This is a genomic window from Nonomuraea sp. NPDC023979 (assembly GCF_040639085.1).
Lineage (GTDB): Bacteria > Actinomycetota > Actinomycetes > Streptosporangiales > Streptosporangiaceae > Nonomuraea > Nonomuraea ceibae.
On record NZ_JBEZZG010000006.1, the window covers coordinates 225,106 to 281,080 of the forward strand.

The 55,975-nt window shown below is 72.4% G+C and carries 54 protein-coding genes and 1 tRNA gene (1 of these 55 cut by a window edge); 31 read left to right on the top strand and 24 right to left on the bottom strand.

All coding sequences use genetic code 11. The annotated features are described in order from the left end of the window. The first annotated feature begins 69 nt into the window (after nt 1-69). From AB0G11_RS14600 to AB0G11_RS14610, 3 genes are all read left to right on the top strand, one after another. Nucleotides 70-969: a sulfotransferase gene (locus AB0G11_RS14600; RefSeq protein WP_357586224.1), complete on the top strand. Its 900-nt coding sequence runs from the start codon at nt 70-72 to the stop codon at nt 967-969. After that, nucleotides 966-1,844 (top strand): glycosyltransferase, encoded by an 879-nt coding sequence (locus tag AB0G11_RS14605; RefSeq protein ID WP_357586226.1) that lies wholly within the window; start codon nt 966-968, stop codon nt 1,842-1,844. The genes AB0G11_RS14600 and AB0G11_RS14605 overlap by 4 nt, the downstream gene beginning before the upstream one ends. Nucleotides 1,845-2,098: 254 nt before the next feature. Next, nucleotides 2,099-2,959 carry a WecB/TagA/CpsF family glycosyltransferase gene (locus AB0G11_RS14610; protein ID WP_357586228.1) on the top strand — a complete coding sequence of 287 codons (861 nt, stop codon included), beginning with the start codon at nt 2,099-2,101 and terminating at the stop codon, nt 2,957-2,959. Here AB0G11_RS14610 and AB0G11_RS14615 read toward each other — a convergent pair. The 6 genes from AB0G11_RS14615 to AB0G11_RS14640 are packed head-to-tail and all read right to left on the bottom strand — an operon-like array spanning nt 2,946 to nt 9,395. Next, nucleotides 2,946-3,839, bottom strand: coding sequence for a sulfotransferase (locus tag AB0G11_RS14615; RefSeq protein WP_357586229.1), 894 nt, complete (start codon nt 3,837-3,839; stop codon nt 2,946-2,948). The two genes, AB0G11_RS14610 and AB0G11_RS14615, sit on opposite strands and share 14 nt — an antisense overlap. Further along, entirely contained in the window at nt 3,836-5,083 is a 1,248-nt protein-coding gene (locus AB0G11_RS14620; protein ID WP_357586230.1) for a lipopolysaccharide biosynthesis protein, read from the bottom strand. The genes AB0G11_RS14615 and AB0G11_RS14620 overlap by 4 nt, the downstream gene beginning before the upstream one ends. After that, nucleotides 5,074-5,916, bottom strand: a complete 843-nt coding sequence (locus tag AB0G11_RS14625; protein ID WP_219505118.1) for a sulfotransferase — start codon at nt 5,914-5,916, stop codon at nt 5,074-5,076. The genes AB0G11_RS14620 and AB0G11_RS14625 overlap by 10 nt, the downstream gene beginning before the upstream one ends. A 5-nt stretch (nt 5,917-5,921) precedes the next feature. Then, complete coding sequence (locus tag AB0G11_RS14630) at nt 5,922-6,812, bottom strand: hypothetical protein (protein WP_357586232.1); 891 nt, start codon at nt 6,810-6,812, stop codon at nt 5,922-5,924. After that, nucleotides 6,799-8,076, bottom strand: coding sequence for a hypothetical protein (locus tag AB0G11_RS14635; protein WP_357586234.1), 1,278 nt, complete (start codon nt 8,074-8,076; stop codon nt 6,799-6,801). The genes AB0G11_RS14630 and AB0G11_RS14635 overlap by 14 nt, the downstream gene beginning before the upstream one ends. Next, nucleotides 8,073-9,395: a Wzz/FepE/Etk N-terminal domain-containing protein gene (locus AB0G11_RS14640; protein ID WP_357586236.1), complete on the bottom strand. Its 1,323-nt coding sequence runs from the start codon at nt 9,393-9,395 to the stop codon at nt 8,073-8,075. The genes AB0G11_RS14635 and AB0G11_RS14640 overlap by 4 nt, the downstream gene beginning before the upstream one ends. A gap of 323 nt (nt 9,396-9,718) precedes the next feature. Between AB0G11_RS14640 and AB0G11_RS14645 the strand changes: the two genes are divergently transcribed. Continuing rightward, nucleotides 9,719-10,750 carry a hypothetical protein gene (locus AB0G11_RS14645; RefSeq protein WP_357586238.1) on the top strand — a complete coding sequence of 344 codons (1,032 nt, stop codon included), beginning with the start codon at nt 9,719-9,721 and terminating at the stop codon, nt 10,748-10,750. On the opposite strand, the gene AB0G11_RS14650 is transcribed toward AB0G11_RS14645, so the two are convergent. The 3 genes from AB0G11_RS14650 to AB0G11_RS14660 form a co-directional block, all read right to left on the bottom strand. Further along, the gene (locus AB0G11_RS14650; RefSeq protein WP_219505090.1) at nt 10,695-11,576 is read right to left on the bottom strand and encodes a sulfite exporter TauE/SafE family protein; all 882 of its coding nucleotides are present in this window, start codon (nt 11,574-11,576) and stop codon (nt 10,695-10,697) included. The genes AB0G11_RS14645 and AB0G11_RS14650 overlap by 56 nt on opposite strands. Then, nucleotides 11,573-12,787: an adenylyl-sulfate kinase gene (gene cysC / locus AB0G11_RS14655; RefSeq protein WP_219505087.1), complete on the bottom strand. Its 1,215-nt coding sequence runs from the start codon at nt 12,785-12,787 to the stop codon at nt 11,573-11,575. Before cysC ends, AB0G11_RS14650 begins: the two co-directional genes overlap by 4 nt. Nucleotides 12,788-12,853: 66 nt before the next feature. After that, nucleotides 12,854-13,570, bottom strand: coding sequence for a class I SAM-dependent methyltransferase (locus AB0G11_RS14660; RefSeq protein WP_219505085.1), 717 nt, complete (start codon nt 13,568-13,570; stop codon nt 12,854-12,856). Between the two features lie 171 nt (nt 13,571-13,741). Here AB0G11_RS14660 and mfd point away from each other — a divergent pair, with 171 nt between their 5' ends. From mfd to AB0G11_RS14750, 18 genes are all read left to right on the top strand, one after another. Continuing rightward, nucleotides 13,742-17,230 carry a transcription-repair coupling factor gene (gene mfd / locus AB0G11_RS14665; RefSeq protein ID WP_357586240.1) on the top strand — a complete coding sequence of 1,163 codons (3,489 nt, stop codon included), beginning with the start codon at nt 13,742-13,744 and terminating at the stop codon, nt 17,228-17,230. A gap of 26 nt (nt 17,231-17,256) precedes the next feature. After that, nucleotides 17,257-17,862: a SurA N-terminal domain-containing protein gene (locus AB0G11_RS14670; RefSeq protein ID WP_357586242.1), complete on the top strand. Its 606-nt coding sequence runs from the start codon at nt 17,257-17,259 to the stop codon at nt 17,860-17,862. Between the two features lie 3 nt (nt 17,863-17,865). After that, nucleotides 17,866-18,804, top strand: coding sequence for a MazG family protein (locus tag AB0G11_RS14675; protein WP_219505079.1), 939 nt, complete (start codon nt 17,866-17,868; stop codon nt 18,802-18,804). A gap of 41 nt (nt 18,805-18,845) precedes the next feature. After that, a complete protein-coding gene (eno, locus tag AB0G11_RS14680; RefSeq protein WP_219505077.1) occupies nt 18,846-20,123 on the top strand; it encodes a phosphopyruvate hydratase in 1,278 nt (425 codons plus the stop codon). Between the two features lie 67 nt (nt 20,124-20,190). Continuing rightward, entirely contained in the window at nt 20,191-20,727 is a 537-nt protein-coding gene (locus AB0G11_RS14685) for a septum formation initiator family protein (protein ID WP_357586244.1), read from the top strand. A 7-nt stretch (nt 20,728-20,734) separates the two neighbouring features. Further along, nucleotides 20,735-21,223 (top strand): DUF501 domain-containing protein, encoded by a 489-nt coding sequence (locus AB0G11_RS14690; RefSeq protein ID WP_357586246.1) that lies wholly within the window; start codon nt 20,735-20,737, stop codon nt 21,221-21,223. Next, nucleotides 21,214-22,158 carry a Ppx/GppA phosphatase family protein gene (locus AB0G11_RS14695; protein ID WP_219505065.1) on the top strand — a complete coding sequence of 315 codons (945 nt, stop codon included), beginning with the start codon at nt 21,214-21,216 and terminating at the stop codon, nt 22,156-22,158. The genes AB0G11_RS14690 and AB0G11_RS14695 overlap by 10 nt, the downstream gene beginning before the upstream one ends. Nucleotides 22,159-22,333: 175 nt before the next feature. Then, nucleotides 22,334-23,734, top strand: a complete 1,401-nt coding sequence (locus AB0G11_RS14700) for a hypothetical protein (RefSeq protein WP_357586248.1) — start codon at nt 22,334-22,336, stop codon at nt 23,732-23,734. A gap of 80 nt (nt 23,735-23,814) precedes the next feature. Further along, on the top strand, nt 23,815-24,144 hold the full coding sequence (locus AB0G11_RS14705) for a PadR family transcriptional regulator (RefSeq protein ID WP_219505061.1): 330 nt from the start codon (nt 23,815-23,817) through the stop codon (nt 24,142-24,144). Next, on the top strand, nt 24,137-25,045 hold the full coding sequence (locus tag AB0G11_RS14710) for a hypothetical protein (protein ID WP_357586250.1): 909 nt from the start codon (nt 24,137-24,139) through the stop codon (nt 25,043-25,045). The genes AB0G11_RS14705 and AB0G11_RS14710 overlap by 8 nt, the downstream gene beginning before the upstream one ends. A gap of 18 nt (nt 25,046-25,063) precedes the next feature. Further along, nucleotides 25,064-25,858: a uracil-DNA glycosylase gene (locus AB0G11_RS14715; RefSeq protein ID WP_357586252.1), complete on the top strand. Its 795-nt coding sequence runs from the start codon at nt 25,064-25,066 to the stop codon at nt 25,856-25,858. A gap of 91 nt (nt 25,859-25,949) precedes the next feature. Next, a complete protein-coding gene (locus tag AB0G11_RS14720; RefSeq protein ID WP_219505055.1) occupies nt 25,950-27,266 on the top strand; it encodes an NAD(P)/FAD-dependent oxidoreductase in 1,317 nt (438 codons plus the stop codon). 78 nt (nt 27,267-27,344) lie between these two features. Further along, nucleotides 27,345-27,857: an ACT domain-containing protein gene (locus AB0G11_RS14725; RefSeq protein ID WP_219505053.1), complete on the top strand. Its 513-nt coding sequence runs from the start codon at nt 27,345-27,347 to the stop codon at nt 27,855-27,857. Next, entirely contained in the window at nt 27,854-28,378 is a 525-nt protein-coding gene (locus tag AB0G11_RS14730) for a peptide deformylase (RefSeq protein ID WP_357586254.1), read from the top strand. The genes AB0G11_RS14725 and AB0G11_RS14730 overlap by 4 nt, the downstream gene beginning before the upstream one ends. A gap of 49 nt (nt 28,379-28,427) precedes the next feature. Next, nucleotides 28,428-28,500, top strand: a tRNA-Leu gene (locus AB0G11_RS14735). 168 nt (nt 28,501-28,668) lie between these two features. Next, the gene (locus AB0G11_RS14740; protein ID WP_357586256.1) at nt 28,669-29,457 is read left to right on the top strand and encodes a Bax inhibitor-1/YccA family protein; all 789 of its coding nucleotides are present in this window, start codon (nt 28,669-28,671) and stop codon (nt 29,455-29,457) included. A 164-nt stretch (nt 29,458-29,621) separates the two neighbouring features. Further along, on the top strand, nt 29,622-29,855 hold the full coding sequence (locus tag AB0G11_RS14745) for a DUF4287 domain-containing protein (RefSeq protein ID WP_357586258.1): 234 nt from the start codon (nt 29,622-29,624) through the stop codon (nt 29,853-29,855). Between the two features lie 101 nt (nt 29,856-29,956). Continuing rightward, nucleotides 29,957-30,367 carry a PPOX class F420-dependent oxidoreductase gene (locus tag AB0G11_RS14750; protein WP_357586260.1) on the top strand — a complete coding sequence of 137 codons (411 nt, stop codon included), beginning with the start codon at nt 29,957-29,959 and terminating at the stop codon, nt 30,365-30,367. Nucleotides 30,368-30,419: 52 nt separating this feature from the next. Here AB0G11_RS14750 and AB0G11_RS14755 read toward each other — a convergent pair whose 3' ends face one another. The 3 genes from AB0G11_RS14755 to AB0G11_RS14765 form a co-directional block, all read right to left on the bottom strand. After that, nucleotides 30,420-31,637 (bottom strand): acetyl-CoA C-acetyltransferase, encoded by a 1,218-nt coding sequence (locus AB0G11_RS14755; RefSeq protein ID WP_219505047.1) that lies wholly within the window; start codon nt 31,635-31,637, stop codon nt 30,420-30,422. 135 nt (nt 31,638-31,772) lie between these two features. Then, on the bottom strand, nt 31,773-33,113 hold the full coding sequence (locus AB0G11_RS14760; protein WP_357586262.1) for a PQQ-binding-like beta-propeller repeat protein: 1,341 nt from the start codon (nt 33,111-33,113) through the stop codon (nt 31,773-31,775). A 60-nt stretch (nt 33,114-33,173) separates the two neighbouring features. Further along, nucleotides 33,174-34,157 (bottom strand): SGNH/GDSL hydrolase family protein, encoded by a 984-nt coding sequence (locus AB0G11_RS14765; protein ID WP_308125752.1) that lies wholly within the window; start codon nt 34,155-34,157, stop codon nt 33,174-33,176. Between the two features lie 124 nt (nt 34,158-34,281). Here AB0G11_RS14765 and AB0G11_RS14770 point away from each other — a divergent pair, with 124 nt between their 5' ends. After that, the gene (locus tag AB0G11_RS14770) at nt 34,282-35,652 is read left to right on the top strand and encodes a cystathionine beta-synthase (protein WP_219505045.1); all 1,371 of its coding nucleotides are present in this window, start codon (nt 34,282-34,284) and stop codon (nt 35,650-35,652) included. Here the strand turns inward: AB0G11_RS14770 and AB0G11_RS14775 are convergent. Next, the gene (locus AB0G11_RS14775) at nt 35,649-36,506 is read right to left on the bottom strand and encodes an NAD(P)-binding domain-containing protein (RefSeq protein WP_219505044.1); all 858 of its coding nucleotides are present in this window, start codon (nt 36,504-36,506) and stop codon (nt 35,649-35,651) included. The two genes, AB0G11_RS14770 and AB0G11_RS14775, sit on opposite strands and share 4 nt — an antisense overlap. A gap of 62 nt (nt 36,507-36,568) precedes the next feature. On the opposite strand from AB0G11_RS14775, the gene AB0G11_RS14780 reads away from it, so the two are divergent. Then, nucleotides 36,569-39,634: a BTAD domain-containing putative transcriptional regulator gene (locus tag AB0G11_RS14780; RefSeq protein ID WP_357586264.1), complete on the top strand. Its 3,066-nt coding sequence runs from the start codon at nt 36,569-36,571 to the stop codon at nt 39,632-39,634. 11 nt (nt 39,635-39,645) lie between these two features. On the opposite strand, the gene AB0G11_RS14785 is transcribed toward AB0G11_RS14780, so the two are convergent. Next, on the bottom strand, nt 39,646-40,782 hold the full coding sequence (locus AB0G11_RS14785) for a histidine kinase (protein WP_357586266.1): 1,137 nt from the start codon (nt 40,780-40,782) through the stop codon (nt 39,646-39,648). A gap of 119 nt (nt 40,783-40,901) precedes the next feature. On the opposite strand from AB0G11_RS14785, the gene AB0G11_RS14790 reads away from it, so the two are divergent. Together AB0G11_RS14790 and AB0G11_RS14795 are read left to right on the top strand one after the other, a co-directional pair. Next, nucleotides 40,902-41,096 carry a hypothetical protein gene (locus AB0G11_RS14790; RefSeq protein ID WP_219505040.1) on the top strand — a complete coding sequence of 65 codons (195 nt, stop codon included), beginning with the start codon at nt 40,902-40,904 and terminating at the stop codon, nt 41,094-41,096. Beyond that, nucleotides 41,093-42,232, top strand: coding sequence for a cystathionine gamma-synthase (locus AB0G11_RS14795; protein ID WP_219505038.1), 1,140 nt, complete (start codon nt 41,093-41,095; stop codon nt 42,230-42,232). The genes AB0G11_RS14790 and AB0G11_RS14795 overlap by 4 nt, the downstream gene beginning before the upstream one ends. On the opposite strand, the gene AB0G11_RS14800 is transcribed toward AB0G11_RS14795, so the two are convergent. Both AB0G11_RS14800 and AB0G11_RS14805 read right to left on the bottom strand, forming a co-directional pair. Beyond that, nucleotides 42,229-42,663 carry a DUF2269 family protein gene (locus tag AB0G11_RS14800; protein ID WP_219505036.1) on the bottom strand — a complete coding sequence of 145 codons (435 nt, stop codon included), beginning with the start codon at nt 42,661-42,663 and terminating at the stop codon, nt 42,229-42,231. The genes AB0G11_RS14795 and AB0G11_RS14800 overlap by 4 nt on opposite strands. 10 nt (nt 42,664-42,673) lie before the next feature. Then, nucleotides 42,674-42,799 carry a hypothetical protein gene (locus AB0G11_RS14805; RefSeq protein ID WP_281426989.1) on the bottom strand — a complete coding sequence of 42 codons (126 nt, stop codon included), beginning with the start codon at nt 42,797-42,799 and terminating at the stop codon, nt 42,674-42,676. 157 nt (nt 42,800-42,956) lie between these two features. Between AB0G11_RS14805 and AB0G11_RS14810 the strand changes: the two genes are divergently transcribed. Next, complete coding sequence (locus AB0G11_RS14810; protein WP_308125750.1) at nt 42,957-43,379, top strand: DUF6292 family protein; 423 nt, start codon at nt 42,957-42,959, stop codon at nt 43,377-43,379. Here AB0G11_RS14810 and AB0G11_RS14815 read toward each other — a convergent pair. From AB0G11_RS14815 to AB0G11_RS14825, 3 genes are all read right to left on the bottom strand, one after another. Further along, nucleotides 43,376-45,349 (bottom strand): hypothetical protein, encoded by a 1,974-nt coding sequence (locus AB0G11_RS14815; protein WP_219505033.1) that lies wholly within the window; start codon nt 45,347-45,349, stop codon nt 43,376-43,378. The genes AB0G11_RS14810 and AB0G11_RS14815 overlap by 4 nt on opposite strands. A gap of 27 nt (nt 45,350-45,376) precedes the next feature. Next, on the bottom strand, nt 45,377-46,117 hold the full coding sequence (locus AB0G11_RS14820; protein ID WP_357586268.1) for a hypothetical protein: 741 nt from the start codon (nt 46,115-46,117) through the stop codon (nt 45,377-45,379). 63 nt (nt 46,118-46,180) lie between these two features. Then, on the bottom strand, nt 46,181-47,572 hold the full coding sequence (locus AB0G11_RS14825; RefSeq protein ID WP_308125749.1) for a sigma 54-interacting transcriptional regulator: 1,392 nt from the start codon (nt 47,570-47,572) through the stop codon (nt 46,181-46,183). Between the two features lie 170 nt (nt 47,573-47,742). Between AB0G11_RS14825 and AB0G11_RS14830 the strand changes: the two genes are divergently transcribed. Both AB0G11_RS14830 and AB0G11_RS14835 read left to right on the top strand, forming a co-directional pair. After that, entirely contained in the window at nt 47,743-48,915 is a 1,173-nt protein-coding gene (locus AB0G11_RS14830; protein ID WP_357586321.1) for an FIST N-terminal domain-containing protein, read from the top strand. Then, complete coding sequence (locus tag AB0G11_RS14835; protein WP_357586270.1) at nt 48,912-49,850, top strand: ROK family protein; 939 nt, start codon at nt 48,912-48,914, stop codon at nt 49,848-49,850. Before AB0G11_RS14830 ends, AB0G11_RS14835 begins: the two co-directional genes overlap by 4 nt. On the opposite strand, the gene AB0G11_RS14840 is transcribed toward AB0G11_RS14835, so the two are convergent. The 5 genes from AB0G11_RS14840 to hppD form a co-directional block, all read right to left on the bottom strand. Continuing rightward, nucleotides 49,847-50,674: a hypothetical protein gene (locus AB0G11_RS14840; RefSeq protein WP_219505025.1), complete on the bottom strand. Its 828-nt coding sequence runs from the start codon at nt 50,672-50,674 to the stop codon at nt 49,847-49,849. The genes AB0G11_RS14835 and AB0G11_RS14840 overlap by 4 nt on opposite strands. After that, nucleotides 50,671-51,561 (bottom strand): hypothetical protein, encoded by an 891-nt coding sequence (locus tag AB0G11_RS14845; RefSeq protein ID WP_357586272.1) that lies wholly within the window; start codon nt 51,559-51,561, stop codon nt 50,671-50,673. The genes AB0G11_RS14840 and AB0G11_RS14845 overlap by 4 nt, the downstream gene beginning before the upstream one ends. Continuing rightward, entirely contained in the window at nt 51,558-51,893 is a 336-nt protein-coding gene (locus AB0G11_RS14850; protein WP_219505021.1) for a PadR family transcriptional regulator, read from the bottom strand. Before AB0G11_RS14850 ends, AB0G11_RS14845 begins: the two co-directional genes overlap by 4 nt. A gap of 40 nt (nt 51,894-51,933) precedes the next feature. Next, nucleotides 51,934-53,337: a M1 family metallopeptidase gene (locus AB0G11_RS14855; RefSeq protein WP_219505020.1), complete on the bottom strand. Its 1,404-nt coding sequence runs from the start codon at nt 53,335-53,337 to the stop codon at nt 51,934-51,936. Nucleotides 53,338-53,411: 74 nt separating this feature from the next. Next, a complete protein-coding gene (gene hppD, locus AB0G11_RS14860; protein WP_219505019.1) occupies nt 53,412-54,521 on the bottom strand; it encodes a 4-hydroxyphenylpyruvate dioxygenase in 1,110 nt (369 codons plus the stop codon). A 96-nt stretch (nt 54,522-54,617) separates the two neighbouring features. Here hppD and AB0G11_RS14865 point away from each other — a divergent pair, with 96 nt between their 5' ends. Together AB0G11_RS14865 and AB0G11_RS14870 are read left to right on the top strand one after the other, a co-directional pair. Beyond that, on the top strand, nt 54,618-55,103 hold the full coding sequence (locus AB0G11_RS14865; RefSeq protein WP_219505018.1) for an Lrp/AsnC family transcriptional regulator: 486 nt from the start codon (nt 54,618-54,620) through the stop codon (nt 55,101-55,103). Nucleotides 55,104-55,180: 77 nt separating this feature from the next. After that, a protein-coding gene (locus tag AB0G11_RS14870; protein WP_357586274.1) for a transglycosylase domain-containing protein crosses the window boundary here: on the top strand, nt 55,181-55,975 show its start. It continues 1,317 nt past the right edge of the window; the window shows 795 of its 2,112 coding nt (coding positions 1-795); the start codon lies at nt 55,181-55,183; its stop codon lies off the right edge, out of view.

Consider the following 55,975-nt stretch of genomic DNA (forward strand, 5'->3'; position numbering starts at 1 on the left):
TTGGCCGAATGATTACTCTCCGCGCTAGTGTCTCCACGTTCCGTGTTGGCGATGCGAGAGTCCATGCCCGTGAGCGAACCGCGCGTGATCTTCCTTGGCGGCCTCGGCCGCAGCGGCACGACACTGCTCGAACGGCTCCTCGGCGAGCTGCCCGGCGTCGTGCCCCTGGGCGAGGTCGTCCACCTGTGGGAGCGCGGCGTGCTGGCCGACGAGGCATGCGGGTGCGGCCGGGCGTTCAGCGTCTGCCCGTTCTGGGTGCGCGTCGGCGACCGCGCGTTCAACGGCTGGACGGCCATGCTCGCCGAACGGGTCGTCGCCCTGCGCCACCGCGTCGACCGCACCCGGCGGGTGGCCCGCATCGCCCACGCCGACCTGGCCGAATACGTACGGGCCTACCGTCGCGTCTACCGCGCGGCCGCCGAGGCCGCCGGCGCCCGCGTGGTGATCGACTCCAGCAAGCACGCCTCCCTCGCCTACTGCCTGGTCGAGGCCGGGGTCGACGCCCAGGTGGTGCAGGTGGTGCGCGAGCCCCGCGCCGTCGCCCACTCCTGGAGCCGCAGCGTGGCCAGGCCCGAGGACGGGCAGCCGATGACCCGCTGGACCCCGCTGCGCACCGCCGTCCACTGGAACGCCCAGAACTTCGCCCTCGAAGTCCTCGCCCGGCGCGGCGCCCCCGTCACCCGCATCCGCTACGAGGACCTGCTGGCCGCGCCGGAGGCCACGCTGACCGGGCTCGCCGGGGTGCTCGGGCTCACCGAGTTCCGGCTGCCGTTCCTCGACGGCACCACCGCCTACCTGACCACCAGCCACACCTCCTCGGGCAACCCGATGCGCTTCAAAGTGGGCCGCGTCGAGCTGGCCCGCGACGACGCCTGGCGGCAAGGGCTGCCGCGCCACCACCGAGGGCTGGTCGCCGCGCTCACCTGGCCGCTCCGGGCCCGCTACGGCTACGGCAGGGCGACCGCATGACCGGTCCCGTCGGCGTGGTCGTCCCCACGCGCGGCGACCGGCCCGGCCTTCTGCGCGAGGCCGTGCTCGCCGCGCTCGCCCAGGACCACCCGGTCGACGTGGTCGTCGTCGCCGACGGCGTGCCGCCCGAGACCGTGCGGCGGCAGGTGCCCGCCCAGGCGAGAGTGATCGGCAACCGGCTCAGCCCGGGACTGCCCGGGGCGCGCAACACCGGCATCGCCGCCTGCGACACCGAGCTCGTCGCCTTCTGCGACGACGACGACCTCTGGCTGCCCGGCAAACTCGCCGCCCAGGTGCGGCTCGCCGTCACCGGCGCCGAGTTCGTGAGCTGCGGCATCGAGATCGAGTACGGCGACCGCCGCGTCACCCGGCTGGCCGGGGCCGACCGGGTCACGGCCGCCGACCTGACCCGGTCGCGCATGGTCATGGTGCACTCCTCGACGTTCCTGTTCCGGCGCGGCGCGCTCTGGGTCGACGAAAGCGCCCCCGCCGGGCAGAACGAGGACTGGGACCTCGCGCTCCGCGCCGCCCGGCGCCACCCGATCGCCTGCGCCGACCGGCCCCTCGTCCGGGTCCGGTGGGGGGCCTCCCACTACGTCGCCCGCTGGGCCGACCGCATCGCCGGGCTGGAGTGGATGCTCGCCCGGCATCCCGAACTGGCCGTGGATCCACGCGGCGCGGCACGGATCTACGGCCAGCTCGCCTTCGGCCACGCGGCGCTCGGCCGCCGCCTCGACGCGGCCCGCTGGGCTTCCCGCGCCCTGTCGGCCCGCCTCGGCGAACCCCGCGCCCCCATCGCGCTGGCCGTCGCCGCCGGCCTCATCCCCGCCCCCCGCGTCCTCGCCCTCCTCCACCGCCGAGGCCACGGCATCTGACCCCGCCCCACCGGACAACGGACCCCACCATGCCCTCACCCACCCACCCGTTCCCACCCCCTTCGGCCCCGCCAACTCCCAGCACCCACGACACCCCGAGCGCCCCACCACCCCCCGGAGCCCCCCACCGCCCCCCGGACACGCTCACCCGACCACGCGACACCACCCCGGCGGCCGACTCCCCAACGGAGACGCTGCCGCGTGCCGCTGTCCCGGAGGGGGCGGGCGCTGGGGCGCTGCGGCGTGGCGCGGCTGTGGGCGCGCGTCGCTCGCAGGCGACCCAGGAGGCGCTGCCCGGCAGGCTGCGTGCCGCCGTCCTGGAGGGGGCGGGCTCAGCTCCTGGGGTGCTGTCGGCTGGACGGCGGGTGGTGGTGGGTGGGGTGGGGGTGGATGCCGCCACCGAGGCCGAGGTGGTGGATTGGGTGAGCGGGGAGGTGGAGGCGGGCCGCGGGGGCCAGATCGTGACGCCCAACGTGGACATCTGCCGGGCCGTGGCGCGGGATGCCGGGTTGCGGGAGCTGGTGCGGCGGGCCGAGGTGGTGGTGGCCGATGGGATGCCGCTGGTGTGGGCGTCGCGGATCTCGGGGACGCCGCTGCCGGAGCGGGTCACGGGCGCGGACCTGATCTGGTCGCTGAGCGCGCGGGCGGCGCGGCGCGGCTGGCCGGTCTACCTGCTCGGCGGGCCGCCCGGGGCCGCCGAGGGCGCGGCGGGGGAGCTGGCGCGCCGCTGTCCGGGGCTCGACGTCCGGGGCGCGGTGTCGCCGCCGTACGGGTTCGACGCACGCCCGGCGGAGCGCGAGCGGGTGATGGGCGACGTGGTGCGGGCGCGGCCCCGGCTGGTGTTCGTGGGGCTGGGCTTCCCCCGGCAGGAGCTGCTGATCGGCGACCTGCGCCAGGAGCTGCCCGGCGCCTGGTTCCTGGGCTGCGGGGCGGCGATCGCGTTCGCGGCCGGGACGGTGCCGCGCGCTCCGGGGTGGATGCGGCGCGCCGGGCTGGAGTGGGCGTTCCGGCTGGGGTCGGAGCCGGGCCGGTTGGCCAGGCGCTACCTGGTGGACGATCTGCCGTTCGCGGTGCGGCTGCTGCTGGAGGCCAGGCGCGGGGTCATGCGGCGGTGAGGGCGCGGACGCGGGCGATCTCCGCCGGGGTGAGGCCGCGGGCGGCGGTGCGCAGGGCCTGGCGGGAGTCCATCGGCCGGTAGGCGGTGCGGGACAGCCCTGTCCAGGCGAAGCTCCGGCCTGGTCCGGTGGGGGCGGTGCAGGCGTGGGTGATGCGGCGTTCGGCGGCGGGGGTCCAGGTGAGCCCGGCGTGGTCGTACAGGGTGCGGAAGCCGGGCAGGGGGTCGGCGGCGAGGTCGTCGTACGAGGTCACCTGGATGCCGGGAAGGCAGGAGAGGATCGTGCGCGTCACCCGCCACAGCGCGGCGGCCTTGGCGAGCCGGTCCTGGGAGCCGATCAGCGGGCGCAGCAGCTCGACCTCGGGGTGGTCGCGGACGAGGAGGGGCTGTTCGAGCAGCTCGTGGAAGTAGACGGTCCAGCCGAGCCGCTGCCAGCTTGCCACGAAGGCGACGGGGTCGCGGACGAGCGCGATGACGCGGCAGCCGAGCCGGGTGGCGAACCAGCCGGCCGACAGCACCGCGAACGGGTCGTCGAGCAGGGCCCGCCGCCCGGTCAGCCGCCCGAGCCCGAACGCGGCGCCGTAGCGGATCATGCGGGCCAGGTCGTACGGGGTGCGGTTGGCCCGCAGTTGGGCCGCCCAGCGGTAGCGCAGGGCGACGGTGTCGCGGAAGGCGGGCAGCCAGGCGTCGGCGTTGTCGTCGCAGATGTACTGGAACCGGTGGGTCACGTGGGCGCGCAGCACGCCGGGGGAGCGGCCGGGCGGGTGTTGCGGGTTGAGCGGTTCGTTGACGTAGACGAGTTCGCCGCCGGCGGCCAGCATCTTGCCGGTCCAGCTCGTACCGCTTCTGGGCAGCCCGGTGACGAGCACGGGCGGGTTCACGCGGCGGCCCAGGCGCGGAGGCGGAGGGCGCCGAGGCTGTGGCGGCCGAAGGGGCGCAGCCCGTAGCGGCGGTGGAGCTGCCAGAGCGGCAGGGCGTTCTTGACGAGCAGCCCGCCGGCCCAGCCGAGCGCGGCGCCGAGCGCGCCGTGGGCGGGGATGAGCGCGAGGTCGAGCAGCACGGTGACGCCGAGCGCGGCGAGCAGGTTGAGCAGGCTGCCGGTGGTGTGCCCGGCGGCGGTGAGGACGACGTCGACCATGCCGCACGCGGTGGCCGCCATCATGGCGGCGGCGAGCACCAGGGCGACGGGCGCGGCGGCGTCGTAGCCGGCGCCGAACAGGTCGAGCAGCCAGGGCGCGAGCGCGGCGTAGCCGAGCCAGACGGGCCAGGTGAGCAGCACCAGCCACATGGTGGTGACCTGGTAGAGCTCGCGGGCGCGGGCGAGGTCGCCGTCGGCGAGCGCGCTCACCAGGCGGGGTTGCGCGGCGCGGGAGAGCCCCTGGTTGGCGAGCTGCCCGACGACCTTGAACCGGGTGGCGGCGGTGTAGACGGCGGCCTGGACGGGCCCGCCGAGCGCGGCGACGAGCACGATGTCGAGCCGCTGGAACACGGCCTGGACGGCGCCCGCCGCCGACCGGGGCGCGGTGTGACGCCACAGGTCGCGCCCGGTGCCGGGCAGGTAGGGCGTGCGGGGCGCCCGTCCGCGCAGCGCCAGCCCGGCCAGCATGGCCACGATCAGGTACGGGGCGGCCCAGGCGAGGGGCAGCGCGGAGCTGTGGGCGAGGGCGGCGGCGACGAGGGCGAGCTGGCCGACGGGCAGCACGATCCCGTCGAGCAGCACGGTGGGCCGCATCGCCCCGAACCCGCGGGTGGCCGCGAGCAGCACGTCGGCCACGGCGATCGCGGGCAGCGCCCAGGCCAGCGGCCCGAGCTGCGGGTGGAGGACGATCCCGGCCGCGGTGGCGACCACGGCGACGGGCACCACCGCTGCCCTGACATATCCGGAAACGCCGAGATAGCCGTACGTCCCGGCCCGCGCGATGAAGTACACCAGCCCGTTCCCCGCGTCCAGCTTGGCCACCCCGGCGGCCAGCAACGCCAGCGCGGTCACCGCGAAGAACTCGCCCGCCTGGGCGGCAGGCAGCCCTCTGGTCACCACCACCACGAGCGCGAACTGGGCCAGCGCCCCCACCGCGGCCCCGGCCAGCCCCGCCGCGCCGCTGCGCGCCAGACCCGTCACCGCCACGACGGCGCACCCCCCAGCCAGCGCACCAGCCGCGCGTCGTCCGCCTCGAACCGCTCGCGCAGCGCCCGCCGCAGCGACGCGGGCAGCGGCCTCGGCAGCGCCCGCCCGTTGTGGCGCTCGAACGCCGGGTAGCCGAGCCGGGGCACGCCCAGGAAGTCCAGCACCCGGTCGTAGACCGGCTCGGGCTCGGCGAAGAACCGGTGGCTGTCGAGCACCAGGATGCGCTCCCGCCCGAACAGCGGCTCCAGCCGGTCGAGCTGCGCGGCGTAGCGGCCCCGCGCCACGTAGGCGTGGTGCCGGTGTGAATGGTGCACCGAGTACGGCCGTGCCCGCAGGCTCTCCTCGGCCCCGGCCAGCCGCCGCTCCTCCAGTTCGAGTGCGTACTCGAAGCTGGACTCGGTCTCGTACCCGCGGGCGAGCTCGTGGGCGTGTGCCGAGCACGCCCGCTCGACGGGGTCGCGCACGAGCACGATCAGCTTGACCCCCGGCAGGTCGGCGGCGATGCGCTCGCCGGCCAGCGGGTGGAACAGGTAGTAGGGCGACGACTCGAACGCCTGCGCCGGGGCCCCGTGGCGGCGAGCCAACAGTGCCGCCCCCACGCGCAGCGGGAAGTGCCCCCGGTACCACGGCAGCCCACGCCGGTAGCCGGTGTCGAAGTAGTGGACGCCCTTGTGCAGCACCGGTTTGAGCAGCAGCGGGTGCTGTGCCAGCGCCCGGTAGAGCGAGGTGGTGCCGCACCGCTGCGCCCCGATGATGAGGAACGACGGCAGTACGCGCGCCCCCGAGGTGAACCGCCCGGCCCCGCGCGACACCGACAGCACGGGCCGCTTCATCGGCTTCACAGGATCGGCTCCTCGTGGTCGACGAGCGGGGACAGCCAGCGTTGCGGCGGCCCCAGCGGCTCGTGCCCGTCGGTGGCGTGCCGGTCGGCCAGCGCGACGAGGTAGAGCAGCGCCGTCCGCCTGGCCTGGGCCGCCGAGAGCCCGTAGGGCGCCAGCACCCGCAACGCCTGGGCGAGGCAGGCACGCGCGGCGGTGGGCGGGTCCATGCGCCGCAGCGCCCGCTGGAAGAAGTGGTGCATCGCGTCGAACCCGTGCGGCACCCCGGTCGCGTAGCGCTCCCAGTCCCACACGAGCAGCCGCCCGTCGGCGGCGGGTGCGATGTTCCACGGCGCCAGGTCGCCGTGCCACGCGCCGTCGCCGGTGGCGGCGATCTCCTTGACGGCGCGGACGAGCAGCGGCTCGGGCACCCGGCCGCGCCGCGCGGGCAGCGGCGACAGCGCGAGCACGCCGAGCCCGCGCCAGGTGCCGTGGTAGAGCACGCTGGGCGCGACGACGCTCTTGAGCGGCCGGTCGGCAAGCCGGGACAGCACGGCGGCCTCGTTGGCGACCAGCGCGCGCGCCCGCTCGCTGTCGCCGATCTTCACGTACGCCAGCCGCGCCCCCGCCGAGTATGCCTCCAGGACCGGTTTGCGGTTGGCCCGGCGGGCGGGCCGCACGTGCACGACGAGCTCGATCGGCGTGCCGAACACCTCGCCGAGGTGGTCGCCGATCGATCCCTCGGCGGGCAGCATCACCCTCGGCCCCGGATGCCACCAGCGGCGCGGAGCCAGTCGCCGGGGCAGGTAGGGGTGGGGCAGCACCGTGTAGGGGCGCGGTGACCCGGTGCCGGGAAAGAGCAGGTCGAGCGTGTCGCCGAGATAGCGCAGCCGGATCCTATGGTCGTGCATGCGTGTTCCTCCACAGGAGGGCGAAGGAGATGAAGTAGAGGCTCAGCGGTGTGACCAGCCCGTCGTAGACGAACATGTAGAGCAGCACCAGGCACATCACGAGCACCCCGGCCAGCCCGATCGGCGTCCGGTCGGGCCAGTGGCGGCGGATCGCCCCGGCGAAGAACGCCACGTAGAGCACGGCCCCGGTGAACCCCTGGGTGATCATCAGCAGCCAGAGCTGCCCGTCGGCGCCCAGCGGCGGATGGCCGCAGCCCGCGCACCAGCCGGTCTTGCCGGTGGTGATCGTGCGATGGCTGCCGAGCGCGTTGCGCGTGTTGCCGTAGCCGGCGACGGGGGAGTGGGTGGCGGCCTCGATCGTGGCCGACACGGTGAACGCCCGGATGTCGTTGGAGTGCGGTTTGTCCAGGCGTTGCATGACGAGCCCGGCCAGCGGGCTGAGCGCGAACACCAGCGCCGCCGCCACCGCCCCGGCGCACAGCATGAGCCTGGTCCGGCCGCCCACCCGGACGATCAGGTACGCGACGGCCAGCCCGAGCCCGATCCACAGGCCGCGGTTGAGCGAGTAGACGATCGGCACGGCGGCCAGCGCGACCAGCGCCACGGCGACCACCCGGCGGCGGCGCGACCCGTACACCCACCAGCCGACCACGAACCAGACCAGCAGCACCGACACGTTGCTGCCCCACGCGTTGGCCCATTCGTAGGGGGCCTCCGGGCGCGGCATGGAGTAGCCGAGCACCTTCTGCGTCTGGGAGGCGGTCGGGTGGATGAGGTTCTGCACGAACGGGTTGCCCGCCAGCCAGTCGGGCAGCAGCATCTCCACCGGCGAGGTGAAGGAGAATCCGGGCGCGAGCAGCCCGAGCAGCCCGCCCGCCACGGTCGTCACGAACAGCACGCCGAGCATCCGCACCAGCCGGAGCTGCGGCAGCTCCCGCTCGGTGAGGTTGCCTAGGTAGAGCACCATGATCATGAGTGACAGGTAGAGCGCCAGCCGCATCCCGTAGCCGGCCAGTCGGCCCGCGCCGAGCTCGCCGTAGGTGCCGGGCGGCATCTCGCCCAGCATCAGCGCGCTGATCAGGTAGCCGCCGATGAGCAGCGCCCACAGCCCGAACCCGCGCGGCACCCGCACCGGCCGCCGCCGGAACAGGATGACGGCCATGGGCACGGCCAGCACGACCACCGACAGCCCGCCGAAGCCGAGCGCCCACCAGACCGGATAGCCGAGCAGCAGCGCGCCGATGGGCCAGGCGGGCCCTTTCACGTCGGCTTGCCCAGCGAGCCCACCGGGCGGTTCACGGGCTTGTGCGCGGGGGTGTGCACAGGCGTGCTCATCGGCGTCGTCAGGGCGCCGCTCTCGGCGAGCTCGCCGCTCGCGACCAGCTTGCCGAGCGTGTTGGGCCGGCGCGGCTCGGGCGCGGGCGCGGGCGTCAGGTCCGTCGTCGTCACCACGCCGATGACGGGCACGCGGTGCCGGCCGACCTGTCGTACGGCGGCCGCGACCTGCTCGGCGGTGGCCTCGCCCAGCCCGACGAGCAGCACCGCCGCGTCGGCCCGGCCGAGGTCGCCCACCTCGGCGCCGTTGAGCACCGACAGCGGGGCGCTGGCGGCCAGCGGCGCGATCACGGACGCGGTGCCGAGCTCGGCGGGCACGGCCTTGACCAGCAGCCACTTCCCGGGGCAGGCGGAGACGACGGAGGTGGCGAGCTCGGCCGGGCGTGCCAGGTCGGCCAGGACGGGCAGCCCGGTCAGCCGTTCGACGTCGGCGGCGGTGCGCAGCCGGGTGTCGAGCCGGTCGCGCAGGCTCGCCGCGCCGGCCCCGGCCAGCAGCCCGGCGACGAGCCCGGAGGCCAGGTGGAGCGGCAGGCTGGGCGAGCTGGGCGCGGACGGCGGCTCGGCCGGGCTGATGACCGAGCCGGGCGTCACCGGGACCGTCTTGAGCGCGTCGTACTTGAGCGTGAGGCTGTTGGCCTGCCGGTTGAGCACGCCCTGCCGGTGGAGCGCGAGCGTGTGCTCGGCGGTGCCGCGGCGCAGCCCGCCGAGCTGCGTGACGGCCTTGGCGAGCGCGGCGTTGACCTGCTTGAGCTTGGCCAGGATGAGCTTCTGCTGGGAGGTGATGGCGGCCTGCGCGCCGTCGGCCCGGTGGGCCAGGTAGGCGTCGGCGTAGGCGCGCGACTGGGTGGTGGCGGCGACGGGGTCGGGCGAGGTGACGGTCATGAGCAGGACCGCCGAGTTGGGCGGCACCGTGACCTCGACGGGCTCCGGCTCGGCGATGCCGGCGATCTGGGCGGCGGCAGCGGCGACGACGCCGGAGCGGGCGATCTGCGCCTCGGTGTCGAGGTTGAGCTGCTCGCGCTGCCTGGCGGTCACCTGGTTGCCCTGCTCGGGCACGCCCACCGGGGTGACGAGGACCTGGGTGGTGGCGGTGTAGGCGGGCGGGGTGAGCCGCATCAGCGCCAGCCCCATCGTGCCACCGGCCAGGAAGCAGCCCAGGAACAGCAGCCAGCGCCTGCGGAGCAGCGAGAGGTGCGCCCCCAGCTCGGTGCCGGAGCGGTGGGCCGGGCAGTCCGGCGTCGAGCTCATGGAGGCGCGTCTCCCTGAAGTGCGTAGCGGATTGTCGCGCTTCTGCGACTCTGCGTCACGTGCCGAGGTGTGCGCCCACTATAGGCGGGCCGGATATTACCCAGGTCGATTACCCAAGATTTTCTCCCGTACGGGCAGCAATTCGTCCTTCAATAACCCGCGATAAAGGGATTTGTACGGCGGCCGTACCGCCTCTGATCTGCGGTCTCGGCTGACGATCCGGCATGGGCGTGGCATGGTTCAGGGTTGACGGGCGGGGGCTTGAATGAGGGGGGCGGGTCATTTTGCCGCATAATTCGCCACATATCATCGCGTGGGCTCTGGTGCCGGCGCTGGTCGTCGTGCTGTCCGCCTGCTCGGCGGCCGACGAGACGCCGGCCGCGGCCCGGGCGAGCCTGCCGCCGGTGGTGGCGACCCCGCCCGAGTGCGCCGTCACCAGCAGGCTGATCCCGTCCTGCGGCGCCTGGTGGGGGATCGCGCCGGAGATCTTCACCGGCGCGGGCGTGACCCGGGCCCTGGAGAACGCCGAGCACCGCATGGGCGCCAAGGCCGACATCCTGCACGTCTACCACCGGGGCAGGGAGCTGTTCCCGACCGACGAGGAGATCCGGCTCGCCCGCGACCCGGCCAGGCCCCGGCTGCTGCTCGTCAACTGGAAGCCGTCGTTCGGCCACACCTGGGCGGAGATCGCCGACGGGGCCATCGACTCCCGGATCGACCGGCTGGCCCGCTACCTGCGGCGCACGTTCCCCGAGCGATTCTTCCTGACCATCCACCACGAGCCGGAGAACGACGTCGACGCCGCGGCCGGCTCCGGCATGCGGGCCGGCGACTACGCCGAGATGTTCCGCCACGTCGTGCTCCGGCTGCGCGAGCGCGGGGTGAAGAACGCGGTCACCGTGATGACCTACATGGGCGCGCCCAACTGGGCGTCCAAGCCGTGGTTCGAGGAGCTCTACCCGGGTGACGACGTGGTCGACTGGGTGGCCATGGACCCCTACGCCGACGGCCGGGTGCAGGACTTCGGCACGCTGGTCAACAAGACGCGCGAGGACTTCGACGAGTGGCCCGGCTTCTACCGGTGGATGCAGTGGCGCTTCCCCGGCAAACCGGTCATGGTCGCGGAGTGGGGCGTGTTCGAGCGGGCCGACGACCCGGCGTTCAAACGGGCCTTCTACGAGTCGGTGCGCCGGCAGATCCGCCGCTATCCGCAGATCAAGGCGCTGGTCTACTTCGACTCGCCGCACGCCCCGAGGGGCAACACCAGCTTCGACACCGAGCCGACGGCCGACCGGGCGTTCACCGAGCTCGCGAGAGATCCGCACTTCCGCGCGACTCGCGTGCCGCGGCCCTGACCCGCCACCGCCAGCCCGCCACGACGACCGCCGTCGCCGCCACCAGCGCGATCACGGTGACCGTGTTGGGCACGTCGAGCAGCTTGAGCGCCGAGGCCAGCAGCACGATCGCGAGCATCGCCCTGATCAGCCCGCCCGGCGCCCGCGAGGAGATCCGCGCGCCCAGGTAGACGCCGGGGATCGAGCCGACGAGCAGCGAGAGCGTCAGGTCGGCCTGGAAGTCGCCGAACAGCAGGTGGCCGAGCGCCGCCGACACGACCAGCGGCACCGCCTGGACCAGGTCCGTGCCGACGAGCTGGTTGGCCTTGAGCGCCGGGTAGAGCGCGATCAGCGCCACGATGATGAGCGACCCGGAGCCCACGGACGACACTCCGACGACCAGGCCGCCTACCATACCGACCAGTAGGGTCGGTATTGGGCGCACGACGATCTCCCGGGCCTCCGCCGTTCCGCCCCGGTCGCCCAGCCACGCCTTGGCGGCCAGCCCGGCGACCGCGAGCAGCAGGGCGACGCCGAGCGCGTACTTGACCCCGTCGCCCACCGCGAACGCCCGCGCCAGGAACACCCCGCAGAACGCCGTCGGCACCGAGCCCGCGCAGAGCCAGCCGACCAGCTTGAGGTTGACCGTGCCCCGGCGCAGGTGGACGACGCTGCCCACCGGCTTCATCACCGCCGAGGCCACCAGGTCGCTGGAGACCGCGGCCAGCGGCGGGACGTTGAAGAACAGCATCATCATCGGCGTCATCAGCGCGCCGCCGCCCATGCCGGTCAATCCGACGACGATCGCCACCAGGAACGACCCGGCGATGAGCGGGAGGTCGATCATCGCACCCACCCGCCGCCGCGCAGCGTGTCGAGCACCCGCCCGACGGCCGCCTCGACCGACAGGTGCGTGGTGTCGATCGTCAGGTCGGCGTCGTCCGGTTCCTCGTACGGATCGGAGACGCCGGTGAACTCGGGGATGAGGCCGGCCCGCGCCTTGGCGTACAGGCCCTTGCGGTCGCGGCGCTCGCACTCCTCCAGTGGCGTGGCGACGTGCACGAGCAGGAAGTCGGCGCCGACCGACTCGGCCATCTCGCGCACCTCGGCCCGCGTCTCCGCGTAGGGGGCGATGGGGGCGCAGATGGCCAGGCCGCCGTGGCGGGCCGCCTCGGCGGCCACGAACCCGATCCGCCGGATGTTGAGGTCGCGGTCGGCCTTGGAGAACGTCAGCCCCTTCGACAGCAGGTGGCGCACCACGTCGCCGTCGAGGTAGGTGACCGTGCGGGTGCCCAGCTCCAGCAGCGCGTCGCGCAGGCCGCGGGCGATCGTGGACTTGCCCGACCCCGACAGGCCGGTGAAGAACACCACCAGGCCGCGCCGGTGCGGCGGCCCGGGGATGCGCACCGGGTCGGGCCCGGCCAGGTGCTCGCTCGCGCCGTAGGCGAAGGCGACGTGCTCGCGCAGCTCCAGGTCGATCTCGGGCTCGTCGCGCGGCGCCAGCGGCACCGGCACCACCATCGTGCCCTCGGGGAGCTGGTCCCTGGCCCGCAGCGCGGCCCTGACGACGCCCGGCCCGGCCTCGCCGTACGCGAGGGGGAGCAGCAGGATGACGGCGCCGAGCTCCTTGGCGGTGGCGACGATCTCGCCCAGGTCGTCGAGCGGCCCGCGCATCGTGACGGCCAGCGCGTCGCGCCCGCCCAGGTCGACGCGGACCTCGTCGGGCGTGCGGCGCAGCCGCGCGAACGGGCCGTGCTCGGGCGCGCCGAGGCCCTTCACCGGGCCGGCCGCCAGCCCGTCGTGACCCCGCTCGGTCACGCTCAGCACGGCCAGCGGCACGCCCTCGGGGTCGAGCAGCGTGACCTCCTCGCCCGGGGTCACCTCGTCGGGCAGGGTGATCGTGACGGGCGCGGGCCACGGGGTGCCGTCGGCCAGCGTGCCGCGCTCGTGCACCGTGTGGAGGTCGTCGTGGCCGAGAAACCCCGTCAGCGGCTGGAACGCCCCCGAAAGCAGCAGCTCAAGATCGGCCAGCTCGCGCGCGTCGGGGGTCCACTCCACGATCGTTCATCCCAACTATCCCGATTACATTGGTAGGAAAAAATACCACTGTACTCGGTGTGGCCGCTAGATCAGACGGGCGAAGTGATACTCGGGCTTCCTGATGACCATCGTGATCTCGTCGTGGGTGGCAGGGTATCGCCCGCGGGTCAGCCGGGAGGCCAGGCCGACGAGCGCGCCGCCCACCCGGCCCATCGCGGGCCCGCTGGTCGCGGTCTCCTCGTCGGTGATCAGCAGGCCCCGGGTCAGGCAGAACGCGTGCATCCCGTCGGCCGAGGCCAGCGGCCCGTGCACGACCGGGAGCGGCCCCGGGGTGCCCGGCACGACCAGCCGCCGCCACAGCAGCCGCCGCACCCAGGCCGGCGTGAGCCGCTCCAGCAGCGCGTAGGCCGAGTTCCTGTCGCGCATCCGCAGCAGCACCAGGCCGCCCGGCCGCAGCGACTGCAGCAGCCGGTCGAAGACCAGCTCCGCGTGCTCGATGCGCTCCAGCAGGAAGGAGAGCTGGATCACGTCGTAGGCCCGGGGCGGCAGCGCCGCCGAGCGCAGGTCGCCGAGCGTCCAGGCGACCAGGTCGGCCCGCTCCTCGACCACTCTGCGTATCGCGGGCAGGTCCTCGTCGACCCCCGTGACGCGGACGTCGATGCGCCCCAGCGCCAGCGGCTCGTCGTGGGCGCACCCGGCGACCAGCACGTCGAGGCGCCGGCCGAGCTGACCGGTCCACTGCTCGCGGATCCGCTGAACAAAGAGATCGCCCCCTTGGGCGACCGACCGCACGTCAGACATGTGACCCACAGTAATCAATAACTGCCGAAGAGTAAGGGACATCGGTCCCTCGCGAGCGTTTCCGCGCGTGATGGCGGCGGACGGGTGAGGGGCACCCGGCCAGTAGTCTGGAACGACCACACCCCCGCTGCCGTTCGGCCGGGGGTAGTCGTGTTGCCATGGGGCTGACTGATGAGTCTTTCCGGACTGCTTGACCTTGTCTCCGCCGACCCGAGCCTGGCCGCCGCCCTCGAACAGGGCGGCGACGTGGCCCTCGTCGCGCCCGCCGCGCTGCGGCCCTTCGGCGTGGCCGCGCTGGCCGGGCACGACCAGCGCGCGGTCCTGGCCGTCACCGCGACGGGCCGCGAGGCCGAGGACCTGGCGGCGGCGCTGACCAGCCTCATCGAGCCCAGCACGGTCGCGGTGTTCCCGGCCTGGGAGACGCTGCCGCACGAGCGGCTCTCGCCCCGCTCCGACACGGTCGGCCAGCGGCTGGCCGTGCTGCGCAGGCTGGCGCACCCGGTCAAGGGCGACATCGCCGCCGGGCCGCTCAACGTGATCGTCGCGCCGATCCGGGCGCTGTTGCAGCCGATCATGAAGGGCCTGGGCGACCTGGAGCCGATCCGGCTGCGGGCCGGCGACGACGCCGATCTGGACGAGGTCGTGGCCAACCTGGTGGGCAACGGCTACCACCGGGTCGACATGGTGGAGAAGCGCGGCGAGGTCGCGGTGCGCGGCGGGCTGCTCGACGTGTTCCCGCCCACCGAGGAGCACCCGCTGCGGCTGGAGTTCTGGGGCGACACGGTCGAGGAGATCCGCTGGTTCAAGGTGGCCGACCAGCGCTCGCTGGAGGCGGCCGAGGACGGGCTGTTCGCGCCGCCCTGCCGCGAGCTGCTGCTGACCGGCGAGGTCCGGGCCAGGGCGCGGGAGCTGGCCGAGCGGCACCCGGCGCTCGCCGAGGTGCTCGACCAGCTCGCCGAGGGCACCCCGGTCGAGGGCATGGAGGCGTTCGCCCCGGCGCTGGCCGGGGAGATGGACCTGCTGATCGACCACCTGCCGGACCGGGCCGCGGTGTTCGTCTGCGACCCCGAGCGGATCAGGAGCCGGGCCGAGGAGCTGGTGCGCACCTCGCAGGAGTTCCTGGAGGCGTCCTGGATCAACGCGGCCGCCGGCGGCGAGGCGCCGATCGACCTCGGGGCCGCCGCGTTCCGCTCGCTGGAGGAGATCCGCGACCACGCCGGCTCCCTGGGGCAGCCGTGGTGGTCGATGGCGCCGTTCGGCACCGGCGTCGAGCTGGCCGCGCACGACTCCGAGGCCTACCGGGGCGACACCCGCAAGGCGCTGGAGGACGTCAAGGGCTGGCTGGCCGAGGACAAGGCGGTCGTGCTGCTCAGCGAGGGGCACGGCCCGGCCGAGCGCATGGTCGAGGTGCTGAAGGGCGTCGACGTCCCCGCCCGTCTCACGAAATATCTGGACAAGGCGCCGGAGCCGAAGGTCGTCCACGTCACCACCGGCCTCCTGGAGCACGGCTTCGTCACCCCCGGCCTGGCCGTCCTCACCCACCTCGACCTGGTCGGCCAGAAGGCGTCCACCAAGGACATGCGCCGCCTGCCCTCGCGCCGCCGCAACATGGTCGACCCGCTCCAGCTCAAGGTCGGCGACCACGTCGTGCACGAGCAGCACGGCGTCGGCCGCTACGTGGAGATGGTCCAGCGCACCGTCCAGGGCGCCACCCGCGAATACCTGGTCATCGAGTACGCCAAGGGCGACCGCCTCTACGTGCCCACCGACCAGCTCGACGAGGTCACCCGCTACGTCGGCGGCGAGGCGCCCACGCTCAACCGGATGGGCGGCGCCGACTGGGCCAAGGCCAAGTCGCGGGCCAAGAAAGCGGTCAAGGAGATCGCCGGCGAGCTCATCCGCCTCTACTCGGCGCGCATGGCCTCGCCCGGCCACCCCTTCGGCCCCGACACCCCGTGGCAACGCGAGATGGAGGACGCCTTCCCCTACGCCGAGACCGGTGACCAGCTCGAAGCCATCGACGAGGTCAAGCGCGACATGGAGCGCGGCGTCCCGATGGACCGGCTGATCTGCGGCGACGTGGGCTACGGCAAGACCGAGATCGCGGTGCGCGCGGCCTTCAAGGCGGTGCAGGACGGCAAGCAGGTGGCCGTGCTGGTGCCGACCACGCTGCTGGTGCAGCAGCACATGTCGACGTTCACCGAGCGCTTCTCCAGCTTCCCCGTCACGCTCAAGCCGGTCTCCCGCTTCCAGACCGACGCCGAGATCAAGGGCACGCTCGACGGCCTGCGCACCGGCGCCGTCGACGTGGTCATCGGCACCCACCGGCTGCTCAGCCCCGAGGTCAGGTTCAAGGACCTGGGCCTGATCATCATCGACGAGGAGCAGCGGTTCGGCGTCGAGCACAAGGAGGCCATGAAGCACCTGCGCACCCAGGTCGACGTGCTGGCGATGTCGGCCACGCCGATCCCGCGCACGCTGGAGATGGGCCTGACCGGCATCCGGGAGATGTCCACGATCCTCACCCCGCCGGAGGAGCGCCACCCGATCCTCACCTTCGTCGGCCCGTACGACGAGAAGCAGATCGCGGCGGCGATCCGGCGCGAGCTGATGCGCGACGGGCAGATCTTCTTCGTGCACAACCGGGTCGCCTCGATCAACCGGGTGGCCGCGCGGCTGCGCGAGCTGGTGCCCGAGGCGCGCGTCGCGGTGGCGCACGGCCAGATGAACGAGCACCAGCTCGAAAAGATCATGGTGGGCTTCTGGGAGCGCGAGTACGACCTGCTCGTCTCGACCACGATCGTGGAGTCGGGGCTGGACGTGCCCAACGCCAACACGCTCATCGTCGACCGGGCCGACAACTACGGCCTGTCGCAGCTCCACCAGCTCCGCGGCCGGGTCGGGCGAGGCCGCGAGCGCGGCTACGCGTACTTCCTCTACCCGCCGGAGAAGCCGCTGACCGAGACCGCGCACGAGCGGCTGGCCACGATCTCGCAGCACACCGAGATGGGCGCCGGCATGTACGTGGCCATGAAGGACCTGGAGATCCGCGGCGCCGGCAACGTGCTCGGCGCCGAGCAGTCGGGCTTCATCGCGGGTGTCGGCTTCGACCTGTACGTGCGGCTGATGGCCGAGGCCGTGCAGGAGCAGAAGGCCAAGCTGTCGGGCGCCGAGCCGGTCGAGGAGGTGCACGACGTCAAGGTCGAGCTGCCGATCAACGCGCACATCCCGCACGACTACGTGACCTCCGAGCGGCTGCGGCTGGAGGCGTACAAGCGGATCGCGGCGATCTCCGCGCCCATCCACATCGACGAGGTGCGCGCGGAGCTGACCGACCGCTACGGCAAGCCGCCCGTCGAGGTGGAGAACCTGCTGGAGGTCGCCAGGTTCCGGATCAAGGCGCGGCAGGCGGGGCTGACCGACGTCACGCTCCAGGGGCAGAACATCAAGTTCGGCCCGGCCGTGCTGAAGGAGTCGCAGCAGGTCCGGCTCGACCGGCTCTACAAGAAGGCCGTCTACAAGCAGGCGGCCGAGACGCTGCTGGTGCCGGTGCCCAAGACCAAGCCGCTGGGCGGGCAGCCGCTGCGGGACCTGGACCTGCTCAAATGGTGTGGCGACCTGGTGGAGGCGATGTTCCTCGAGCCGGCGCGGGTAAGCTAGCGGCGATTTTTGTCGAAGGGATGCACGTGAAGTCGATACGAGTGGTTTTGGTCGCTGCCGCGGCGGGAGCCAGCGTCCTCGCGCTGACCGCCTGCTCTACCCCTGTCGAGGCCGGCGCGGCGGCCGTGGTCGGCAACCAGCGGATCTCGGCCAGCGATCTCACCCGGAACGTCCAGGAGTTCGAGGCCGCGCTGAAGAAGGCCAACATCACGCCGGAGCAGCTCGGCGTGCCGGTCACCCAGTTCGTGCTGTTCCGGATGACCAACCAGGCCCGCTACCAGCAGCTCGCCGCCAAGCACGGCATCACGGTCACCGAGACCGAGGTCGACGCCGCGCTCCAGCAGCCCGGCCAGCAGCAGTCGCCCGAGATGAACCTGCTGTCCAAGGGCGTCGCCCCGGCCGGTGCGCGCCCCTACCTGCGCGCCGAGCTGGGCGCGGCCAAGCTGATCGAGAAGTTCGGCGGCACCCAGAGCCAGCAGGCCGCGGCCAAGTGGGCCGAGGAGTACAACTCCATCAAGACGCAGTTCAGCCCCCGCTACGGCACCTTCCAGCAGGACCAGGGCTTCGTCGACCCGGGCCGCTTCGGCAAGCCGCTGCAGCCCGCCCAGCCGCAGCAGCAGCCGCAGGGCTAAGGCATGCCACTCGTCGTCGTCACCACCTCGCCGCGCGTCGCGCCGGGGCTGCTGAGCCACCAGGCGTGGCAGGCGCTGCGCTCCGGCCCGGTGCTGACCGGCTCCGCCGATCACCCGCAGCTCCCCTACCTGGCCGAGGCCGGGGTCGAGGTCGACGTGGTGACGCCGGACCCGGCCTCGCTGGCCAGGCGGGCCGTGACCGACACCGTCGTGTGGCTCGCCTCCGGTGACGACGAGGACTTCATGCGCGCGCTCGGCCACGCCGCCGTCGCGCTGGCCGACCCGCCCCTGATCGAGGTCGTGCCCGGCTCCTACGACCTGCCGGGCGCCCGCGTCCTCGACCTGGTCGCGGTCATGGACCGGCTGCGCGTCGAGTGCCCGTGGGACCGCAAGCAGACCCACGAGTCGCTGGTCCCGTACCTGCTCGAAGAGGCGTACGAGGTGCTGGAGACCATCGAGGAGTCCGACTACCCGGCGCTCCGCGAGGAGCTCGGCGACCTGCTGCTCCAGGTGGTGTTCCACGCGCGGGTGGCCGACGGGTTCGACATGGACGACGTGGCCGCCGGCATCGTCGACAAGCTGGTGCGGCGCCACCCGCACGTGTTCGGCTCGGTCCGGGCCGAGACCGCCGACCAGGTCAACGACAACTGGGAGGCCATCAAGGCGGCCGAGCGGGCCTCCAAGGGCGGCGAGTCGCTGCTCGACGGGGTGCCCTTGGGCCAGCCCGCGCTTTCGCTGGCGGCCCAGCTCGTCCGGCGGGCCGAGCGCGGCGGGGCGCCCGGGAGCCTGGCCGCCGCCGTCGGCCAGGGGGTCGCCCGCGAGCTGTGGGACCTGGTGCGACGCGCCCAGGAGGCCGGGGTCGACGCCGAGGCCGAGCTGCGTGCCGCCGCACGCGCCTACCGCGACAGGGTGCGCGCCTGGGAGTCGCGAGAGGGCCGATAGGCTCTAGACCCATATTGCCTTTCGATTTAGGAGCGCATCCCGTGGCTACCATCGAGGTCGTATACGCGCGCGAGATCCTCGACTCCCGGGGCAACCCGACGGTCGAGGTCGAGGTGATCCTCGACGACGGCAGCACCGGCCGCGCCGCGGTGCCGAGCGGCGCGTCCACCGGCCAGTTCGAGGCTGTGGAGCTGCGCGACGGCGACGATCGCTACAACGGCAAGGGCGTGCAGAAGGCCGTCCTCGCCATCACCGACGAGATCTTCGACGAGATCCACGGCGTCGAGGCCGAGGACCAGCGCATCGTCGACCAGATCATGATCGACCTGGACCGCACGCCCAACAAGGCCAAGCTGGGCGCCAACGCCATCCTGGGCGTCTCGCTGGCAGTGGCCAAGGCCGCCGCCGACAGTGCCGAGCTGCCGCTGTTCCGCTACGTGGGCGGCCCCAACGCGCACGTGCTGCCCGTGCCGATGATGAACATCCTCAACGGCGGCGCCCACGCCGACACCAACGTGGACATCCAGGAGTTCATGATCGCGCCGATCGGCGCGCCGACGTTCCGCGACGCCGTCCGCATGGGCACCGAGGTCTACCACGCGCTCAAGTCCGTGCTGAAGGAGAAGGGCTACGCCACCGGCCTGGGCGACGAGGGCGGGTTCGCGCCCAGCCTGCCGTCCAACCGCGACGCCCTCGACCTGATCCTCGTCGCGATCGAGAAGGCCGGCTATCGGCCGGGCGAGGACATCGCGCTCGCGCTCGACGTGGCCGCCTCCGAGTTCCACAAGGACGGCGTCTACACCATCGACGGCAAGGGCCTGTCCGCCCAGGAGCTCATCGCCTTCTACCAGGACCTGGTCGACAACTACCCGCTCGTCTCCATCGAGGACCCGCTCGACGAGGAGGACTGGGAGGGCTGGCGCGCGATCACCGAGGCGCTCGGCTCCCGGGTGCAGCTCGTCGGCGACGACCTGTTCGTCACCAACCCGGAGCGGCTGGAGCGCGGCATCAAGGCCGGCACCGCCAACGCGCTCCTGGTCAAGGTCAACCAGATCGGCACCCTGTCGGAGACCCTCGACGCCGTCGACCTGGCCCACCGCAACGGCTACAAGTGCATGATGAGCCACCGCTCGGGCGAGACCGAGGACACGACGATCGCCGACCTGGCCGTGGCGGTCAACTGCGGCCAGATCAAGACCGGCGCACCGGCCCGCTCCGACCGGGTGGCCAAGTACAACCAGCTGCTGCGCATCGAGGAAATCCTCGACGACGCCGCCCGTTACGCGGGTCGTGACGCTTTCCCGCGGTTCCAGCGCTAGTTTCGGGTACGGCCCGCGGTGGGCGAGTCCTGCCGCGGGTCCCGTCGCCGTCTGAGGGGGTAGTGCGTTGGCGAAGAGACCGCAGCTGACCGGGCGAGCCGCCATCCTGGCGATCGTGGTGTGCGCGATCGCCATGAGCCTGGCCTACCCCGTGCGCGAGTACATCGCCCAGCGGCGCAACATCGCCGAGCTCCGGGAGGAGAAGGCGCGGGTGGAGGCCGAGCGCCAGCGCCTGCTCGCCGAGGCGCAGCAGGTGCGCGACCCCAACTGGATCAAGCGCACGGCCAAGGAGCGGCTGCACTACTGCGGGCCGGGCGAGAAGTGCTACGTGGTGATGGACGCCGATCCGGGCAAGGGCAGGACGGCGGTCAAGCGGCCGGCGGCGGCGCCGCCGTGGTACCAGACGCTCTGGGAGTCGGTGCAGGCCGCCGACGACGGCACCGGCCGCCGGGCGGGCGTGACCGCCCCGGCCGACACGTCCGGCGAAACCGGCACGACCGGCAAGACTGACACGTCCGGCGATACCGGCACGACCGGCAAGACTGACACGTCCGGCGAAGCTGACAAGACCGGTGAGGCCGGCACGGCCGGCGAGGGGGAGTAGGAGAGCGTTGGAGAGCAGTGACGTCGAGGCGGTCCAGCGGCAGCTGGGGCGGCCTCCCCGAGGGTTGCGCGGGGTGGCGCACCGCTGCCCGTGCGGCAACCCCGACGTGGTCGAGACCGCGCCGCGGCTGCCCGACGGCTCGCCGTTCCCCACGCTCTACTACCTGACCTGCCCGCGGGCCGCCTCCGCGATCGGCACGCTGGAGGGCTCCGGGCTGATGCGCCGGATGCAGGACCGGCTGGCCGACGACCCCGAGCTGGCCGCGGCCTACCAGGCGGCGCACGACGACTACGTCGCCCGGCGTGACAAGGCCGCCGAGGAGGAGGGCCTGGAGCCGCTCCCGCGTGACATGCAGAGCACCGGCGGCATGCCGCTGCGGGTCAAGTGCCTGCACGCGCTCGTGGCGCACGAGCTGGCGGTGCCCGGCAGCAACCCGTTCGGCAGGGAGGCGCTGGACGCGCTCCCCGACTGGTGGAGTGACGGACCATGCGCGTAGCCGCCGTCGACTGCGGCACCAACTCGGTGCGGCTGCTGATCGCCGACGTCGGCGACGACTCGCTGACCGAGGTCGAGCGGCGGATGGAGATCGTCCGGCTCGGCGAGGGCGTGGACCGGACCGGGCGGCTGTCGCCCGACGCGCTGGAGCGCACGTTCGGCGCCATGCTGCGCTACCGCGAGCTGATCGACCGGCACGGGGCCGTCGCCACGAGGGTGGTGGCGACCAGCGCCACCCGTGACGCCGACAACCGCGACCGGTTCACCGACGGCGTCCGGGAGATCTTCGGCGTCGCGCCGGAGGTGGTGACGGGCGCGGAGGAGGCGGAGCTGTCGTTCACCGGCTCGACGCGGGGCCTGCTGCGGCTGTCGCCGGAGACCGAGGTGCCGCAGGGCCCGCTGCCGCCCTACCTGGTCGTCGACATCGGCGGCGGCTCGACCGAGTTCGTGGTCGGCTCCCGCCACGCGGAGGCGGCGATCTCCGTCGACATCGGCTGCGTGCGGCTGACCGAGCGCCACCTGCGTGACGCGGGCGACCCGCCGTCGGCCGAGGCGCTGGAGGCGGTGGTGGCCGACGTCGAGAAGGCGCTCGACCGGGTCGAGGCCGAGGTCCCGGTGCGCCAGGCGCACACGCTGGTGGGGCTGGCCGGTTCGGTGACGACGGTCGCGGGCGTCGCGCTCGGGCTCCCGGAGTACGACCCGGCGCGCATTCACCATTCGCGCATCTCCGCCGAGCAGGTGCACGAGGTGACGCGGCGGCTGCTGGCGATGACGCATGGTGAGCGGGCGGCGCTGGGCGTGATGCATCCGGGCCGGGTGGACGTCATCGGCGCGGGGGCGCTCATCCTGGACCGCATCGTGAGGCGGTTCACATTTGCGCAGGTAGTAGTGAGTGAGCATGACATTCTCGATGGAATTGCGTGGTCCCTGGCCTGAAAAGTGGCTAAATCGGGACATAACTCGCTTGCGTTCGTGTTGAGCGCGCAATCAGTTCTGTGCTTTAGTGATCGTGCATAACGGGGGCTTTGCCATATTGCGCGACACAAGAGGGCTGTCGGCGTGGCAACCGTTCCCGAGCGCATCTCTTCCCTCACGGAATGGAGCCTCATTCATGAAGTCCTCTGTGTTAGCGCGGAAGGTGGCGGCGTTCGGCGCCTCCACTTTCGTGCTGGCCGGCCTGGTGGCCGGGCTGGTGTCCAGCCCCGCTCAGGCCGCCACGGCCTCCTCCGCGACCGCTGGGGCAGCGGCCGCCAAGACGAAGGCCAAGGTCTCCGTCTCCACGCCGAAGGTGTCGGAGCGTGACTACGTCGGCGCCTGTCCGGTGTCGGTGACGTTCTCCGCCACGGTCAAGGTCTCCAGCAAGGCCAAGACCACGCTGGCCTACCGCTGGCTCCACGGCGACGGCTCGAAGAGCAAGGTCAAGACCGTCAAGGTCAAGGGCACGAAGTCCGTGAAGGTCACCGAGAAGGTCACCTTCAAGGGCGACGTCAAGGGCTGGCAGGCCCTGCAGGTCCTCGGCCCGCGCACGGTGACCTCGAAGAAGAGCTACTTCTCGGTCAACTGCATGAAGCTCGAGGGCACCCGCGACGACGTGCGGGTCTCCGCGCGCGCCTGGGCGAGCCCGTCCCACTACGTGGGCTCGTGCGACCCCGGCAAGCGGATCCACTTCGCCGGCCGGATCACCGTGAACCGCCCGGCCTGGGTGCGCTACCGCTGGGTCGTCAACGGTGACGTCGTGGACTACGGCAAGGTCAAGGTCTGGGACTCCCGCAAGGTCTACGCGGGCATCACCGCCCGTCACAGCCAGCGCGGCTCCGCGGTCCTGCAGATCCTGAGCCCGGACCGTGAGTACTCGAACCGGGCCTACTACAAGGTCTGGTGCAAGGACTACACCCCGCCGGCCCCGGCTGTGAAGGTCTCCGCCTCCGACCTGGTGACGGCGACCAACCACGACGGCTGCAAGGTCAGCGCGCACGCCAACATCAACCTCAACCGCGCCGCCGACGTCCGGTGGGTCTGGTCCGTGAACGGCCAGGCGGTCGAGCAGGGTTCGCGCTACTTCGGCAGCGGCACCAAGAACGTCTCGCTCTCGCAGCGGGCGCTGCACGGCGCCGCGAAGAACGGCGGCAAGATCACGCTGTCGGTCTACGGCCCGAACAACAGCGACTCCATCACGCAGTCCTACGCTGCGTGTGACGAGCCCAAGCCCGAGCCCTCCTACGAGGTCTCCGGCGCTTCGGTGAGCGCGAGCGAGAACACCTGCCCGTCCGGCACCCTGTCCGGTTCGGCCACGGTGACCGGCAAGAACGGCTTCAAGGGCCAGGCCGTGTGGACGTACGAGGGCACGCACCTCGGCTCCGCGAACATCGGTGACGGCTCCACCACGGTCTCCTTCTCGCAGAACTTCAACGAGCTGACGAAGGACGGCGTGGCCGAGCTGAAGATCTTCGACCCGAGCGGCAAGCTCCTGAAGGCGGTCCCGGCCTCCTTCCAGGCGCCCTGCAAGGCCTGAGATCGCTGAACCGGGTGGCGCCTGGCGCCGCCCGGTTTTCCTTTTGCCGCTATTACGCTTTGCACAGTAGTGTGCATGGCGTGGATAGCAGCCAGTTGCTCAAGGGCGTGCTCGACCTGGCCGTCCTGGCGGTGCTCGACGACCGCGACGGCTATGGCTACGACGTCGTCCGCCGCCTCAGGGAGGCCGGGCTCACCGAGGTCGGCGACGCGTCCGTCTACGGCACGCTGCGCCGCCTGTTCAAGGCGGGCGCGCTGACCTCGTACGTGGTCGCCTCCGACGAGGGGCCGCACCGCAAGTACTACGGGCTCAACGACGCCGGACGCCGGCAGCTCGCCTCGTCGGCGGCGACCTGGACCTCGTTCGCCGCCACCATGGACTCCCTGTTGAAGGAGGGGCCGCATGACTGATCACGATGCTTACGCGCGGGCCGTGCGCGAGGCTCTGGCACGCCATCCCGAGCGCGAGGAGCTGCTGGAGGACCTGGACGACCATCTGGCGGAGATCGCCGCCGAGTCGGACGCGTCGCTGGAGGACCGGCTCGGCCCGCCCGACGCCTACGCCGAGGAGCTCCGGGCCGCCTACGCGGGCCGCCCCGAGGCCGTCAGCGGCCGCAGGAGGCCGCGTGAGATGGCCGCAGGGTTCGTGGCCCGGGTGCGGCGGCACAGCCTCTACGGGGGCGCCACGGGCTTCCTGCGGGAGCTGCGGCCGGGCTGGTGGGTGCTGCGGGGCTACGCGCTGGGCATGGCGGCGCTGGCGCTCAATCCGGGCCCGGCGGCCGAGGGTCCCGGACTCGTGCCGGGCGGCGCCGTCGAGATCCTGGTGGTCGCCGTGGCCGTGGCGGCGTCGGTGTGGTTGGGGCGGCGCCGCGGGGGATGGCCGGCCCTCTCGCTGGCCGTCGCCGCCAACGCGGCGGCCGCGGTGGCGCTGCTGGCGGGGATGCTGGCGGGCGCCGCACCCGTCCCGGAGCAGGCGTTCTCCCCGACGCCGCAGTCGGTGCGGCCCGATGTCGTGCTGGTCGGCTCGGGATCGCCGTTCGCCGCCGCCGTCACCAACATCCGGCTCTACAAGGACGGCAAGGCGCTCGTGGGCGTGGACGTCTACGACCAGGACGGCAGGCCGCTCGTGCTGTCGCCGGAGGAGCACGGCCTGGAGATCGACCCGGCGTGCGGCGACGTGATCCGCAACCGCTACCCGCTGCCCCTGGTGACCGCCGAGGAGGCCGAGGCCAGGCGGCTGCGCGAGCTGGAAGGCGGCAAGGCCGACGTGGTGCCCGCGCCGTCGGCCTGCGCGACGTCCGAGCCGCGCTGATCGGGCACCATCGGTGTCATGAGCTACGTACCTCCCGGCACCGGCTGGCCCGACGACCCCGCGACCCCCGCCACGCCCGTGGCCGCCGGCCCGGCGGACGTGCGCGCGCTGGCCGACTCCAGCCGTGACCTGGCCGACCTCACCGCCCGGCAGTCGGTCTGCCGGGCCTGCCCGCGCCTGGTGGCCTGGCGCGAGGAGGTGGCCGACGTCAAGCGGCGGGCGTTCGCGGACGAGACCTACTGGGGGCGGCCCATCGCCGGGTGGGGCGAGGAGCACCCGCGGATCCTGCTCGTCGGCCTGGCCCCGGCCGCGCACGGCGGCAACAGGACCGGCCGGATCTTCACCGGCGACCGCAGCGGCGACTGGCTGTTCGCCTCGCTGCACCGCACCGGGCTGGCGGTGCAGGCGACGAGCACGTACGCCGGTGACGGGCAGAAGCTGGTCGGGACGCGGATGCTGGCGTCGGTGCGGTGCGCGCCGCCCGCGAACAAGCCGCTGCCCGAGGAGAAGGCCACCTGCTTCCCGTGGATGGCCCGTGAGATCGCGATGGTGGCCGGCAGCGTGCGGGTGGTCGTCGCGCTCGGCGGCTACGCCTGGCAGGCGATGTGGCCGGCGCTGCGGGAGGCGGGCTACGCGCTGCCGCGCAGCAGGCCGCCGTTCGGGCACGGCGCCGAGGTCGAGGTCACGTACGGGAGCGCGCCCGTGACGCTGCTGGGCTGCTACCACCCGAGCCAGCAGAACACGTTCACCGGCAGGGTGACGGCCGACATGCTCGACGGGATCTTCGCGCGGGCGGTCGAGCTCTCGGTGTGACGCGTTGCACCATCCCCGCGTTGGCCTTCGCGGATAAGCGTGGCGTAAGCTTGTGAATGCTTTCACAAGCTATCCATCGAGGGATGGGGCCATGAACAAGCACATCTTGATCGTCGGCGGCGGTTACGTCGGTCTCTACACGGCACTGCGTCTGCAGCGCAAGCTCTCCCGGGAGCTGCGCGCCGGCGAGGTGCGCATCACGATCATCGACCCCCAGTCCTACATGACCTACCAGCCGTTCCTGCCGGAGGCGGCGGCGGGCAACCTGTCGCCCCGGCACATGGTCGCCCCGCTGCGGCGGGTGCTGCCCAAGGTGAGCATCCTCAACGGCAGGGTGACCAAGGTCGACCACGCGGCCCGCACGGTCACCTTCCAGCCTGCCGAGGGCGCGCCGCGTGAGGTCGCCTACGACGTCATCGTCATGGCCGCGGGCTCGATCTCGCGCACGCTGCCCATCCCCGGGCTCACCGACATCGGCATCGGCTTCAAGACCGTGGGCGAGGCCATCGCGCTGCGCAACCGGGTGCTGCACCTGCTCGACGTGGCCGAGTCGACCGAGGACCCGGAGGTGCGCCGCAGGGCGCTGACGTTCGTGGTGGTCGGGGCGGGCTTCGCCGGCGTCGAGGCGCTGGCCGAGCTGGAGGACATGGCCAAGCACTCGACCCGCTACTACCGCAACATCAAGCCTTCGGACATCCGCTGGGTGCTCGTCGAGGCCACCAACCGGGTGCTGCCCGAGGTGGGGCCGGAGATGGGCAAGTGGACGCTGGAGCAGCTCCGCGAGCGCGGCATCGACGTCAAGCTGGACACCCGGCTCGAATCGTGCGTCGGCGGTCACGTGGTGCTCAGCGACGGCTCGGAGTTCGAGGCCGAGACGCTGGTGTGGACCGCGGGCGTCAAGCCCAGCCCGGTCGTCGCCGACAGCGACCTGCCGCTCGACGAGCGCGGCCGGCTGAAGACCACGACCAAGCTCACGCTCGCCGGCACCCGCGACGCGTTCGCCGCCGGTGACGCGGCCGGCGTGCCCGACGTGACCAACCCCGGCCAGTACTGCGCGCCCAACGCCCAGCACGCCGTCCGTCAGGCGAAGGTGCTCGGCGACAACATCGTCCGCCACCTTCGCGGGCAGGAACTGGTCGATTACCGCCACAAGTACGTCGGATCGGTCGCCGGTCTCGGCCTGCACCAGGGCGTCGCGAACGTCTACGGCGTCAAGCTTCGCGGATTCCCTGCGTGGTTCATGCACCGCACCTACCATCTGTCGCGGGTGCCTACGCTGAACCGCAAGGTCCGTGTCGTCGTCGACTGGACCCTGGCCCTGTTCTTCAAGCGCGAGACGATCTCGCTGGGTGAGATGGAGCACCCGCGCGAGGGGTTCAGGGCAGCCGTCGCCACCATGCGACGCTAGCCCAGGCACGGCAGCGCCCCGGCGGTCCCGCCGGGGCGTTTCGGCACCCGCTGACGGAACTAGAAAGGGGTGCCGCCGGTGGGGCTATCAGCGGTGACCGTGCTCGGCGTCGACAGGCCAGGCGTGATCGCCGAGGTCACCGGCGCTCTCGCCGACTGCGGGGCGAACATCCACGACTCGACGATGACGCTGCTCGGCGGCCACGTCGCGATGATGCTGCTCGTCTCCGGCGACCTCAGCTCCGACGACCTGCTGGAGAGGCTGTGCGTGCCCGACGCGGTGGTGACCGCCTCCGCCGTCGAGGCCAGGCGCTACTTCCGCGCCCACACCAACGGGATCGGCTACGTGCTCACCGTGCACGGCCCCGACCGGCCGGGGATCATCTCGGCGATCAGCGCCGTGCTGGCCGCCGACGGCGGCAACATCACCGGCATGAGCACCCGCCTGTCCGGCCGCCTGTACGTGCTCATCGCCGACGTCGAGCTGCCGGAGAAGGTGGACGTGGCCGCGCTCATGCGCAGGCTGGCCAACGTCGGCGCGGGCCTCGACTCGGAGATCACCTTCCGTCCCGTCGAACCGGACCTGCTGTGAGCGTACGGCCGGGGACCGCCCGTACGCTCCTCGGCGCCCCGCACCCGCTGCTGTCGTCGCCCGCCGAACAGGTCGACCCCACCGCTCCCGAGGTCGTCGCCGCCGCGGCCGACCTCCTCGCCACGCTGCGTCACGAGCCCGCCAGGACCGGCCTGGCGGCTCCCCAGATCGGGCTGAGCTGGCGGCTGATCGCCTTCGACGCCGGCCGCCACCCTCGGAGCCGTTCGTCGGCCGGGGAGCTCGTCATCGTCAACCCTCGCCTCACGGGGGCGTCCCACTGGGACCGCGGCCGCGAGGGCTGCGCCTCCATAGCGGGCCTTTTAGGAGATGTACGGCGAGCGTCGCGTATCACCGTACATGGGCGTTTGCCAGGAACCGGGAAGCCCGTCACCATCGAAGCGGATGCATTCGAAGCTCGGTGTATTCAGCACCAACTGGACCATCTGGACGGCGTACTCTTCCTGGACAGAGTGTCTGGAGCCCTATCACTTCACCGCAGACTTCACACTTGTGACGCCTGATGCGAAGTTGTGCTCCTCGGAAGCATGGTCCGTTTCGTATGATTGCGGCGCCCCCGTAGCCCAATGGCAGAGGCAAACCCCTTAAAAGGGTTGACGTGCGGGTTCGAATCCCGCCGGGGGCACCGGCTTCTACCATGGGAAATGCTTCTTTTTCGGCCGCGGCGGCCTGGGAACTTCCGCGGCGCGGCGTTCGTTGACCTCCCGGCTGAAGTCTCGAAACTACATAGATCCGAGCGCGAGTTGACCTAGGTGCCGTCCGGTCCCATAGGCTCGGCGCACAGGAGGCAGCGATGGAGAGCAAGAACCCCGTATTCAGCAGATCGCGGCAGCAGACCGGCTGGGGCGGCCAGGCGCCGACCCCTGACCAGCTGCAGCACATGTACGACGCTCCGTCGTACACCCCGCCGGCGCCCCCGGCCTTCCGCACGATGACGATCGACGACGTCGTGGTCCGCGGCTTCATGACGCTGGGCGCGCTCGTCGTGGCGGCCGGCGCGGCGTGGTATCTCAACGTGTCCATGGGCGTGGCCATCGGCGCGGCCATCGTCGCGCTGGTGCTCGGCCTCATCGCCTCGTTCAAGCAGAGCACCAACCCGGCGCTGATCCTCGGCTACGCCGTCTTCGAAGGCGTCTTCCTCGGCGCGCTCAGCCGGGTCTTCGAGGGCGCGATCAGCGGCATCGTGGTGCAGGCGGTCCTCGGCACCGCGATGGCGTTCGCCGGCATGCTGGCCGTCTACACGCTGCGCATCGTCCGCGTCACCCCGAAGATGGTCAAGTTCGTGATCGCCGCCGCGATCGCCGCGCTCGGCCTGGTCCTGGTCAACCTGCTGGCCGGCCTCTTCGTCGACGGCGGGCTCGGGCTGCGCGAGGCCGGCCCGCTCGGCTACGTGTTCAGCGCCGCGATGATCCTGCTCGGCTGCTTCTTCCTGCTCCTCGACTTCGACGCCATCGAGCAGGGCGTCAAGCAGGGCGCCCCGGAGAAGTTCGCCTGGCAGTGCGCCTTCGGGCTCACGCTGAGCCTGGTCTGGATCTACCTGGAGGTGCTCCGGTTCCTGTCCTACTTCACCAGTAGCGACTGACCCCCGGACCGTCACGGAAAGGGCCCCGCCGGTGACCGGCGGGGCCCTTTCGCTGCGCGACCGGAAATCTACCCGCCGTGACAAGATCCTCCGGGCTTGGGGCCTTGCCATATCTCTGCCTGTGTTGCAGTGTCAACAAAAGGCCTTAATCCGTGGAGGTGCCCATGTCCTTGAACCACTCACCGGAGACGCAGACCAAGCTCATCGCCAGAGTCCCTGCCATCACGGGACGCGAACTCCCCGAGTGGTTCCAAGCCATCGACAACGGCCCGGCATTCCTGAGGTGCGACGAGCGGGCCAACTGGCTCGCCGACGAGCACGGGCTGACCCACGGCTACGCCGCCGCGATCGTGCACGAACACGAGCGGCACCGCCGTAACCGCATGGGCTTCATCTAAGCCCTCGTCGTCGACCCGCGCCCGTGCCCCGCACGGGCGCGGACCCATGACACGGCCGCGCGTGCTGGCACCCACGGAAGCGAGCACGCGATCATGGCCGCATGGACCTCGACAGAGCACGTGACTTCCTGGCCCGCAACCACCGGGCCATCCTCCTGACCACGCACGCCGACGGCCGCCCGCAGATGTCGCCGGTGGTCGTGGGGGTCGACGACGCCGGGCGCGTCGTCGTCAGCACCCGGGAGGCCGCCGCCAAGACGCGCAACGCCCGCCGCGACCCCAAGGTCGCCGTCTGCGCCTTCACCGACGGCTTCTTCGGCGAATGGGTGCAGGTCGAAGGCACCGCCGAGATCGTCTCGCTGCCGGAGGCCATGGACGACCTGGTCGCCTACTACCGCGGCATCTCCGGCGAGCATCCCGACTGGGACGACTACCGCGAGGCGATGAGGCGCGAGCGCCGCGTCGTCATGCGCATCACCCTGGACCGGGCCGGCCCCGACGTCCACCGCTGACCGTCCCGTACCGGAGATCCGGCGGGCGCCGCGAGAACGCCCGCCGGACGGGTCAGCTCAGGCGCTCCAGGATCATCGCCATGCCCTGGCCGCCGCCGACGCACATCGTCTCCAGGCCGATGCTCTTGTCGTGGTGCTGGAGGCTGTTGATCAGCGTGGAGGTGATGCGGGCGCCCGTCATGCCGAACGGGTGACCGACGGCGATCGCGCCGCCGTTGACGTTCAGGCGGTCCAGGTCGATGCCCAGGTCCTGGTAGGACGGGATCACCTGGGCGGCGAACGCCTCGTTGATCTCGACCAGGTCGACGTCCTCGATCGCCATGCCGGCGCGTGCCAGCGCCTGCTTGCTCGCCTCCACCGGGCCGAGCCCCATGATCTCCGGCGACAGGCCCGTGACGCCCGTCGACACGATCCGGGCCAGCGGCGTGATGCCCAGCTCGGCCGCCTTCACGTCGCTCATCACCACGACCGCCGCCGCGCCGTCGTTGAGCGCGCAGCAGTTGCCCGCCGTGACCGTGCCGTCGGGGCGGAAGACCGGCTGCAGCGCCGCGACCTTCTCGTACGTGGTGCCGGCACGCGGGCCGTCGTCCTTGCTCACCACGGTGCCGTCGGGCAGCGTCACCGGCGTGATGTCCTTCTGCCAGAAGCCGTCGGCCAGCGCCTTCTCGGCCAGGTTCTGCGACCGCACGCCGAACTCGTCCTGCTCCTTGCGGCTGATCCCCTTGAGCTGGGCCAGGTTCTCCGCCGTCTGGCCCATCGCCACGTAGATGTCGGGGACCGTCCCGTCCTCGCGCGGGTCGTGCCAGGTGCGGCCGCCCTCGGCGAACGCCTTCGTCCTGGCCCGCGCCTCGCCGAACAGCGGGTTCATCGTGTCGGGCCAGGCGTCGGAGTTGCCCTTGGCGAACCGCGACACCGTCTCCACGCCGGCCGAGATGAACACGTCGCCCTCGCCGGCCTTGATCGCGTGGAACGCCATCCGCGTCGTCTGGAGCGACGAGGAGCAGTAGCGGGTGACCGTGGTGCCCGGCACGCCGTCCAGGCCGAGCAGCACCGCCACGACGCGGGCCATGTTGAAGCCCTGCTCGCCGCCGGGCAGGCCGCAGCCGAGCATGATGTCGTCGATCGTCCCCGGGTCGAGCTGGGGCACCTTGGCGAGCGCGGCCTTGATCATCTGGACGGTCAGGTCGTCGGGGCGGATCTCCTTGAGCGACCCCTTGCCGGCCCGTCCGATGGGCGAGCGGGCGGTTGCGACGATGACTGCCTCGGGCATGGCCCCTCCTTTGTCAGCACAGTGACTAGAACTATATTCCAATACCTCCGAGTCATCACGCCCCGCCCTCCGGGTTCTTCGGAGAGCGGGGCCGTTCAGGGGCGTTCAGGGCCGTTCAGGGGCCGTGCGGGCAGGTCAGCCGTACATGCCGGGGGCGGTGGCGGTGCGGTCGTTGGTGGCGTGGACGTGGCCCTTCTCGTCGCGCCAGAGCCGCCAGCCGTCCTGGCTGCCGGTGTACCAGGCGGGCGGGGTCGCCGCGCCGCGCACGCGCTTGCCGGTGGCCAGGTCGTACTCGCACAGCGCGGCCGTGGAGTAGAAGCCCGGGGCCTGGCCGCGCAGCGGGAGGGGCTTGGGGTCGGTGACGCAGAAGGACCAGCCGCGCTGGTCGTCGACGGGGACGGACTTGCCGGTGACGAGGTCGAAGGCGGACCCCTTGTGGCCGTGCTTGAGGAAGCCGAGCTTCTCCATCCGGCTGGGGAAGGCCAGCCACCAGCCGGAGCCGGGCACGTCGGAGGCGGTGATCTGGCCGACGACGCGGCCGGTCTCGGAGTCGAGCCGGGCGAAGCCGCCGTAGGCGCCCTGCTGGTCGACGGGCCGGACGACGGGGGCGAAGCCGGGGCTGCCCGAGGGGTAGACGCGCACGACGGAGGGCCGCATCCAGTTGATCGTGCCGTCGCCGATCTTGATGGAGAACAGCCCGAACGCCGAGACCTTCTTCGTCTTGGGGTTGGTGTAGGGGGCGACGTAGCCGATCAGGTTGTCGCCGGTCGAGCCGAACGCCCAGCCGCCGGACATGTCGATGCCGGGGCCGAGCGCCTGCTCGATCGGCTGCTGCCACTGGAGCTTGCCGGTCTTGAGGTCGTACGACTCGATCATGGGGTTGGCGGCGAGCCGGAGCATGAGGACCCGGCTCGCGTCGGACCATTCGACCTCGGCGATGCCGGGCAGCTTCCACATGAGCTTGCCGGTGGCGGGGTCGAGGACGACGACGCGGGCCTTGGACAGGGCGGTGTGCTCCGACAGGCAGAGGTAGGGGCCGCAGCGCTGGGGGCCGAAGGTGGAGTGGATGGGCCGGGTCCACAGCTGCTTGCCGGTGCGGGCGTCGCGGGTGATGAGGGTGGCGTTCCAGCGGCCCTTCTTGGCGGGGTCGAGTGCGGCGATGACGGCGCCCTTGCCGGTGTCGACGAGGGCGGGGGGCGAGACGCCCATGCCGGGCAGGCGGCCCGCCATGGTGGCGGGGTGGGCCCAGAGTTTCCTGCCGCTGGCCTGGTCGAGGGTGACGGTCTCCAGCGTGCCGTCGGGCTTCATGGCGGTGGCGGTGACCACCCCGCCGGCGGCGGCCATCCGGCTGACGGCGTTGATCTCGTTGTTGTGCCAGGTCGGGAAGCTGGCTGTGGCTGCATCGCTGTTGGAACAGCCGGCCAGGGCCAGGGTTCCGGCGAGGGCGAGAGCCGGTTTCGCGAGAGGCCGGAGCACGGGCAATTCACTCCAAAGGTGGACGACGAGTGACGGCCCCGGCTCGGAGGGTGACCGGGTTCAGGCGTCGTTCAGCCCCTCCCCGAGGCGACGGCGGAACAGGTTGGCCCACTTGCCGTGGGTGCCGCTGGCCCGCCCGTCGACCCGGGTCGCGGAAACCTCGGTGCCGGGCTCCTCCGCGGCCGTGGCCGCCGCAAGGTAGATCGGTTGCAGTCCTTCGCCGCGCGCGGGCCGAGGCTCGGGCCACAGTCCTAGCGCGGCGCATACAGAAGGTAGCACCGCGTAAGCGGCCTGGGCGTAACCTCGGTCAGATGGATGGAAACGATCCGGTCCGAACATTTCGCCCGGATTTGCGTGGAATTCCTCGCCGAGGAGGTCGGCGAACGCCACCGTACGGCCGCCCGCGTCGACCACGCCGACCGTCTGGGCGGCGGCGATCTGGCGGCTCCACCGCCGCGCCACCCAGCGCAGCGGCTGCGCGATGGGCCGGACCGTGCCCAGGTCGGGGCAGGTGCCGACGACCACCTCGGCCCCGGCCTCACGCAGCCGCCTGACGGCCTTGGTCAGGTGGCGCACGGCGGTGGCGGGCGAGGTCTGGGTGATGACGTCGTTGGCGCCCACGAAGATCACGGCCACGTCGGGGCGGAGTTCGAGCGCGGCGTCCACCTGCTCGGCCAGCTCGGCCGAGGCCGCGCCCGACTTGCCGACGACGCGCAACCGTACCGGACGCTCGGCGACGGCGGCGAGGCCGCACGCGATCAGCACCCCGGGGGTCTTGCCTGGATCGGTGAGGCCCAGGCCGACAGAGGTGGAGTCGCCCAGCATGGCCAGCTTGAGCGGCTCGCCGGGGAAATCGCCGTAGTCGCCGTCGGAGAACGGGCCGTCCATGCCGTGCGGGCGCCCGATCGTCTTGCGGGCCAGCATGCCCTCCGCGATCAGCAGGCCGTAGGCGGTCGCGCCGAGCGCCGTCAGGCCTCCTCCCCCCAGCGCGGCGGCTGTCGCGATCCTGCGCGCCGCACGCGCCATGCCCGCTGGCCAGACCACGTGTGTCCTCCCAACCGAACTCGGCGGTAGCGTTTGCATGAAACTAGCCGAGGGCCTGCCAACCGTACGGGATCTCGGCCCCGGACCAGCTGACCAAGCTTCGGTAAAGAAGGTGAACACCTCGGTGCGCGTTTATGATTCCCTGGTCGAGCTGATGGGCAACACTCCGCTCGTCCGGCTGCACAAGGTCTCGGCGGGGTTGCCGGCCCAGGTGCTCGCCAAGGTCGAATATTTCAACCCCGGCGGATCGGTCAAGGACCGGATCGCGGTCCGCATGATCGAGGCCGCCGAGGCGTCCGGCGAGCTGCGCCCCGGCGGCGTGATCGTCGAGCCGACCTCGGGCAACACCGGCGTCGGCCTGGCCATCGTGGCCCAGCAGAAGGGCTACCGGTGCCTGTTCGTGGTGCCGGACAAGGTCGCCGGTGACAAGATCTCCGTCCTGCGGGCCTACGGCGCGGAGGTCGTCGTGTGCCCGACCGCGGTCTCGCCCGACCACCCGGAGTCCTACTACTCGGTCTCCGACCGGCTGGCCCGCGAGATCCCCAACGCCTGGAAGCCCGACCAGTACTCCAACGTCAACAACCCCGAGTCCCACTACCACTCCACCGGCCCCGAGCTGTGGGAGCAGACCGACGGCGGCATCACGCACTTCGTCGCGGGCATCGGCACCGGCGGCACGATCAGCGGCACCGGCCGCTACCTCAAGGAGGTGTCCGACGGCCGCGTCCGGATCATCGGCGCCGACCCCGAGGGCTCCGTCTACTCGGGCGGCTCCGGCAGGCCGTACCTGGTCGAGGGGGTCGGCGAGGACATCTGGCCGGCCACCTACGACACGGACATCTGCGACGAGATCATCGCGGTGTCCGACCGCGACTCCTTCAACATGACCCGCAGGCTCGCCCGCGAGGAGGGGCTGCTCGTCGGCGGCTCGTGCGGGATGGCCGTGGTCGCGGCGCTCCAGGTGGCGGCCAAGGCCGGGCCCGACGACACCGTCGTGGTGCTGCTGCCCGACGGCGGGCGCGGCTACCTGTCGAAGATCTTCAACGACGACTGGATGGCCGACTACGGCTTCCTGACCACCGCCTCCGAGGAGGGCCGGGTCGGCGACGTGCTCGCCCGCAAGGGGCCGGGGCTGCCGGAGTTCGTGCACGCCCACCCGCACGAGTCCGTCGGCACCGCCATCTCGATCATGCGCGAATACTCGGTGTCGCAGCTCCCGGTCATGAAGGAGGAGCCGCCCGTCATGGCGGCCGAGGTGGTCGGCTCCATCGTCGAGCGCGACCTGCTGGAGGCCCTCTACCACGGCAAGCTCTCCTCCGACGACCTGATCTCGCAGCACATGTCGTCGCCACTGCCCATGATCGGCAGTGGCGAACCCGTGTCCCGCGCGGTCGAGGTGCTGGAGAAGGCCGACGCCGCCGTGGTGCTGGAGGACGGCAAGCCCGCCGGGCTGCTCACCCGGCAGGACCTGCTCGCGTTCCTGGCCGGCCGTTAGGGCTTCATGATCGACTTGATCACGGTGCCCAGGCCCTCATGGCCGCGCCCCTCGGCGTCGGCGCGCTGGAACAGCCGGCGCAGGGCCTGCGGCACCGTGGTCTCCAGCCCTGCATCCTCCAGCGCCGCCACGGCGTGGCCGAGCCCCTCGGCCTGCATGTGCAGGCTGTTCAGCTCGCCCGGGTAGACGCCGGCCTCGAACTCCTCGGCCAGGATCTTCGCGAAGCCCATCGGCCCGTCGGAGCCCAGGCCGGTGAACGTCTCCCGGGCGAACGGCACGAACTCCGACGGCGCCACCCCGGCCGTGCGCAGCAGCGCCATCGCGTGCATGTAGCTCGTCAGCGACGACCAGAAGACCAGCAGCTGCGCCTGGTAGTACATCATCGCCAGACCCTGGTCGTGGCCCACGTACGTGACCTCAGACAGCGCCTCCAGCGTGCTCGCGTGCCGGTCGAGGATCGGCTTGGGGCCGCTGTAGAAGGCGTACGCGCCGGGCTTGCCGATGCCGGGCGGCGGCACCATGATCCCGCCCGTCACCAGCGTGCCGCCCCGCCCGGCCACCCATTCGGCCGCCTCCCGCAACGCCTGCGGCGTGTCCGAGGAGAGATTGACCACCACCTTCCCGTCCAGCCTGGCGTCGCCGAAGCTGTCGTACATCGCCTGATAGCTGATCTGGCTCACCACCAGCAGCTCGCCCGTCACCGGCGAGTCCGCCCACTTGGCCCCCCGGGCCACCAGCGGGTCCGCCTTGCTCGCCGTACGGTTCCACACCGTCACGTCATGGCCCGCGGCCAGGAACGTCTCGGCCATCGTCGCGCCCATCGGCCCGAGGCCGATCATCGTCACTTCACTCATGGGTTCACCCTGACCGCGAGCGCTTCGGAATTCCTTCCGGTCCGCTACGGGTTGGCACTGACGTGGTGCGATTCGGGGTGCTCGGCCCGCTGGCCGTGTGGGACGACGACGGCGGTACGGTGCGCGTGCCCGAGGCCAAGGTCCGGGCGCTGCTCGCCGACCTGCTCGTCCACGGCGGCGCGCCCGTGCCGGTGGACCGGCTCGTCGACGACCTGTGGGGCGAACGGCCGCCGCGCAACCCCGCCGGCACCCTCCAGGCCCGGGTCTCCCAGCTCCGCCGCGCGCTCGGCGACCCCCGGCTCGTCGTGCACGGGCCCGCCGGCTACCGGCTCGCCGCCGCCGACGTCGACGCCGACCGCTTCCGCGAGCTGTGCCTGCGGCAGGCCACCGGGGCCGAGGAGCGCGCCGCGCAGCTCGACGAGGCGCTGAGCCTGTGGCGGGGGGCCGCGTACGCCGACTTCGCCGACGACGGGTTCGCCCAGGCGGAGATCGCCCGCCTGGAGGAGCTGCGCCTCACGGCGCTGGAGGAGCAGGCGGAGGTACGGCTCGCGCTCGGGGCACGCGTCGACCTGGGCGGGCTCGTCGCCGCGCACCCGTTGCGCGAACGGCTCGTCGCCGCCCACATGCGCAGCCTCTACCGGGGCGGGCGGCAGGGCGAGGCGCTGGCCGCGTTCACCGCGCTGCGCGAACGCCTGGCCGACGAGCTCGGCGTGGACCCCTCACCCGCTCTCTCGGCCCTCTACCAGGCCGTCCTCCGCCAGGACCCCGCCCTCCCCTCCGAAGCCGACGGCACGGCCCGCACGGCCCCGCCCACGGGACGCGGGCCGGCCGCGCGCGAACCGGGCCCCGCCGCCGGACCGCCCGGGCGGGGGAACCTGCCCGCTCCGGTGGGGGACCTGATCGGGCGGGACGCGGAGGTGGCCGAGGTCGCCGGGCTGCTGGCCGCCCACCGGCTGGTGACGCTGACCGGGCCCGGCGGGGTGGGGAAGACGCGCCTCGCCCTGGAGACCGCCCGGGGCGTACGGCCGCCGACGACCGGGGAGGCATGGCTGGTGGAGCTGGCCGGGGCCGCCGACGTGGGCGAGGCGCTGGCCGCCACGCTGGGCGTGCGCGACGACGGCGCGGCCGGGCTGGTGGAACGGCTGGCCGGGGCGCTGGCGGGCAAGGACGCCCTGCTGGTGGCGGACAACTGCGAGCACCTGGTCGAGCAGGCCGCCGAGGTGGTGTCCGCGCTGCTGCGGGCCGCGCCTGGGCTGCGCGTGCTGGCCACGGCCCAGGAGCCGCTCGGCGTCACCGGCGAGGTCGTCCGCGTCGTACAGCCGCTCACCGAGGCGGCGGCGGTGCGCCTGTTCACGGCGCGGGCCGGGATCGAGGCCGGGCCCGCCGTCGCCACGATCTGCCGGCGGCTCGACGGCATCCCGCTCGCCCTGGAGCTGGCCGCCACGCGGGTGCGGGCGCTCGGCGTGGAGGAGGTGGCCCACCGGCTGGACGACCGGTTCCGGGTGCTGACCGCCGGCATGCGCGACGCGCCCGCCCGGCAGCGGACCCTGCGGGCGACCCTCGACTGGAGCTGGGAGCTGCTGCCCGAGCACGAGCGGATCGTGCTGCGCCGGCTGGCCGCGCACGCCGACGGGTGCACGCTGGAGGCGGCCGAGGAGGTGTGCGCGGAGCCGGGCGTGGACGTGCTCGACGCGCTCGCCCGGCTGGTCGACCGGTCGCTCGTCACGCCGGGGCCGCGCTACGGGCTGCTGGAGTCCGTGGCCGCCTACTGCGCCGAGCGGCTGCGGGAGGCCGGGGAGCAGGAGACGATCCGCGAGCGGCACGCGCGCTACTACACGGCTCTCGCCGAACGGGCCGAGCTGCGCGGGAGCCGCCAGCGCGAATGGCTGGACCGGCTCGACCGGGAGGCGGCCAACTTCCGGCTCGCGCTCGCCGGGCTGCGGCCGTTGCGGCTGGTCAACGCGCTGGCCTGGTACTGGTTCCTGCGCGGCAGGCTCGGCGAGGCACGCAGGTCCATCGCCGCCGCGCTGGCCGCCACGCCGCCCGGCGCCGGGCCGGAGCAGGAACGTGAGGCGGCCGTGGCGTCCGTGTGGCTGGCCGGGATGACGCTGGCCATCGGGGAGGCGGCGCCCGCCATCCGCCGCGACGGGCTCGACCGGGCGGGGCGGGCGCTGGCCGACTGGCTCCCGGCGCAGGTGCGCTGGGCGTACGGCGACCAGCGGGCGCACGAGGAGGCCGTGGAGCGGGCGTTGCGCGCGTTCGAGGAGCTCGGCGACCGCTGGGGCGTCGCGGCGGCGCTCCAGCTACGGGCCAAGCTCGCGGCCGTGCGCTCCGACCTGGACGCGATGCGGCGCGACGGCGAGCGCAGCCTGGCGATCTTCCGCGAGCTGGGCGACGGGTGGGGGCGCATCGAGGCCATGGACGCGCTCGACCGGCTGGCCGAGATGCGCGGCGACTACGCCGAGGCCGCCCGGCTGCGGGAGGAGGCGCTGGAGCTGGCCGAGGAGCTCGGGTTCGAGGTGGCGTTCCGGCTGTCGGCGGTGGGCCGGGTGGCGCTGCTGGAGGGCGACTACGCGCGGGCCGACGACTACCACGAGCGGGCCCGCAGGCTGGCCGTGGAGCAGTCGTACAAGTCGGCCGAGGAGCACGCCGTGCTCGGGCTGGCCATGAGCGCCCGGCGGCGCGGACGCCACGCGGAGGCCGAGGCGCTGCTGCTGCCCTGGCTCGGCTGGCTGGAGGAGGTGCGCGGGACGCCGGGGATCGCGTTCGTGCTGGCGGAGCTGGGGTTCGCGGCCGAGCAGCGCGGCGACGCGGAGACGGCGGCGGCCCGGCAGCGGGCGGGCCACGCGGCGGCGCGGGCGTCGGGCGACCCGCGGGCGGTCGCGCTGGCGCTCGAAGGGCTGGCCGGGGCCGAGGCCCTGGCGGGCGACGCCGTACGGGCCGCCGAGCTGCTCGGCGAGGCCGCGGCCCTCAGGCGGTCGGTCGGCACGCCGCTGGCCGCGGGGGAGCGCTTCGACGTCGACCGCATCACCGCCACGGCCCGGGCCGCCCTGGGCGATGACCGCTTCCGCCACGCACACGCCGCCGGAGCCACCCGCGCCCCGCGTGCTGAGCCAGGCAGGGCGTGAGGCCCGGGGGCTCAGGTGGGGAACTCGGCCAGGACTTCCCAGGCGCCCTGGAGGGTGGGGCCGGCGCGGAGGCGGCCGCCGAGAGCCTCGACGCGCTCGGCCATGCCGACCAGCCCGAAGCCGCCGCCCAGCCGGGCCACGCGGGGGTCGGCGGCGGAGCCGTAGTTGCGCACCCGCAGCACCACGGCGGCCTCGTACCGCTTGAGCGACGCCTCGATCCACCGCGTGTGCGGCGCGTGCTTGCGGACGTTGGTGAGCGCCTCCAGCAGCACCCGGTGCAGCGTCGTGATCACCTCGGGCGCCAGCGTGCCGTCGCCGAGCCCGGGCCCGATCTCGAAGGCGACCTTCGGCCCCTCCGCCGAGAACCGCTCGGTGAGCAGCCGCAGGTCGCCCAGCGAGGTGCCGGGGGTGCGCGAGGCCTCCTCGGCGCGCAGGACCGTGACCATGCGGCGCATCGAGGTGAGCGCCTCGCTGCCGGCGGATGCGATGGCGTCGAGGGCGGGCACGACGGCGTCCGGGCTGGTCTGCGCGACGGTGCGGGCGGCCTGGGCCTGCACGACGATGCCGGTGATGTGGTGGGCGACCAGGTCGTGCAGCTCCCGGGCGAGCTCCAGCCGTTCGGCGCGGCGTACGGAGTGGACGGCCTCGTTGCGGCGTTCCTGCTGGAAGCGCAGGTAGCCGCCGGCCCCCGCGACCGTCGACCAGCCGACGAACAGCATGAAGGAGAAGACGAACGCCTCGTTGCCCCCGGAGCGCCAGATCGTCTCGGCCATCAGGACGACCAGTCCGGCGCAGGCGAGGATGGCGGCGTTGCGCACGGGTTCGACGTGGCGGAGCACGCCGATGATCAGGATGAGCATCGCGCCGGTCTCGGCGGTGCCGGGCACGCCCTGGACGCCGTCGAGCGAGAGGATCAGCGAGGACAGGAACGACAGGCCGAGCAGGGCGGCGTAGGACTCGATGCGGTAGCGGCGGCGCAGCACCACGGCGGTGATGCCGGCGACGCCGCACAGCACGGCGAGGAACTGCAGCCCGCCCGCGCCGACGGCGATGACCAGGTCGAGCATGAGCATCATGCCCAGCCAGCCGAGCATCGCGATCTCGCTCAGCCGGCGGATCCAGTAGACGGCGCGTTTGGATTCCCCCACGGCCTTGAGCCTAAGCCGCAAGTCGGACAGCTCGTATCGACCGATCGGCCGACCCCGGGGCCGAGGGACCGGCCCTTCAGCCGAGGTGGCGGCGGGGGCGCGCGGCGCAGCATGGAGGCATGGTCTTCATCGGATTCGTACTGCTGGGTGTGGGGCTGGTCATCGGGGTGCTGCTGGCGCTGTCGGACCCGGTCCTGCTGTCGCGCATCAACGGCGAGGAAGCCCAGGGGCAGAGCGGCAGGCACATCCACGTCGCCCCACCCCAGGAGCGGGAGGAGGAACGGCGCGCCGCGTCCGTTACCGTGGCCGTATGACCAACGGTTTCGAAACCCTGGCGATCCACGCAGGTCAGGAGCCTGACCCCGTGACCGGCGCCGTGGTGCCCCCGATATACGCCACGTCCACCTACAAGCAGGACGGCGTGGGCGGCCTGCGCTCCGGCTACGAGTACAGCAGGTCGGCCAACCCGACCAGGACCGCCCTGGAAGAGGCGCTGGCCGCCGTGGAGGGCGGGGCGCGCGGGCTGGCGTTCGCCTCCGGGCTGGCCGCCGAGGACACGCTGCTGCGCGCTGTGTGCAAGCCCCAGGATCACGTGATCATCCCCAACGACGCCTACGGCGGCACCTACCGGCTGTTCGCCAAGGTGAACGAGCGCTGGGACCTGCACTACGACCCGGTCCCGCTGGGCGACCTCGACGCGGTGGCCGCGGCGATGACGCAGAAGACGCGGGTCGTGTGGGTCGAGACGCCGACCAACCCGCTGCTCGGCATCGCCGACATCGCCGCGCTCGCCCAGCTCGCCCACGACAACGGCTCGCTCCTGGTCGTCGACAACACCTTCGCCTCGCCGTACCTCCAGCAGCCGCTCTCGCTGGGCGCGGACGTGGTCGTGCACTCGACGACCAAGTACGTGGGCGGCCACTCCGACGTCGTCGGCGGCGCGCTGATCGCCCGCGACCGGGGGCTCGGCGACGAGCTCGCCTACCACCAGAACGCGATGGGCGCGGTGGCCGGGCCGTTCGACGCCTGGCTGACGCTGCGCGGGCTCAAGACGCTGGGCGTGCGGATGGACCGCCACTGCGACAACGCCGAGCGGGTCGTGGACCTGCTGCTCGCGCACCCGCGCGTGACGCAGGTGCTCTATCCGGGGCTGGCCGAGCACCCCGGCCACGAGATCGCCGCCAAGCAGATGAAGCGGTTCGGCGGCATGGTGTCGTTCCGGGTGGCGGGCGGTGAGGAGGAGGCCGTCGCGATCTGCGACCGGACCGAGCTGTTCACGCTCGGCGAGTCGCTGGGCGGCGTGGAGTCGCTCATCGAGCACCCGGGCCGGATGACGCACGCCTCGGCGGCGGGCTCACCCCTGGAGGTGCCCGGCGACCTGGTGCGCCTGTCGGTCGGCATCGAGACGATCGACGACCTGCTCGCCGACCTGACGCGGGCGCTCGGCTAGCTGCCCGGCACGACCATCAGGAAGAGGATCACCAGCCAGATCACGGTCAGCAGGCCGCTGATGGCGGCGATCCGGCCGACCTGCACCTTCGCGTCGTCGTCCGCGGCCTCGCTCTCCAGGGCCTGGACGGCGCCGCGCAGGTCGCGGTCGACGATGACGAGCAGCACGATGGCGACGATGAACAGCGTCATCGACGCCGTCATGTACCAGGCGCCGAGCAGCCCGCCGCCCATCACCACGCCGAGCACGATGCCGAAGACCAGCACGCCCAGCGAGCCGACGCTGTAGATCCTGGTCATGCGCTGGATGGTGCGGACGACGGGCACGTTCTTCGTACGGATCGCGCGCGGCGCGGCGTGGGTGGCGGCGGTGATCGGCCCGATCGTGAAGATCGCGAAACCGATGTGCAGCCACAGAAGCAGGTCCGTCATGCGGAAGAGACTAGTCGCCGACGATCTCGGTGGGGGACTCGACACTCTCTTTGCCGTCAGGGGAGCCGAGCATGATGAGCTCGGTGACGGCGATGGTGACGACCATCACCAGGATCAGGACAATCATGGCGAGCATGGGACACTCCTCCTTTCCCCCCTGCCGGATGTGAATCCGCCGGACGTAAATATCGTCCGTAATGACTAGACGGCCTGGCAACGGAATAAGTTCGCCCCGGGTAAGGTGGATGGCCGCTGGTCTTTCCTTACCGTTTGGGCACAAGGGGGTGCCGTCCGTGGCCATCAAGCACGTCGAGCCGTATTCCGACGAGTGGCTGCAGCAGCCGGTCTGCTACGTGCGCCGGGTCGTCGGGCTGCTCGGCGCCGAGGCCGACGGCTGGTGGGAGGGCCCGTGCGAGCCGCGTGAGGCGACCGTCAGGCTCGCCGACGGCGCCGCGCTGGTGTGGGACGAGGAGAGCGGCTGGCGGCTGGGCCGCTTCGTCTCCGGCGCCCCGGGTCAGCACACCGAGCTGTCCGGCGTCCGCTATCTCGGCGGCGGGCTGCTGCCCCGGCCGGAGCGGGTGCCCGCGGCGCTCGCGGACGCCCGCGCCGGGGTGGGCGCGAGCAGCGCCTGGCGGCCCTGCTACCGCTCGCACCGCAACTGCCGTGACGGGTTCGACGTCGCGCTCGACTTCTACGCGCGGCTCGTCGAGGCCTAACGCGCCCGGCGCACCCGCAGGAAGTCGCTCACCACGTACTCGCCGAGCCGGTCGGCGCTGGGCGAGAAGACGCGCCCGCCGTTGCGCCGCGCCACCTCGTCGACGAACTCCTTGAGCCGGTCGTCCCCGGCCAGCATGAAGACGTTGATCGTGGCCCGGCGCCTGGTCATCTTGTCGACCTCGGCCAGCGTGAGCTCCAGCGTCTCCGGCGAGGGCGGCCACTCGAACGCCGAGCGGCCGTTGCGCAGCAGGTGCGCGGTCGGCTCGCCGTCGGTGACGACGAGCACGACGGGCTCGAAGTCGGGGTGGCGGTCGAGGTGCCGCCCGGCGATCAGCAGCGCGTGGTGCAGGTTGGTGCCCTGGACCATGTCCCAGTCGAGCCCGGCCAGCTCGTCGGGCTGCAGCACCCGGGCGTAGTTGGAGAAGCCGATGATCTGCACGGCGTCCTGCGGGAACTTGGAGGCGACCAGGGCCTGCAGGGCGAGCGCGGTCTGCTTGGCGGCGGCCCAGGTGCCGCGCAGGGCCATCGAGTAGGACAGGTCGACGAGCAGGCAGACGGCGGCGGCGCTGCGCCGCTCGGTCTCGGCCACCTCGAAGTCGTCCACGGACAGCTTCACCGCCGTACGCCCTCCGCCTGCCGGGTCCGTACGCAGGCCGCCGGCGCGGACGGCGTTGACCAGGGTGCGGACGACGTCGACGGGCTGCTCGTCGCCGAAGCGCCACGGCCGGGACGACCCGGTGAGCTCGCCCGCCGAGCCCGCGTCGTGCTGGTCGTGGTCGCCGCGGCGGCCGGCGTCGAGCGAGGAGAAGACGCGGCGCAGCGCGGTCTCGCCGAGCCGCCGCACCGCCTTGGGCGTGAGCTCCAGCTTGCCGCGGCGGCGCAGCAGGTAGCCCTGCTCCTCCAGCTCCCGTTCGATGCGCTTGAGCGCTTCGAGGTCGTCGACCGCCGAGCGGCCGAGGGCGCGGCGCACGGCGGCCTCGTCGATGTCGTCGAGCCGGGCCCCGGGGTAGTCCTGGCGCAGCGCGCTCTCCAGCCCGCTGAGGTCGGCCAGCTCCTCCAGGGCGGTGACGGCGTCGCCCATGCCCAGGGGCTCCTCGCCGGTCAGCCGTTCGGTGGCGTCCCAGGCGAGGTCGGGGCGGCGCGCGTACAGGGCCTCGCCGAGCCGCCGCATCTGGTCGGCGAGCCCGGCCTGGTCGAGGGTCTGGCTCATGAGGTTGCCGAGTTCCTCGCGCTGGCGCGGGGTCATCGAGGCGAGCATGCGCTGGGTGGCGGCGGCCCGCCGGGCGAGGATGTCGACGAGCTCGTCGAGGTTGCGCGGCTTCTCCGGAAAGAGGTCACCATATTTCGCCATGAAGGAGTCGAAATCCGCCTGCGTGTGCTCGCCACGGGCGTCCTTCTCCAGCATGTCGTTCAGGTCGGCCATCATCTGGCGGACCCGTTCCATCGCCGCCGGGTCGGGGTTCGCCAGCGCCTCGCGCAGCCCCCTGAACTGGGCGTCCAGCACCTCGCGCCGCAGCAGGTCGCGCAGCTCCTCGAAGGTCTGCCTGGCGGCCTCCGAGCGCCACCGGTAGGTGCTCAGCTCCTGGATGGCCCCGGCCGTGTCGTCCGGCAGCGCGTCGAGCTCGGCCTCGCGCAGCCGGGCGTCGTCGGCCGGGTCGGGGAACAGCTCGGCGCGCTCCTGCCCGATGGCCTTGTCCAGCAGCGCCCTGGCCTTCTCCAGCGTGCCGTCGAGCCTGCCGCTCTCACGAAGGTCGCGGCGGCGCCGCCGGACCTCCCTGAGCATGTCGTCCAGGCCGCGCCGGTCCTGGGCGCCCGGCAGGCCGCGCTTGAGCAGGTCGCGCAGGGCGTGGACGGGCGTGGAGCCGGACAGGATGGCGTCGCCCATCTCGTCGAGTGCCGCGCGCACGTCGTACGGCGGGGCCAGGGGGTCGGGGCCATCGTGGTACTCGCCATAGCGGTAGGCCGTCACGCACCCACGCTAACCCGAGATGCCCTGCTATGCGTCGCCGAACACCTCCCACACCTGGAACACCTGGCCGCTGCGCGGCTGATAGTCGATCTGGACCAGCACCGGGTGGCGCAGCTTCTTCAGCGCGGCGGTGAAGTCACCCGCGCCGCAGTGCTTGGTGCCCAGGCCGTCGCGGTCGGCGTTGACCGGCCTGCCGGTTAGCCAGCCCGCGCCGCACCGGGAGGTGACGCGGCTGAAGGCGAGCGCGTGCGTGTAGCCGAGCTTGACGGTCGTGCCGCCCCTGGTGAACAGCAGCGTCCGGTCGCCGGCCCGCTTGACCGTGCCGCGCACGACGCTGAGCTTCGACGGGTACGGCAGGAACTCGGTGACCTTGACCGCCTGGCCGCCGGTGTGGTGGACGCGTACCGCGACGGGGCCGGACGCGAGGCTGTCGGACAGGTCGGCGGCCCCGCACCGGGTCCGGCCGAAGTTCTTGGCGTCGAGCGCGACCCGGCCCTCGGTCTCCTTCAGGCCGCAGGCGACCGCGACGCGCAGGTAGGCGGCCTTGGTGTAGCCGAGGCGCAGCTCCTTGGCCCCCCGGATGGCCTTGAGCCGGTAGCTCTTGCGGACGGCCGTGGCCGACTGCGGCAGGATGCGCAAGTGGCCGGCGCCGTCGGACCAGGCGTAGCCGTACACGACCTGAGGAGAGGTCTCCGCCGAGGCGGGGGTGGCGTAGGCGCTCAGGGCGCACAGGGCGAGGGCGGTGGTGGCGCTGGCGAGCAGTCGCATGGGCGGTTCCCCCCGGACGAAACGGTCAGTCGTCCAATACGACGTGCGGAACCGCCCGAATGTTCACGTCCGGTAGACGGCGACTCCGTCGAGGTCGTCCTTCGACAGCCGGCGCATGAGGTAGAGGCCCTCCATCGCGAACTCCAGCGCCGCCGCCGCGTGCCCGGGCGACTCGTCGCCGGCTCCCATGCCGAGCTTCGACATGATCTTGGCCAGGCCGTCGACGGGGCCGATGCGGCGCAGCAGCTCGCCGGCGGCGACCAGCTCGCCCGACTCCACCTGGGCGCCCTCGGCGAACTTGTCGGTCAGCGGCGACAGGTCCATCGCGCCCAGCCGGGTGCGGAACGTCTCGGCCGTGGCGCGGCGCAGCAGGTGGGCCAGGATCTCGGTCTCCCTGCCCTCCTCGCTGACCTCGAACTCCACCTTGCCGCGCAGGCTGTGGACGACCGGCGCCAGGTCGCACACCCGGGTCACGGCCTGGTCCTCGCCGGTGATCGCGGCCCTGCGCACGGCCGAGGCCGCGGCGGTCTCGGCGGCGGCGATCGAGAAGCGCGCAGACACGCCGGAGCGGGCGTCGACGGCCGTGGACTCGCGGACCAGCCGGGTGAAGCGCGCGATCACCTCGACGAGGTGCTCCGGGACGTCGGCGCCGATGTCCGGCATGGACTCCTGCCGGATCAGCGTCAGCTCGTCCTCGATCGTGAGCGGGTAGTGGGTGCGGATCTCGGCGCCGAAGCGGTCCTTCAGCGGGGTGATGATCCGGCCCCTGTTGGTGTAGTCCTCGGGGTTGGCGCTGGCGATGAGCAGGATGTCGAGCGGCAGCCGCAGGTTGTAGCCGCGGACCTGGATGTCGCGCTCCTCCAGCACGTTGAGCAGCGACACCTGGATGCGCTCGGCCAGGTCGGGCAGCTCGTTGACGGAGAAGACGCCCCGGTTGGTGCGCGGGACCAGGCCGTAGTGCACGGTCTCGGGGTCGCCCAGCCTGCGCCCCTCGGCGATCTTGATCGGGTCGATGTCGCCGATCAGGTCGCCGACGGAGGTGTCGGGGGTGGCGAGCTTCTCGCCGTAGCGCTCGTCGCGGTGCTTCCACGCCACCGGCAGCTCGTCGCCCAGCTCGGCCGCGAGGGCCCGGCAGCGTCCGCAGGCGGGCGCGTACGGGTGGTCGTTGATCTCGCAGCCCTCGACCACCGGGGTCCACTCGTCGAGCAGGCCGGTGACCGTGCGGATGAGCCGGGTCTTGCCCTGGCCGCGCTCACCGAGCAGGACCAGGTCGTGCCCGGCGAGCAGGGCGCGTTCGAGATGGGGCAGGACGGAGTCGTCGAAGCCCACGATGCCGGGAAAACGGGGCTCGCCCGCTCTGAGCTTGACCAGCAGGTTTTCGCGGACCTCGGCTTTGACGGTGCGATGAACGTGGCCGCTCTCTCGCAACTCGCGGAGGATACGAGGCTGATGCACGGGATCGACCCTACGTCCCCGGCGCGCGAAGTGGCAGGGGTTTCGCATCTGGCGGAGATTTCGGATCTTGACCATTGCGTGGCGGTTCGTGTGCGTGCTTGTCCCTTTAGTGGGGAGAATCGGGCCTAGGGAACTTGGACCTGCCGAGGGAGGCGAGAGGCGTGGCAGTCATGACGAGCCGCTTCGCCGACGGCCTCGCCGTGGATTCCGACCTGGTCGAAGCCGCGGAGAGGGCTGTCGGCCAGGCCCTGGCGAGGCTCAGCGGTCAGGCCGACCTGGTCTGCTTCTTCATCTGCGGCGACGATCCCGAGGACGTCGCCAGGGCGGGGGAGCGGGCGATGCGGATGGCCCCCGAAGCGCACGTGATCGGTTGCAGCGCCACCGGCGTGATCGGCGACGGGCAGGGCGTGGAGCTGACGCCCGCCGTGAGCGCGTGGGCGGCCACCCTCGACGGGGCCGAGCTGACCACGTTCGCGCTGGAGACGCTCACGGCCGAGGACAGGTTCGTGGTGGTCGGGCTGCCCGAGCGGACGGCCGACGACCACGTGGCGATCCTGCTCGCCGACCCGTACTCCTTCCCCACCGACGCGTTCGTCGAGCGCTCGGCGGAGGTGCTGGGCGACCTGCCGCTGGTCGGCGGGCTGGCCAACGGCCTCCAGGGCAGGGGATCGGTACGCCTGTTCGCCGACGGCGAGGTCTACACCGAGGGCGCCATCGGCGTGCTCATCAGCGGCGCCATCCGGGTGAGCACCGTGGTCAGCCAGGGCTGCCGCCCGATCGGGCCGAGCATGGTCGTCACCCGCTGCGAGGAGAACCTGCTGCTGGAGCTCGCCGGCCAGCCCGCCCTGTCCCGACTGGAGGACATCGTCAGCGACCTGGACGAGGACGACCGCGAACTGGTCGCCGCCGGGCTGCAGATCGGCCTCGCCATGGACGAGTACGCCGAACGGCACGAACGCGGCGACTTCCTCATCAGGGGCGTGATCGGTATCGACCCGGAGCGGGAGGCCGTGGCCATCGGCGACATCGTGGACATCGGGCGGACCGTCCGCTTCCAGGTGCGCGACGCCGCCACCGCCGACGAGGACCTGTACGACGTCCTCGACGCGCACCGGGAAGAGCTCGGCCGCGTCGACGGGGCGCTGCTGTTCTCCTGCAACGGGCGCGGATCGGCGATGTTCGGCACTGCCGACCACGACCCCGTCGCGCTGCGCGACACGCTCGGGCCGATCGGCGTGGCGGGCTTCTTCGCCGCCGGCGAGGTCGGCCCGGTCGCCGGCCACAACCACGTCCACGGCTTCACCGCCTCCGTGCTGGTCTTCTCCTCGGCGAGCGGCGGGTGATCCTCGCCCTCGACATCGGCGGCACCAAGATGGCCGCCGCACACGTGGACCACGACGGCGCCGTGCTGCGCACCCTCCGCGCGGCCACCCCGCAGGACGCCGACGCCGAGACCCTGTGGAAGACCCTCGCCGGCCTCGTCGAACCGCTCGCCGCCGGCGTGACCGGCGTCGGCATCGGCTGCGGCGGCCCGATGACCTGGCCCTCGGGCGAGGTCTCACCGCTCAACATCCCCGGCTGGCGCGACTTCCCGCTGCGCGCCCGGCTTTCCGGCCGCTTCCCCGGCCTTCCCGTACGCATCCACAACGACGCCGTCTGCGTGGCCCTGGCCGAACACTGGCGAGGCGCCGGCCGGGGCGTCGCCGACATGCTCGGCATGGTGGTGTCCACCGGCGTGGGCGGCGGCCTCATCCTCGGCGGCAGGCTCATCGACGGCGGCACCGGCAACGCCGGGCACATCGGCCACATCGTGGTCGAACCCGACGGCGGCCCGCCCTGCGGATGCGGCGGCCACGGCTGCCTGGAGGCCGTCGCGCGCGGCCCCGCCCTCACTGAGTGGGCGCTGGCCCGCGGCTGGACGCCCGGCACCGCCTCCGCAGGCGACGGCCTCTACCGGGAGGACCGCGCGGTGACCGGCCGGGCGCTGGCCGCCGACGCCCTGGCCGGGGATGAGGTGGCGCTCGCGGCGATGCGCCGGGCCGGGCGGGCGCTCGGCATCGCCATCGCCTCCGCCACCCACCTGTGCGACCTGGACCTGGTCACGATCGGCGGTGGGCTGTCCCAGGCGGGCGAGCCGCTGTTCGGGCCGCTGGAGGAGGCGCTGCGCGAGCACGCCAGGATGGCCTTCGCCCACCGCCTGCGCGTCCTGCCCGCGGCGCTCGGCCAGGAGGCCGGGCTGGTGGGGGCGGCGGCCCTGGTGCTGACGGAGAAGCGCTAGGAGCCCAGACCCCACTCGTCCCGGAGCCGGTCCGTGGCGGCCCGGTGCCGGGGGTGGTAGGCGGGGAAGAACTCCTTGCCGCATTCGAGGTCGTCGAGCGCGGAGTCGATCTCCTCGCGCAGGTAGGGCATGGCCTCCTCGCGGGTGAGCGCAGGCATGAACTCCATGCCGGGCTCGGCGCCGGGGTTCTGCTCCCGGCCCAGCGCCGACAGCTTGGCCCGGAAGCGCTCCTCCTCCAGGTGGCTGATCTGGCTCGGCTTCTCCGTGGACACCGGGTATCCCTTCGCGCGCAGGCACGCCGCGTAGTCGCGGGCCAGGGCCACGAGCCGGGGGTCGCTGTCGAACTCGCGCTCGTCGAGGGCCCGGTGCGCCGCCCCGTGCAGCCGGTGCAGGTCGTCGACGGCGGTGACGTCCCTGCCGAGCACGGCCTTGACCGCGCGGGTGAAGCACTCCTGGTCGGCCTGGTGGTAGGCCGTCTGCTGGCTGGCGGACAGGGCCGAGATGTACCGGTCGTTGGGGAAGGAGGGGTGCAGGTCCACACCCCCGGCCTCCTGCGTGGTGCGGTGGACGTAGCCGGAGAAGACGCCGTGGCCGTACTTCTCCCGGTGCCGCCGCATCGACGCGTAGTGGCCGTCGGCGCGCCTCAGGGCTTCGGCCGTCAGCGTGCGGTCCGGCACCCACATCTCGTACTTGAAGCCGCGCTCGGCCATGCAGGCGGCCTTCAGGCTCTCCCAGCGCCACCGCTTGCCGGTGCCGCCGGCCTCGGCGCTGGAGACCGCACAGCCGGCCAGGGCGAGGAGCACGACGAGCGCGAGGACCCTCACAGGACGAGCCTTCGCCGCGCGGTCGCCGGGGCGACCGCCGAGGCCGCGGTGAGGACGGCCAGCAGCGCCCAGTGGGCGATCTCCTGGCGGGAGGCCAGGGACAGGTGCTCGCCGAGCACCGCCGTGGCCGGCAGCAGGTAGACGGCGGCGGCGACCGCCCAGCGGCCGTCGCGCGTCAGGCGGCCCGCGTAGACGGCGGTCACCAGCAGCGCCGCCTCCAGGACGACCCGGACGACGGTCTGCGCGCTCGGGCTCGCCAGGTCGTCCCAGCCGGGGTCCAGCCCGGCGGCCACCGGCAGGACGGCCAGCCACCACCACGACCGCGGCCGTGGCCGTTCGCCTCGTGCGGCCAGCACGAGCAGCCCAAGCACCACCAGCGCGCCGGAGGTGGCCGTGGCGACCGGCCCGGCGTTGCCGTACAGGGCGGGGCCGTCCGCCCACGGGCCGCCCGGGAAGACCGGCAGGAGCGTGCGGTCGAGCCAGGGCTGCCCGAGCGTGACCGCCACGGCCTTGCTGCCGGTGAGCATCATGACCGGCAGCGCGAGCCCGACGCGGCCGCGCAGGACGGCGAGGAAGCCGAGCGCCGCCAGCGCCGTCCACAGGCCGGTCTCGGCCGTGTACGGGATCAGCGCGGCCAGGTTGACCAGCGACAGCGCCAGCACGCCGAGATGCAGGCCGTCGGCCCAGGCCGGGCCGACGGCCGACTCGGTGAGCCGGGCGCGCATCCCGCCCAGCAGCAGGGCGCCCGCCTCGCGCGCCGGCGGGCGGGCCCGGCCCGGTCCGGCGGCGTCGAGGAGCACGTCGAGCAGCTCGTCGCCGTGGTCGGAGCGGTAGCCGGAGGGGTAGGCCCGCAGGAGTAACCGGTAGTGCCGCTCCAGCGGGCTCATCCCGCCGTCGCCCCCAGGTGCCGCCGGGTCACCACGGCGGCGGCCTGCTGCATGCGCCGGGCCTCTGCCTGGACCAGGCCGGTGCCGTCGTCGGTGATGCGGAAGTAGCGGCGCTTGCGGCCGTTGACGATCTCCTCGCGCTCGACCTCGATGACGCCGTTGGCCGCGAGCCGGTCGAGCGCGCCGTAGAGGGTGCCGACCGCCAGCGTGATCCGGCCGTCGGACAGCTCCACCACCCGCTTGAGAATCGCGTGCCCGTGGAGCGGCCCGTCGAGGAGCGAGGCGAGCACGAAGTAAGCCTGCTCGCTCAGGCCCGTCGATCCCTTCGGCATGCGGGCACCATACTTCGATGCCCGAAGTGCGGCAAGAAGATCATGCCGGGCGGCGCGGCTGGAAGAGCCAGGCGTCGAAGAGCGCGTCGAGCTGCTTGCCCGACAGGCGTTCGGCCAGCGCCACGAACTGCTCGGTGGTGACGCTGCCGTAGCGGTGCTCGGCGGCCCAGGTCTTGAGCAGGGTGAAGAACGTCCGGTCGCCGATGGCCCGGCGCAGCGCGTGCAGCGTCATGCCGCCCCGCGTGTAGACGGACTCGTTGAACAGGTCGGCGGGCCTGGCCCGGCCGGGCGGGTAGGACCAGATCGGGTCGGTGGCCGGGCGGGCGTGGTAGGAGGCGAACAGGGCGTCGGCGGTGCGCCGGCCCTTGTGCTCCGACCACAGCCACTCGGCGTAGGTGGCGAAGCCCTCGTTGAGCCACAGGTCCTTCCACCGCTTGATGCTGAGGCTGTTGCCGAACCACTGGTGGGCCAGCTCGTGCGCGATGATGCCGTCGTCGGGCTCGAAGCCGCCGTAGATCGGCTTGGTCTGGTTCTCCAGCGCGTAGCCGGCGGAGAAGTCGTCGACCACGCCCCCGGTCGAGCCGAACGGGTAGGGGCCGAAGACCGTGCTCCAGTAGTCGGTGATCTCGCCCGAGACGCGGTGGAACTTCTCCAGCGTGGAGCGGAACCTGGGGTCGACGGCCGCCAGGTTGGGGATGCCGCCCGTCGTGGTGCCCTTCTTGAGGTGGAACTTCCCGATGGTGGCGGTGGCCAGGTAGGTGGTCATCGGGTGCGTCTCGCGCCAACGGAACGTCGTCCTGCCCTCGCTGGTGCGCGGCTCGCCGCGCAGCTCGCCGTTGGCCAGCGCGGTCACGCCCTCGGGCACGGTGATCTCGAAGTCGAAGGCCGCCTTGTCGGCGGGGTGGTCGTTGCCGGGGAACCAGGTCTTGGCGCCGTTGGGCTCGCACGCCACGAACGCCCCGTCTGGGGTCGGGACGAAGCCGTAGGTGCCCAGGTTGGTGGAGTTGCGCACCGGCTCGGGCACTCCGGAGTAGGAGACCCTGGCGATGAACGGCACGCCGCGGGCCAGCGGGCGGGCCGGGACGACCGTGAGCTCGTCGCCGGCCCGGGTGAACGTGGCGGCGGTCCCGTCGACCCAGACCCCGTGCACAGTGAGGCCCCTGAGGTCGAGGTTGAACCGCGACAGCGGCGCCGTGGCCGTGGCGCGGATCGTGGCCTCGCCGTCGAGCTGCTTGCTCGCGGGCGTGTAGCCGAGCTTGAGCGCGTAGTGGGCGACGTCGTAGCCGCCGTTGCCGTCGGTGGGGAAGTCGGCGTCGCCGATGCCCGCCGCGCCCGCCCGGGCCCCCGCCGGGCCCTCGTCGCGGGCCGCCCCGTCGGACGGCCCGCACGCGAGCACGCTCATCAGGGCGGCCAGCGCCGCGGCCCGCCTCCTGGTGTGCCTCATGACGCGGCTCCCCTTCGTGATCGTCAACTTACGTAACGTAAGCATCCACGAAGGAGCCGCTGATCACCACCGGTTCAGAGGTTGCCCCTGCGCTCCTGCTCGCGCTCGATGGCCTCGAACAGCGCCTTGAAGTTGCCCTTGCCGAAACCGAGCGAGCCGTGGCGCTCGATGAGCTCGAAGAATACCGTCGGGCGGTCCTGCACCGGCTTGGTGAAGATCTGCAGCAGGTAGCCGTCCTCGTCGCGGTCGACGAGGATCTTGCGCTTGTGCAGCTCCTCGATCGGCGCGCGCACGTTGCCGATGCGGGCCCGCAGCTCCGGGTCCTCGTAGTAGGAGTCGGGGGTGTCGAGGAACTCCACCCCGGCCGCCCGCATGTGGTCGACGGTGGTCAGGATGTCGTTGGTGGCCAGCGCGATGTGCTGCACGCCGGGGCCGCCGTAGAACTCCAGGTACTCGTCGATCTGCGACTTCCTGCGGCTGACGGCCGGCTCGTTGAGCGGGAACTTGACCTTGCGGGTGCCGTCGGCCACGACCTTGGACATCAGCGCCGAGTATTCGGTGGCGATGTCGTCGCCGACGAACTCGGCCATGTTCGTGAAGCCCATGACGTTGCGGTAGAACTCCACCCACTCGTCCATCTTGCCGAGCTCCACGTTGCCGACGCAGTGGTCGACGGCCTGGAAGAGCCGGCCGGACTTGGTGGCGGGCGGGGCGACCAGCGGCTCGGCGGCGACGTAACCGGGCAGGTAGGGGCCGCCGTAGTTGGACCTGTCGACGAGCGTGTGGCGGGTCTCGCCGTAGGTGGCGATCGCCGCGAGCACGACCTTGCCGTGCTCGTCCTCCACCGTGTACGGCTCGTCGAGGCCGCGGGCGCCGTGCGAGACGGCGTGCTGGTAGGCCGCCTCGACGTCCGGCACCTGGATGGCCAGGTCGATGACTCCGTCACCGTGCGCGGCCACGTGCGCGGACACCCCGGTGCCCGCCCGTACGGCGCCCCGGAACTCGAACGTGGCGCTGCCCGAGGTCAGCACGTAGGCCACCTCGTCCCGGCTGCCGTTCTCGGGCCCTCGGTAGGCGGTCAGCTTCATGCCGAACGCCGTGGAGTAGTAGTGGGCGGCCTGCTTGGCGTTGCCTACGGCGAAGACCACTGCATCCATGCCGTTGACCGGAAAGACATCACTCATGCCACTAACTCTCGATTTACCTGGGCGAGTTGTGCAAGAGTTACGTAGATGAGTGGACAATCTGCCCAATCCTGGGTGTGAAGCACCGGAGAACCTGTGACTATTGACCACCTCGACGCGCGCCTCATCGCTCTCCTCGCCGCCGAGCCGAGGCTGGGGGTGCTGGAGTGCTCGCGCCGGCTCGGGGTCGCCCGCGGCACCGTGCAGGCCCGGCTCGACCGGCTGATCGCCCGGGGCGTCATCACCGGGTTCGGCCCCGACGTGTCGACCGTGGGGCTGGGCTACGACGTCACCGCGTTCGTGCTGATGGAGATCCGGCAGGTGGCCGGGCACGACCCGGTGGCCGACCGGCTGGCGCTCATCCCCGAGGTGCTGGAGGTGCACACCATCACCGGAGGCAGCGACCTGCTCTGCCGAGTGGTCGCCCGGACCAACTCCGACCTGCAGCGCGTCATCGACCAGATCGTCGGTGTGCAGGGAGTTCTCCGGACTTCTTCGATCATCGCCCTGGACACCCCTGTTCCGTACCGAGTGCTGCCTTTGGTGGCCGATGTCCCGCGCAGGGAGGGTCAACGGTCGTAGCATCGGCTCAGGACGATGCACCGTTATCGATCGTTTACCCTTGACGTTCGCGCCGAGGACCAGGGGAGGGCGGCACGATGCGAAAGCGGCGGTTGCTGCGATTCCTGCTGATCACGGCCGGTGCCGGCCTCGTCGTGCTGGCCGCGCTGTTCGGCATCGCGTGGGCGATGACGCCCATTCCCGACAGCACGCAGAAGGACGCCACCGCCCAGGGCTCGGTCATCTACTACCGCGACGGCAAGAGCGTCATCGCCCGCCAGGGCATGAACCGCCGGGTCGTCACCCTGGACAAGGTGCCCGAGCACGTGCGCGACGCCGTCATCGCCGCCGAGAACCGCTCCTTCTACGAGGACGGCGGCGTCTCGGTCAAGGGCACGACCAGGGCGCTGTGGTCCACGCTCACCGGGCAGCAGCTCCAGGGCGGCTCGACCATCACCCAGCAGCTCGTCCGCAACTACTACAGCGGCCTGAGCCAGGAACGGTCGGTCACCCGCAAGTTCAAAGAGATCATGATCTCGCTGAAGGTCGACCAGTCCAAGTCCAAGGACTGGGTGCTGGAGCAGTACCTCAACACCATCTACTTCGGGCGCGGCGCCAACGGCGTCCAGGCCGCCGCCCAGGCGTACTTCGGCAAGGACGTCGAGGACCTGAGCATCGCCCAGGGCGCCTACCTGGCCGCGGTGATCCAGCAGCCGAGCCGCTTCGCCGACCCCGAGGGCCCCGACCTCGACGCCGCCGAGGCCCGCTGGCGCGCGATCGTCGACGCCATGGTGGAGACCCGCGCGCTCACCCCGGCCCAGGCCGCCGAGCAGAAGTTCCCCAAGCTCAAGGCGCCCAAGAAGCCGTTCCAGCTCAAGGGCCAGGCCCAGTAC

What these genes read in the sequence shown, in the direction of transcription:
- AB0G11_RS14790 (WP_219505040.1), top strand. Translation starts at nt 40,902, where the DNA reads ATGGTCTTCATCGGATTCGTACTGCTGGGTGTGGGGCTGGTCATCGGG.
- AB0G11_RS14805 (WP_281426989.1), bottom strand. Translation starts at nt 42,799, where the DNA reads ATGCTCGCCATGATTGTCCTGATCCTGGTGATGGTCGTCACCATCGCC.
- AB0G11_RS14795 (WP_219505038.1), top strand. Translation starts at nt 41,093, where the DNA reads ATGACCAACGGTTTCGAAACCCTGGCGATCCACGCAGGTCAGGAGCCT.
- AB0G11_RS14675 (WP_219505079.1), top strand. Translation starts at nt 17,866, where the DNA reads ATGCCACTCGTCGTCGTCACCACCTCGCCGCGCGTCGCGCCGGGGCTG.
- AB0G11_RS14605 (WP_357586226.1), top strand. Translation starts at nt 966, where the DNA reads ATGACCGGTCCCGTCGGCGTGGTCGTCCCCACGCGCGGCGACCGGCCC.
- AB0G11_RS14740 (WP_357586256.1), top strand. Translation starts at nt 28,669, where the DNA reads ATGGAGAGCAAGAACCCCGTATTCAGCAGATCGCGGCAGCAGACCGGC.
- AB0G11_RS14775 (WP_219505044.1), bottom strand. Translation starts at nt 36,506, where the DNA reads ATGAGTGAAGTGACGATGATCGGCCTCGGGCCGATGGGCGCGACGATG.
- AB0G11_RS14710 (WP_357586250.1), top strand. Translation starts at nt 24,137, where the DNA reads ATGACTGATCACGATGCTTACGCGCGGGCCGTGCGCGAGGCTCTGGCA.
- AB0G11_RS14700 (WP_357586248.1), top strand. Translation starts at nt 22,334, where the DNA reads ATGAAGTCCTCTGTGTTAGCGCGGAAGGTGGCGGCGTTCGGCGCCTCC.
- AB0G11_RS14660 (WP_219505085.1), bottom strand. Translation starts at nt 13,570, where the DNA reads ATGTCTGACGTGCGGTCGGTCGCCCAAGGGGGCGATCTCTTTGTTCAG.
- AB0G11_RS14720 (WP_219505055.1), top strand. Translation starts at nt 25,950, where the DNA reads ATGAACAAGCACATCTTGATCGTCGGCGGCGGTTACGTCGGTCTCTAC.
- AB0G11_RS14750 (WP_357586260.1), top strand. Translation starts at nt 29,957, where the DNA reads ATGGACCTCGACAGAGCACGTGACTTCCTGGCCCGCAACCACCGGGCC.
- AB0G11_RS14640 (WP_357586236.1), bottom strand. Translation starts at nt 9,395, where the DNA reads ATGAGCTCGACGCCGGACTGCCCGGCCCACCGCTCCGGCACCGAGCTG.
- AB0G11_RS14715 (WP_357586252.1), top strand. Translation starts at nt 25,064, where the DNA reads ATGAGCTACGTACCTCCCGGCACCGGCTGGCCCGACGACCCCGCGACC.
- AB0G11_RS14625 (WP_219505118.1), bottom strand. Translation starts at nt 5,916, where the DNA reads ATGAAGCGGCCCGTGCTGTCGGTGTCGCGCGGGGCCGGGCGGTTCACC.
- hppD (WP_219505019.1), bottom strand. Translation starts at nt 54,521, where the DNA reads ATGAGTGATGTCTTTCCGGTCAACGGCATGGATGCAGTGGTCTTCGCC.
- AB0G11_RS14850 (WP_219505021.1), bottom strand. Translation starts at nt 51,893, where the DNA reads ATGCCGAAGGGATCGACGGGCCTGAGCGAGCAGGCTTACTTCGTGCTC.
- AB0G11_RS14830 (WP_357586321.1), top strand. Translation starts at nt 47,743, where the DNA reads ATGACGAGCCGCTTCGCCGACGGCCTCGCCGTGGATTCCGACCTGGTC.
- AB0G11_RS14755 (WP_219505047.1), bottom strand. Translation starts at nt 31,637, where the DNA reads ATGCCCGAGGCAGTCATCGTCGCAACCGCCCGCTCGCCCATCGGACGG.
- AB0G11_RS14800 (WP_219505036.1), bottom strand. Translation starts at nt 42,663, where the DNA reads ATGACGGACCTGCTTCTGTGGCTGCACATCGGTTTCGCGATCTTCACG.
- AB0G11_RS14820 (WP_357586268.1), bottom strand. Translation starts at nt 46,117, where the DNA reads ATGCGACTGCTCGCCAGCGCCACCACCGCCCTCGCCCTGTGCGCCCTG.
- AB0G11_RS14695 (WP_219505065.1), top strand. Translation starts at nt 21,214, where the DNA reads ATGCGCGTAGCCGCCGTCGACTGCGGCACCAACTCGGTGCGGCTGCTG.
- AB0G11_RS14845 (WP_357586272.1), bottom strand. Translation starts at nt 51,561, where the DNA reads ATGAGCCCGCTGGAGCGGCACTACCGGTTACTCCTGCGGGCCTACCCC.
- AB0G11_RS14630 (WP_357586232.1), bottom strand. Translation starts at nt 6,812, where the DNA reads ATGCACGACCATAGGATCCGGCTGCGCTATCTCGGCGACACGCTCGAC.
- AB0G11_RS14855 (WP_219505020.1), bottom strand. Translation starts at nt 53,337, where the DNA reads ATGAGGCACACCAGGAGGCGGGCCGCGGCGCTGGCCGCCCTGATGAGC.
- mfd (WP_357586240.1), top strand. Translation starts at nt 13,742, where the DNA reads ATGAGTCTTTCCGGACTGCTTGACCTTGTCTCCGCCGACCCGAGCCTG.
- AB0G11_RS14650 (WP_219505090.1), bottom strand. Translation starts at nt 11,576, where the DNA reads ATGATCGACCTCCCGCTCATCGCCGGGTCGTTCCTGGTGGCGATCGTC.
- AB0G11_RS14745 (WP_357586258.1), top strand. Translation starts at nt 29,622, where the DNA reads ATGTCCTTGAACCACTCACCGGAGACGCAGACCAAGCTCATCGCCAGA.